We start from the raw sequence: 55,433 nt of genomic DNA on the forward strand, positions 1-55,433 counted from the left end.
GCTATGACAGATCCGCCAAGACCTTCCTATCCGCCGTCGCCCTCGCCGCAACAGTCATGTTCTGGCTGTGAAGATCAATGAGTCTGGAGCCTAGGGCGCTTCTGGTCATGGCGGCGCTTGCGTTCAAGCTGGCGCTGCACCTGACAGGCGCACAGCACACCATGCGGCACAATGGCCCCGCAGGAACACAGGCGCGGCGGCTTAGGCATCGCTGCGTTTGAGATAGAGCGAACCATTGATCATCGTGCCGCCGGTCCAGACCTCGCCATAGGCAATAGGCACGATGCCGCCCTCTCGGGTGGTGATCTGGGGGCCGGTCATGGTGAAAGACCTCGTATCGTCGGGCGCTTCCTGTTCCGGTGCCAGCAGCGAGGCCACGCCGGTCAGCGCCAGCCCCAAACCAACCTGACCAACGGCAGCGCCAACGGTCGTGCTGCCGAACAGTGTGGTGCTCATCAGGGCACCGCCGCCGGTCGCGAGCGAAAGGCCGATCAGCGCAATCCCGGCGATGATCTTGCCGATACCGCCGCGCTTGGAGCCTTTCGTGACCGGCACGATATGCAGCGACTGCTTGCCGAGTTTGAAGCCGGGCAGCATGTCCTCGGCCAGCGCCATGCCTTTGCGGATCGTGTCGCCGATGATGATGCGGTAATGGCCGTGCCGGATCAGCGATAGCAGCATCGACGGCAGCACTTGGTATCTTCAGCAAGGCAAGACGGGCACCGCTGTCCCGATCCCCCTGCACCCGGTCGTTCTGTCGATCCTCGACATCGAGCACACCGCGCGCCGCAAGGCCGGTGTTGTCGATCCGCGTCGCCCGCTGCTGACAAATTCGCGGGGTCAGCCGTGGACGAGCAGCGGATTCGGCGCGTCATGGCGCACCGAACTGATCCGGCTCAATCTTCGACCTGCGCGGAAAGACGGATATGAGGACGGCGCTTTTGCACCAACATTTCACGGCCTGCGCCACACCAACGCGACGCAGATTGCTAATGCTGTCGCGCGCAATCCGGAAGTTTTTGGCGGCATCCAACGTGTTAAATCCATGCTCGGCCACTTGTCGGAAAAAATGGCCAAGCACTATGCCCGCCGCGCCGAGGTCGAGCACATGAACGCCGAAACCCTGCTGCTGATCCCGCAAATCGGCAGCACACCTGCATGGATCAGTGAGTCGGACGGCGCATGAATTTGGTGGGGCGGGAGGGGATCGAACCCCCGACCAACACGGTGTAAACGTGTCGCTCTACCGCTGAGCTACCGCCCCATTTGGGAACACGGCTTGCAGAGTTGGGAACAAGCCAAATTTTTTCTTTTATTTACTAGGCACTTCCAGACAAACACGCTCGGTGTAAACGAGACGCTCTACCAACTGAGCTAACCGCCCCCGCCCCGGCTGATAGCCCGAGCGCGGCCCGCTTGGCAAGCCGCCTCATTTGCGCAGGCGCGCGATCAGCGACGAGGTGTCCCAGCGCCCGCCGCCCATCTGCTGCACATCCTTGTAGAACTGATCGACCAGCGCAGTGACCGGCAGGCTGGCGCCGGTTTCATCGGCGGTGGAAAGGCAGATGCCCAGATCCTTGCGCATCCAGTCCACCGCAAAGCCGAAATCAAAGCGGTTCTCGGCCATGGTCTTGTAGCGATTCTGCATCTGCCAGCTGCCGGCGGCGCCCTGGCTGATCACCTCGACCACCTCGGGGATGGAAAGCCCGGCCTTCTCGGCGAAATGCAGCGATTCCGACAGACCCTGCACAAGACCGGCAATGGCGATCTGGTTGCACATCTTGGTCAGCTGCCCGGCACCCGAAGCCCCCATCAGCCGGCAGATCTTGGCATAAGCCGCAATCACCGGCTCGGCCCGAGCGTAATCTTCGGGCGAGCCCCCGCACATCAGAGACAGCTGGCCATTCTCGGCCCCCGCCTGCCCGCCCGAGACCGGCGCATCGACAAAGCCAAGCCCCACCCCGGCGGCGATTCCGCCAAGTTCCCGCGTCACCGCCGCCGAGACGGTGGTGTGATCGACAAAGACCGCGCCCGGCGCCATGCCGGCAAAGGCACCCTCCTCGCCCAGACAGACCTGCCGCAGATCGTCGTCATTGCCGACGCAGGCCATCACCAACTCGGCGCCCCGGGCCGCCTCGCGGGCGGTGGCGGCGGTGCGGCCCTTGTGCTTTTCTGCCCAGGCCGCGGCCTTGGCGGGGCTGCGGTTCCAGACCGTGACCTCGTGTCCGGCAGCGGCCAGATGGCCCGCCATCGGGAAACCCATCACCCCAAGTCCCAGAAATGCCACGCGCGCCATCACAATCTCTCCCATCCGTTGAAAGGCGCGTTGATCCCGCCCGCGCCCTGTCCTATCACCCGCATGAATTCCACCACCTGCCGCAGGGGTCAACCGCCTCTGCGCCCAAGCATCGGGACCGCGCCTTAATTCATGGTGACATTTTTCCGCTGGCTTGTGCGCCTGACGGTCGGGCTGATCGTGCTGACGGTCGCGCTGGTTGTCCTGGCCTGGTACTTCGCGATCCGCTCATTGCCGGATTACGATGACACCTATCAGGTCACCGGCATCACCGCCCCGGTCGAGATCATCCGCACCACCGAGGACGTGCCGCATATCTTCGGCGCAAGCGACCGCGACGTGTTCTTTGCGCTGGGGCTGGCCCATGCGCAGGACCGGCTGTTCCAGATGACTGTGCTGCGCCGCGCGGCGCAGGGCCGGCTGGCCGAGATCTATGGCCCGGGCGCCCTGCCCGCCGACGATCTGGCACGCCGGCTGGGCCTTTACCGCAATGCCCGCGCCTCGCTTGAGGCGCAGCGCCCCGAGGTGCTTGAGGCGCTTTCCGCCTATGCCGAAGGGGTGAACGCCTGGATCGAACAGGTGAACCTTGGCGCGCGCGGCCGGGGGGCGCCGGAGTTCTTCCTCTATCCCGACGAGATTTCCTATTGGGAGCCGGCGGATTCGCTGGCGATCCTGAAGCTGCTGGCGGCCTCGTCGACCGTGCAGATGCGGCGCGAGATCCTGCGCGCGCGGCTTTCCATGGCCGATCCCCAGCGCGGTCAGGATCTGGTCGCCATGCCGGGCGAGGCTCCAATGCCCGAATATGCCGCGCAGTTTCCGGGCGCGCGTCTGGCCGCGCCCGAGCGGCGGGCGGGCGCGCCGGACTGGACCTCGACGCTGGCGGGTTATCTTGCGCCCTCGGCAGGGGCCTCGGCCAATGGCTTTGCGGCGGCGACGGGGCGGACGGCCGCTGCGGGGGCGTTGCTGGCCAATGACCCGCAATTCGCGCTGACTGCGCCGGGGCTGTGGTATCTCGCGCGGATCGAGCTGGCCTCGGGCGGGGTCATCGGCGGCACCATTCCGGGCATTCCGGCGGTGCTTTCAGGCCGCAATACCAGCCTGGCCTGGGGCATCACCCCGGCCCAGATCGACGATCAGGACCTGTATATCGAAGAGGTCCAGCCCGGAGAGCCGAACCGCTATCGCGGCGCCAATGGCTGGACCGAATTCACCACCCGGCGCGAGACCCTGCATATCCGCGGCACTGACCCCCAGACCATCACCCTGCGCGAAACCGCGAACGGGCCGGTCATTCCGGGCGGACATCTGGGGCTTGGCGCGATCCTGCCTGCGGGTCATGTCGCGGCACTGTCCTGGACCGGCGGGCGCGGCGAGGATCGCAGCATGAGCGCCCTGATCGGGCTGATGCGGGCCCAGAGCCGGCAAGAGGCCGCGCAGGCGATGGCCGACATGGTCGCCCCCGCGCTGATGGTGACGCTGGCCGATGGCAAGGGCGTGGGTCAGGTGCTGGCCGGCGCGCTGCCGCAACGCGCCCCCGGCCATCAAAGCGCCGGGCGCATGCCGGTGCCGGGCTGGGCGGCGCAAAACACCTGGCAGGGCCTTGCGCCCGCGCCTGCCGCCCTTAGCGATCTGGCCCCCGAAAGCGGCATCGTCGCCACCACCGGCGCCGGGTCCGGGCCGGATGCCACGCTGGGTCATGACCGGGGCGACCGCTATCGTCAGGATCGCCTGCGCTATCTGATCGACAGTCGTGAGGTGCATTCGCGCGACAGCTTCATCGCCGCGCAGAACGATATCGTCAGCCCCGTCGCCCGCGCCCTGCTGCCTCTGGTCGGCGCCGATCTGTGGTTCACCGACGAGCCCGCTGCCCTTGGCACGCCCGAGCGGCTGCGTCAGGACGCGCTGGCGCTGATGGCCAATTGGGACGGCGCCATGAACGAGCACCTGCCCGAGCCGCTGATCTATGCCGCCTGGATGCGGGCGCTGCAGGACCGGCTGGTGCGCGACGATCTGGGGCCCCTGGCCGATGAGCTGACCGAGCTCTATCCCGGCTTCATCGAGCGGGTCTTCCGCAATGCCGGGGGCGCCGGAATCTGGTGCGACAGCCGCCAATCCGCCCCGGTCGAGACCTGCACCCAGATCGCCCGGCAGGCGCTGGACGCGGCATTGCTGGATCTTTCAGGTCGCTTTGGCCCGGATCTGGCCAGCTGGCGCTGGGGCGATCTGCACCGCGCCCGCCATGTGCATCCGGCACTGGGGGACATGCGGGTGATCTCTTACATCGTGAACCTGTTGCAGCCGACCTCGGGCGGGGAATCGACCGTGGCGCGGGCGGGTTTTCTGGGCGCGGGGCGCAATCCGTGGCTGAACGTCAAGGGCGCGACCTATCGCGGCGTCTATGACCTTGCCGACCCTGACAGCTCGGTCTTTGTCATCTCGACCGGACAATCGGGCCATCCGCTGTCGCGCCATTACGACAATATGGCCGAGCTGTGGCGGCGCGGTGAATATGTCGGCATGTCGCTGGACCCGGCGCTGGCGCGGGCGGCCGCGACCGGCATCACCCATCTGGAACCGGCCCGAAACTAGGCTTGCATCACAGGCCGGCAACCGCTTCCCTGTCGGCATACCCAGCACAAGAGGCATGACCATGGCGCGCAAGATCATCATCGATACCGATCCCGGTCAGGACGACGCGGTGGCGATCCTGCTGGCGCTGGCCAGCCCCGAACTTGAGGTGCTGGGCCTCAGCATCGTGGCTGGCAATGTGCCGCTGCACCACACGGTCAGGAATGCGCTGACGCTGTGCGAACTGGCCGGGCGGCCCGATCTGCCGGTCTATGCGGGCTGCGATGCGCCGATCTCTCGCAAGCTGGTCACGGCCGAGCATGTCCATGGCAAGACCGGCCTTGACGGCATCACCCTGCCCGATCCCGCCATTCAGGCCACCCCCGGCCATGCCGTCGATTTCCTGATCGAGACCCTGCGTCGCGAAGCGCCGGGCACGGTCACGCTGGTGCCGATCGGGCCCTTGACCAATATCGCCACGGCCTTCCAGCGCGCCCCCGACATCATCGAGCGCGTGCAGGAAATCGTGCTGATGGGCGGCGCCTATTTCGAGGTCGGCAACATCACCCCTGCGGCCGAGTTCAACATCTATGTCGATCCCGAGGCCGCCAAGCTGGTCTTTGCCAGCGGTGTGCCGCTGGTCGTGATGCCGCTCGACGTGACCCACAAGGCGCTGACCAGCCGCGCCTGGGTCGATGGCATGGCCGCGATGGGCCGCATCGGTCAGGCCGTGGCCAGCTGGACCGATTTCTTCGAACGCTACGACCGCGAGAAATATGGCAGCAATGGCGCGCCGCTGCACGATCCCTGCACCATCGCCTGGCTGCTGAAACCCGAGCTGTTTTCCGGCCGCCACATCAATGTCGAGATCGAGACCGAGGGCAAACTCACCCTGGGCATGACCGTCGCCGACTGGTGGCGCGTGACCGGACGCGAGGCGAACGCGACCTTCATCCGCGATGTCGATGCCACGGGGTTTTTCGATCTGCTGACGCAGCGCATCGGCGATCTGGACCGGCGCCTCGGTCAAGGCGCCTGATCGCCGCCTAGTTTCCGCCCTGTGGCGTCGGGACGGTTTCGGGCGCGATTTCCGGTACAGTCTCCGGGACCGGCGGGGCAGCTTCCTGCCCGGCAGGAGGCAGCACCGGACCGCCCCCGATCTCGCTGTCCAGCCGCTGGATCAGCGCCTCGGTCACATCGATGCTTTCGGCCGCGACAAAGACCGAGTTCCGGTCAAGGACCGCCACCGCGCCGCGCTCGCGCATCATCGCCGCAAGGATCGGCAGGGCGGCACGGAAAAAGGCACTGCGCTCTTCATTGGCACGGGTCTGCCATTCGCGGGCGGCATTGGCCCTCTCGCGCCGGACCTCGACCACGCGGGTGTCGAACGCATCGGCGCGCTTGCGGAACTCGTCGGGCGGCAGGGTGGCGCGCAGCTGGGTCAGTTCGCGCTCTTCATCGGCGAACTGCTTTTCCAGCCGGTCATTTTCGGCGGCGATGTCGCGACCCTGCCGCTCGAGATCGGCCTGAACGCGCTGCCCCCATTTCGAGTTCAGATACAGCGCGTCCTGATCCAGCGTGATCACCGGCAGCATGCCATTCGCGGCGGGTGAAGCCGGCGCATCGACGACCATCGGCTGTATCGCCCGCGCATTCCGGTCCGGCTGCCCGGACATGTCGACCGTCATCGGCGTGCCGGCATCCTGCGCCTGAAGCGCCGGCGCGGCGGTCAGGAACACCGCCAGCGCCGCTGTCAGAACTGCCGCCCGAGCTTGCATCAGAACTTGGTCGAGATGGTCAGGTCGAAGTTCTGCTCGTCGTCGTAATCCTCTTTCTTCACGGCATGCGAGAAGTTGAAGCGCAAGGGGCCGATCGGCGTGGTCCAGAACAGCGAGGCGCCGATCGCGGCACGGATCTTCATGCCGTCATCGACCTCTTCGCCAAAGGCGCCGGTGGTATTGTCCAGCCCCCAGACCGAGCCGGCATCCGCGAACAGGCCGCCGGTGATGCCATATTCCTCGGGCAGGCCCAGCGGGAACTGCACCTCGGTGCGCAGGGCCCAGAAATAGTTGCCGCCCAGCATGTCCTCGTTCGGGGCGGCAAGGTCGCGCGGGCCATAGCCGTTCGGCTCGAAGCCGCGGATCTTGCTATTGCCGGTAAAGCGGTCCAGCAGCCGGCTGTTGTCGTCGTTCAGCATATGGACGGCGCCGGCCTCGAACTCGGCCAGCATGGTCACGTTCTCGCGCCAGGCATTGCTTTGCACGCCGCCATAAATGGTGGTGGTGATCGACTTCACGTCGCCGCCCAGACCGGCGAAATCCTGGCCAAAGCGCAGCCGGTAGCTGGTCAGCGGATCCAGCCCGGTGATGCTGCTGTCATAGGTATAGGTATAGCCCAGGGCCGAGGTGAAATAGCCGCCCTGCTCATTGTAGAGAATCGGCGAGGAGCCGATCTCGTCCCCGTCATCGGGATCGATACCGATCGCGTCCACGTCGAACAGCGTGTCCTTGCTGAGCTTGTAGCGCATTTCCAGCCGGCCGTTTTCCGAGACCGGAAATTCTAGCGAGGTCAGGAAGCCGACGGCGCGGGTGTTGTAGTCCGAGTTCAGCCGGTCGGTGGTGTTGTACCAGAGCTGCAGCTTGGCCCGAAGGTCGCGGCCAAGGAAATACGGCTCGACGAAGGTCAGGCCCGAGGATTGCGTGCCCGAGCCGGTGGCGAAGGACACGTCCACCTCCTGGCCGCGGCCCAGGAAGTTCTTTTCCGACAGCGAGACGTTGAAGCCGACGCCGGTTGCCACGCCGTAGCTGGCGCCAAAGGACAGGCTGCCGGTCGGCTGTTCCTCGACGTTGACGTCGACGATGACGCGCTCGGGCGAGGAGCCCTGACGGCTTTCCGCCTGCACATCCGAGAAATATCCCAGCGCGCGCAGCCGCTCGGCCGAGTTGCGGATCTCGCGCGGGTTGAAGGGGTCGCCTTCGACGGTGGTGAACTGGCGGCGGATCACCTCGTCCAGCGTGGTCGTGTTGCCCTCGATGTCGATGCGCTCGACAAAGACGCGCTGGCCGCGGGTCAGGGCAAAGGTCAGGTCCAGCGTCTGGTTGCGCTCGTTGCGGGTGATGCGCGGCTCGATATTGACGAAATTCAGCCCCTTGCGCAGCGCCAGCGCCTCCATCCGGCGGATGGTGGTGTCGATGATGGTGGGGTTGTAGATCTCGCCCTTTTTCACCCGGTTCTGGGCGGCGAATTCGGCGGCATCAACGCCGGGGATCTCGCTGATCGTGTCGACATTGCCAAAGCTGTAGCGCGGCCCTTCCTGGATCTGGAAGGTGATGTAGAAGGCGTCGCGTTCGCGCGCCACTTCCGGCGCCACCGCCTGCACCTTGAAATCGGCGTAACCGCGCGAGCGGTAGAAATCGGTCAGCAGCTTTTCATCGACCGGCAGGCGCTCGGGCGCGAAGGTGTCGCGCTTGATGAAGGTGCGCAGGATGCCGGCCTGCTTGGTTTCCAGGACGTTGCGCAGCTTCTTGTCCGAGAAGGCGCGGTTGCCGACAAAGCCGATGCGCTCGATCTCGGTGACGTCACCCTCGAAGACCTCGAAGACCAGATCGACGCGGTTGTCGCTGCGGCGGATGATCGAGGGATCGACGCGGGCGGCCAGCCGGCCCTGCGCGGCATAGACCTGGCTGATCGCGGCGGCATCGGCCTCGGCCTGGGCGGGCGAATAGACGCGGCGCGACTTCGACTTGACGATCTCGGCCAGGTTCTCGTCCTTGAGGCGCTTGTTGCCTTCAAAGCTGATCGCGTTGATGGTCGGGTATTCGGCGATCTTGACCACCAGCGTGCCGCCCGTGGGCACCAGCTCGACCGTCTCGAAAAGGCCGGAATTCTGTAGCCGCTGCATGGCGTCGTTAAGATCGCCCGCCGAGACATCCTGACCGCGCGGCAGGTCCAGATAGGACAGGATGGTCTGCGGCTCGATCCGCCGATTGCCCTCGATCTTCACATTGCTGAACACATAGGCCGAGGCGGGCGTCGCAATCATGCCGACCGGGGCCGCCACGGCCAGCGCCGAGATCAGCGCCAGCGCGCCCTTGCCAAGTTTCCTGTCCGTCATCGCCGCCCCTCGCGCGTCATTCGTTGAGCCGGGCGGTTTTTTCCTGCCCGATTTGTCCAGATGGATAGCCCGAAGCGGGCAGGACTGTCAAAAGGCAACACCCTGTCAGGGACAGAAAATGTCGTTGGTGAGCCCAAATATCATCAGTGAAAGCACCGCCGCCATGCCCAGTGCCGACAGGATATCCACCACCCGTGGCGAGGGCGGGCGCCGCGTGATCGCCTCATAGAGGTAGAACATCAGATGCCCGCCATCCAGAACCGGAACCGGCAGCAGGTTCAGAAAGCCGATGGCCGCCGACAGGACCGCGATCCACCAGATGAAGTTCTGCCCCCCCGCCGAGGCCGCCTGCGCCGTGGTCTCGGCAATCGAGATCGCCCCGCCCAGATTGCAGCTGCCGATCTGGCCGGTGATCATCGCCCAAAGCCCCGACACCGAGGATGCGATAATATCCCAGGTGCGCTGAACGCCGGTCTGCAAAGCCTCGACCGGGCCGGTGGCGCGGGTCGCGGGCTCGAAATAGGTGCCGCCGCCGGTGACGCCGATCAGCCAGCGTTTCTCATAGCCGGTCTCGGTGGGCAGGTCCTGTTCGCGGGCGGCCAAGGTATAATCCGCCGTGCCCGCGCCCTCGCGCCAGACCGACAGCAGGACCGGGCGCCCTTCGGCGGCAGCAACCACGCCGCGCAGTTCGTCAAAGCGCGAGACGGGCTTGCCATCGATGGCCAGGATCACATCGCCGGGTTGCAGACCGGCCGCCGCCGCCGGGCTGCGCGGCCCGATGCCGGTAATCAGCGGCGGAATCGGGTCGGGACCGGCGACCGTCATCGGGGTCCCGTCGCGGATCACCGTCCAGTCATGGCTTTCGCGCGGTGCAAGCTTGCCGGCGATGCGGCCCAGATCGGCCCAGCTGGCGACGGGCTGGCCGTCCAGCGCGACGATCTGGTCGCCGGTTTCCAGCCCCATCACCACGCCCGGAGGCGTCACGTGCAGGCGTCCCACCTGTACCTGATCGACCGGCATGCCCTGCCAGATCGCCATGCCGGCAAAGACCAGGATCGACAGGATGAAATTGAAGACCGGCCCCGCCGCGACCGTGGCGAAACGCGCCCAAAGCGGCGCACCAGCAAGGCTCGCCCGCGCCTGATCGGCATCGACCGCCTGACCCGAGCCGGCGCTGGCGGCATTGCTGTCGCCCAGAAAGCGCACATAGCCGCCCAGGGGAATCGCCGCGACCTGCCACAGCGTGCCGCGCCGGTCACGGCGCGAAATCAGCCGCGGGCCAAAACCCAGCGAGAACACCTCGGCCCTGATCCCCGACCAGCGGCCGACGATGTAATGGCCATATTCATGCACGGCGACGATGATCGACAGCGCCACCACAAAGGACGCGGCCGCCCACAGAAACCCGCCAAACCCATCGATCAGCGCGCTCATGCCGATGCTCCCTGCCATGCGGCGGCACGACGGGCAAAGCCGTCCCAACGCAGAACCTCGTCCAGATCGGCCGGGCTTTGGGCAAAGCCGGGCTGGGCGCTGGCGCGCTCCAATGCCTGTTCGACCGCAGGTGCCATCTCGGTGAAACGGATGTGGCCGGCGATGAAATCATCCAGCGCCTGTTCCTTGGCCGCGTTCAGCACCGCACCCGCCGCGCCACCCGCCGCGATCACCTCGCGCGCAAGACGCAGGGCAGGCCAGCGTGCCTCGTCGGGTTCCGCGAAAGTCAGGCTGCCAAGCGCGGCCAGATCCAGCGGCGCAACCGGCAGCGCCGCGCGCCGGGGCCAGTTCAGCGCATAGCCGATGGCATGGCGCATGTCCGGCGCGCCCAGATGCGCGATACTGCCGCCGTCGCGATGGCTGACCATGGCGTGGATGATGGATTGCGGATGTACCAGCACCCGCAGACGATCATTCTCAAGGCCAAAGAATTCATGCGCCTCGATGACTTCCAGCGCCTTGTTGAACATGCTGGCGCTGTCGATGGTGATGCGCTGACCCATGGCCCAGTTCGGATGACACGAGGCCTCGGCCACACTGGCCTGGGCCAGCCGTTCCAGCGGCCAGTCGCGGAACGCCCCGCCCGAAGCCGTGATGGTCACATATTCGACGGAATCGAGATTTTCACCCTGCAGCGCTTGAAAAATAGCGGAATGCTCAGAGTCGACCGGCAGGATCGTGGCGCCATGGGCGCGGGCCGTAGCCATGACCAGCGGCCCGGCGGCGACCAGCGTTTCCTTGTTGGCCAGTGCCAGTATGCCACCCCGGCGCAGCACCGCGAGGCCCGGCGGTAGGCCCGCCGCGCCGACAATGGCCGACAGCGTCCAGTCGGCGGGACGGGCAGCGGCCTCGGTAATGGCGGCTGGGCCGGCCGCGGCCTCGATCCCGGTGCCGGCCAGCGCCGCGCGCAGATCTTCCAGCTTGTCAGGCCATGCGGTGACGGCGATTTCGGCGCGCAGCGCGCGGGCCATCTCGGCCAGGCGCGCGACATTTGCGCCGCCGGTCAGCGCGATGGTGCGGTAGCCTGCCGGACCGCCCGCGCGCATCAGCAGATCGAATGCGCTTTCACCGACCGAACCGGTCGCGCCCAGCACGGAAACGCTGCGCATCGGCTAGCCTCCGATTATCGGCAAAAGATTGGCGATCAGCAGGGCCAGCGCCATCAACAGTGCCCCCGCCATCGCGTCGAAACGGTCCATGACCCCGCCATGGCCGGGGATCAGGTCCGAACTGTCCTTGACCCCGACCCGGCGCTTGAGCCAGCTTTCGGCGATATCGCCGAACTGCCCGGCCAGCGCCAGAAGCGGCCCGGCCAGGATCACGCCCCAGCTTGCCCAGCCCGAAATCCACAGGATCAGCGCCAGAGCCAGCGCGCCGGCCCAGCCGCCGATAGTGCCGCTCCAGGTCTTTTTCGGGCTGATCGAGGGCCAGAATCGCGGCCCGCCCAGCTTGCGGCCGACGAAATAGCCCAGCACGTCCGACAAGACGATGGTGCCGACGATCCAGAACAGCGTCGGCATCCCCGCCACTTCGCGGATGACGACCAGCGCATAGCCCGCGCCCAGAATCGCCAGGGTGAACAGCAGATAGGCCGGGCGCTCATGCTCATGCGTGCCGTGCCAGCCCGCGATCACCGGCACCAGCGCCAGCGCCATGGGCCAGTCGCCCGGCAGCACCAGCATGGCCAGCATCACCAGAGCCGACAGAATGCCGATCAGCACGGGATGGCGCGGGCTGTGGAATTCGGGATGGCGCCAGCCGGTCAGCCGCGCCAGTTCCCACATCATCAGCCCGACCACCGCGGAAATCCCGAAACGCAGCCACAGCCCCGAGGAGACCAGCAGCAGCACGCCCAGCACCGCCAGCACGACCCCGGACAGGATCCGGCGGCCAAGATCGTTCCAGTTGCCCTGGCGAATGGCCCCGCGCAGGCGGCCCGGCGGCTGTTCCGGCCCGGTCATGCGCCCCCGAAGCGCCGGTCGCGCAGACCGAAACGGTCGAGAATCTCGGCCAGATGCGCGGGCGTGAAATCGGGCCAGAGCGTGGGGGTGAATTCATATTCGGAATAGGCGGCCTGCCAGGGCAGGAAATTCGAGGTCCGCGTCTCGCCCGAGGTGCGGATCACCAGATCCGGGTCGGGATGGCCGGCGGTGTCCAGGCAATCGCTCAGATCGGCCTCGGTCGGGGTGGTGATCTCGCCACGGGCAATGCGCATGGCCAGGCGTTTCGACGCGCGCAGCAGTTCGTCGCGGCCGCCGTAATTGATGGCGACGGTCAGGTTCAGCCGGCTGTTGCCGACGGTGCGGGCCTCGATCCCGGCCATCAGGCGCTGCAGCTTTTCGCTAAGCCGCTCGCGCCCGCCGATGAAGCGCATCCGCACCCCTTCGGCCGACATGCCATCGGCCTCGCGCTCGATGTAGCGGGCGAAAATGCCCATCAGGCCAAGGACTTCCTCGGTCGAGCGCTTCCAGTTCTCGGTCGAGAAGGCATAGACCGTCAGCCAGTTCACCCCCAGATCGGGGCAGGCGCGGACCAGTTCCTTGACGCGCTCGGCGCCACGGCGATGGCCGACAAGTCGCGGCCAGCCCCGGTTCTTGGCCCAGCGGCCATTGCCATCCATGATGATGGCGACATGGCTGGGGCGCTGGCCCTGCCCTTCGGGCTTTGCGAGGCTGGCGGCGATTTCTGCCATGCGCCTAGACCTGCATGATCTCGGCCTGCTTGGCCTCAAGCGCCTTGTCTACCGAGGCGATCATCTTGTCGGTCAGCTCCTGCACCGCGCTTTCCCAGAACTTCTGGTCATCCTCGGACATGCCCGAGGACTTGGCCTTCTTGATCTGGTCCATGCCGTCGCGGCGCACGTTACGGACGGCAACGCGGGCATGTTCGGCATATTGGGCGGCAACGCGGGTCAGTTCGCGGCGGCGCTCCTCGTTCAGCTCGGGGATCGGCAGCATGATGATGGTGCCGTTGAGCTGCGGGTTGATGCCCAGCCCCGAATCGCGGATCGCCTTTTCGGCCCGGCTGACCAGCCCCTTGTCCCAGATGTTGATCGTCACCATCCGGGGTTCGGGCACGTTCACGGTGCCGATCTGGTTGATCGGCGTGGGCGAGCCATAGGCATCGACCATGATCGGTTCGACCATGCTGGCCGAGGCACGCCCCGTGCGCAGCGAGGCGAATTCATGGCGCAGCGCATCCATGGCGCCCTTCATGCGGCGCTCCAGGTCGTCGGTGTCGATCTCGATCTCGTCGGTCATGCTCGATCATGGCCTCTGTCTGTTTGGTTTCCGCGCTTGTAGCCGAGCCATGCGCACATGGCAAAGCCTATACGGGCTAATTAACCATGCACGCGCGTATATGTTCCGCTGCCCGACAGAATTCCGCGGAAACCGCCCGGCTCGTCCAGCGAGAAGACGATGATCGGCAGGTCGTTGTCGCGTGCCAGCGCAATGGCCGAGGCGTCCATGACCCCCAGATGCTTTTGCAGCACCTCGTCATAGGTGACGTTCTCATAGCGCTTGGCGTCGGCGTGTTTGGCCGGGTCCTTGTCATAGACGCCATCGACCTTGGTGCCCTTGAAGATCGCCTCGCAATTCATCTCGTTGGCGCGCAGGGTGGCGGCGGTGTCGGTGGTGAAATAGGGGTTGCCGGTGCCGGCGGCGAAAATGATGACGCGCTTTTTCTCGAGGTGGCGGACGGCTCGGCGGCGGATATAGGGCTCGGCCACCTCGTCCATGCGGATGGCGCTGATGACGCGGGTGTGGATGTTCAGCGCTTCCAGCGCCGCCTGCATGGCCAGCGCATTCATCACCGTGGCGAGCATGCCCATATAGTCGGCGGTCGCGCGCTCCATCCCCTGCGCGCTGCCCTGAAGGCCGCGAAAGATATTGCCGCCGCCGATGACCATGCAGATCTCGATGCCCATGTCATGGACGGATTTGACCTCTTGCGCGATGCGGGCGACGGTCGGCGGATGCAGGCCATAGCCCTGATCGCCCATCAGCGCCTCGCCCGAGATCTTCAGCATCACGCGGGAATAGGATCCGGGGGTTTTGGTTGCACTTTCGGACATGGGGGACACCTTTTCGCCGCTGTTTCATTGCCGCGCAAAATGTCGCAAACAGCCCCCATGTTCAACCGCCGCCTTCGCCAGACAAAATGACCCAGCGTCACCCGATCCTGAACCAGATCGCCCCGGACCGCCACGTGGTGATCGCCGGCCCCACCGCCAGCGGCAAATCCGCCCTGGCGCTGGAGATCGCCGAGACCCAGGGCGGCACCGTGGTCAATGCCGACGCGCTGCAGGTCTGGTCCTGCTGGCGCGTCCTGACCGCCCGCCCCGCGCCCGAGGACGAGGCACGCGCGCCCCATGCGCTTTACGGTCATGTCACGCCGGGCCGGGCCTATTCGGTCGGCGAATGGCTGACCGAGGTGTCCGCGCTGACGGGGCGGCTGATCGTCGTCGGCGGGACCGGGCTTTACCTGAACGCGCTGACCCAGGGGCTGGCGGTGATTCCCCCCACGCCGCCGGACATCCGCGCCCGGGCCGACAGTCTGCGCGCCTCGGCCGAGGGGCTGGCGCTGATGGTCGCGCAACTGGACGCGCCGACCCGCGCCCGCATCGATCTGCGAAACCCCGTCCGCGTCCAGCGCGCATGGGAGGTGCTGCAGGCGACCGGTCGCGGCATCCTTGCCTGGCAGGCCGAGACCCCGCCCCCTCTGATTGCACCCGAATCTGCGCATCTTCTGGTCCTGCAATCGGAACGGGACTGGCTGGCCGAGCGCATTGCGCGGCGCTTTCACCAGATGATGGATCTGGGCGCGCTGGATGAGGTGCGGGCCATGCTGCCCGGATGGGATCCGGCCGCGCTATGGGCCAAGGCCATCGGCGCGCCGGAACTTGTCGCCTTTCTTCAAGGCGATATGCCCCTTGACGAAGCCGTCGAACAGGCGATTATCGCCAGCCGTCAATATGCCAAGGCGCAGCGCAGCTTCTTTCGCGGACGAATGCGTGGCTGGATTTGGACAGAGGCGAAAAAATAAGGGGTATCCGACAGGGCACGGCGACATATTAACTTTATTTCAACCGGAAGTAGTATAACCCTTTCGTGAACTGCCGTGACACTTAACGATTCGCCTCATGCCCCTGTCGAAAGCCGCCCGCGATGAATGAATCCGTCCGCGCCGTGAATTTTCCGGCCACCTCACCCGCCGATGCGGACCAGCTGCGATTGATCGCAGCGGCGGTGACGGCGGCGACGATCCTGGAGCCTTCGGTCCTTGATCCGCGCCTGGCCGCTGCCGCGCGCCTGGCCGGGCTGCCAGAGGATGAACGCTCCGAGGATGAGGCAGAGGACGGTCCGGGCCTGGCGGACGGGATCGCCCTGCTGGCGCCGCATGTGGCAATGCCGCCGGCGGCTCTGGCGCGGGCTTCGATCGCGGTACCGCCCTTTGCACCGGGGGACGGGCTGCGGCTGATCCCGCTTTCGGGCTTTCACTGGGGCGGTGCGGTCCGGGGCCGGAACATGCCGCCCGCGCCGCGCGTGCGGGGCGATCACGTGCTGATCCTGCTCAGCCGCGGCGTGTTGCAGATCGAATTCCCCCGCCATCAACACCTGCTTACCATGGGACGCGTGGCCTTCATCCCGGCCGGCACCGCCTTTGCACTGCAACCGGGGCTGCAGGTCCAGGGCCGCGCCCTGCTGATCGCACCGACCCATGCCCGCGGTCTGCCGCTGGCGCTGCCTTCGGGCTTTTGCTGGGGCGCACCCGCCGCCGATGACCAGCCGCTGATCGAGCCGGCGATGCTGGCGCTTGGCGCCGCGCAGCCGCGCAGCAGCGCTGGCGAAACCGCCACCGCCTGTCAGCTGGGGCTGATCGCCGTAGCCTTGTCGCGGCTGGACGCGCGCGCCGGCCAAAGGGATGCCGTCCAAAGTGGAATCGCCGAGGCCCGGCCGCTGACCGAACGTTTTCTGGACCTTGCCCGGGCCGAGCTGGCACAAAGCCAGACCATTGCCGAGATGGCGCGCAAACTTGGCCATTCGCAGGCGCATCTGGAACGCGCCTGCCAGCAAAGCCGGGGCCGCAGCGCGCTGGAGTTGCTTTACGACCTGCGCCTGCAACACGCGGCCGAGGCGCTGCGCAACACCGCACGCCCCATCGCCGAGATTGCGCAGGATCTGGGCTATGCGGGGCTTGGCCATTTCATGCGCAGCTTTGCCGCCGCGACCGGCCGCACGCCCGAAACCTATCGCGAAATCATGCGTGGTGAATCAGGCAATGAACTGGGCGGCCAGTTCAGTTGACGCAAGGCCACCTGTGGGCGCGGCAAGATGATGCAAGGCAATTCACTGGGATGAAGACCGGTTGAGGCCGGCGGCCGTCCCGACCCGTTCAGGCGCTTTGAGCTTGCCCCGGCGGTCGCGAAGATCACCCAAGGGCTGTCCGGCAGGCAGTCAAAACCGGTTCAGACGCGACAGGCTGTCCAGAGGGATCGCCGTCAGCCCTCGCCCCCGAAACCGTCATCACCGGCATCATCGCTATCCGCGTCATCTGCCGCATCATCGCCCGCACCGCGAAACCCTTGCGCCACGACGAATTTTTCCGAGGAATCCGACCGGCTGGCTGGCGGCTTCACATTCGCCACCTTGCGGAAATTGCGCTTGAGCATGGCCTGCATCTCGGTCTCGGCGCCGCCGGCCAGAACCTTGGCGACAAAGGTGCCGCCCGGCTCCAGCACGTCAAAGGCGAATTGCGCCGCCGCCTCGACCAGCGCCACGATGCGCAGATGGTCCGTGCCCTTGTGGCCCGATGACGCGGCCGCCATGTCCGACATCACCACATCGGCGCGCCCGCCCAGCCAGGCCTTGACCTGATCGTCGGCGCCATCGGCCAGGAAATCCAGCCGATGGATCTCGGCCCCGGCGATGGGATCGACCTCTTGCAGATCGACGCCCAGCACGCGCCCGACCTTCTTGCCCGACTTTTCGCCCAGAGCGTTCACGCGCGCCACCGCCACCTGACACCAGCCCCCCGGCGCGCAGCCCAGATCGACCACCCGCGCCCCCGGCACGAGGAAACGATACTTGTCGTCCAGTTCCAGGATCTTGAAGGCGGCGCGGCCGCGATAGCCCTCGCGCCTGGCGCGCGCGACATAGGGGTCGTTCAACTGCCGCTCCAGCCAGAGCGTGCTGGACAGCTTGCGCCCCTTGGCCGATTTCACCCGCACCCGCAAATCGCGCTGGCCGCGGCCAGAGCTGCCCCGCCCCGCGCCCGGTTTCTTGCCTTCGCTCATCTCATGCCACCCCGTTCATGCCGTCCGGGGCCAGCACCCCATCCTTGACCATCTGCGCATATAGCAGCCCCTCGCGCAGACCGCGATCCGCGACCGACAGCCGCCGCGTCGGCCAGACCCGCATCAAGGTCTGCAGGATCGCCGCCCCCGACATGATCAGCGCGTGGCGTTCCCGCCCGATGCGCGGATCGGCGCGCCGCCCGTCCGGCCCCAGCGCCAGATAGTCGCGAATGACCCGGTCGATCTGCGCCGAGGTCATGGTCAGCCCATCCACCTTGGTCCGGTCATAGCGGCGCAGGCCCAGATGGCTGGCCGCCACCGTCGTCACCGTCCCCGAGGTGCCGATCACCTGAAAGCTCTCGTCCATGTCCTGCATCAGCGAATAGGGCGTGAAATCCGACAGCATTTCCTCGAAATGCCAGGACATCAGCGCGAAACGGCCCTGATCGTCCTCGACATCCTCGAACTGGTCGCGCAGCGTGGCGACCCCCAGCGGCACCGAGATCCAGTCGACGACCCGCGCGCCGCCGGGCTGCGGATTGGCGAATCCGTCGCCCAGCCGCATGATCGCGCGCGGGCGTTCCTTGGGCTCGACATCCTCAAGATCGATCCAGACAAGCTCGGTCGAGCCGCCGCCGATATCGACGACCAGCAATTGCTCGGTCCGCTGGCTGACCAACGGCGCGCAGGAAATCACCGCCAGCCGCGCCTCTTCCTCGGCATCGATGATTTCGACCGGCAAGCCGGTCTCGCGCCGGATCATGCGCAGGAAATCGCGGCTGTTACGCGCGCGCCGGCAGGCCTCGGTCGCGACCAGCCGCATGCGCGTGACCTTATGCGCCTCAAGCTTGCGGCGGCAGACCTGCAAGGCATGCACGGTCCGGGCCATCGACGGACGCGACAGCCTGCCTGATGCTTCAAGGCCATGCCCCAGCTGGACCGGCTTCGAGAAGCTATCTACCACCTGGAACTGACTGCCCTGGGGACGGGCGATCAGCATCCGGCAGCTATTGGTGCCAAGATCCAAGGCCGCATAAAGCGGCCCGTCCTCGGCCGGGCGGGTGACGAAAGGCTCGACCGTTTTCTTCGAGAACGCGTCCGCACCCGCAGGACGCCTGGGCGTCATGTCACGCCCTCCGAATTACAAGTTGCAACAAACGTAGCGCGCCCCCGGCAGGGGTTCAAGGGTCCCCCTCGACAGCCGCACGCGTCGGGGCTATGCCCGGGGGCATGATCGTGATCGCCTGCCTTTTTCTTGGCGCAGCGATCGGCTGGGTTCGCGCCGCCAGACAGGGCGGCAAGCTGGCCGACAAGCTGCAATATGCCGCCGCCCATGCCATGGCTCTGGCCGTGCTGGGCATTTTCCTGACCATCATCCTGTCCCGGATGGGCTGATGTTCCGGCCCTTTCTCGACAGTCTGCGCAGGCACGGGGTGCCGGCCAGCCTGCGGGAATATCTGGACCTTCTGGCCGGCATTCAGGTCGGGCTGACCGACTGGCGGCCCGAGGGATTCTATCACCTCGCGCGCGCCACGCTGGTCAAGAACGAATCCCATATCGACCGTTTCGACCGCGCCTTTGCCGAGACGTTTTCCGGCCTCGACGAGATCCCCGTCGAGGCGCTGGTCCATGAGACGGCGATTCCCCGCGACTGGCTGGAAAAGCTGGCCGAGAAATTCCTGACGCCCGAGGAACGCGCCGCCATCCACGGCCCCGGCAGCTTTGAGGAACTGATGCGCCGCCTGCGCGAGCGGCTGGCCGAGCAGAAGGGCCGTCATCAGGGCGGCAACAAATGGATCGGCACCGCCGGCACCTCGCCCTTTGGCGCTTACGGCTACAACCCCGAGGGCGTGCGCATCGGCCAGAACGAAAGCCGCCACCGCCGCGCGGTCAAGGTCTGGGACAAGCGCGAGTTCCGCGACTTCGACGATTCGGTCGAACTGGGCACCCGCAACATCAAGGTGGCGCTGAAACGCCTGCGGCAATGGGCCCGCCACGGCGCCGCCGAGGAACTGGACCTGCCCGGCACCATCCGCGCCAGCGCCGAACACGGCTATATCGACGTCCAGACCCGGCCCGAGCGGCACAATGCCGTCAAGGTGCTGCTGTTTCTGGATGCCGGCGGCAGCATGGACGACCATTCGCGGCTGGTTGACGAGCTGTTCTCGGCCGCGCGGGCCGAGTTCAAGCATCTGGAACATTTCTATTTCCACAACTGCATCTATGAGGCGCTCTGGCGCGACAACCGCCGCCGCTGGACCGAGACCCTGCCGACCTGGGATGTGCTTCACCGCTTTGGCCGCGACTACAAGGTGATCTTCGTGGGCGATGCCGCCATGTCGCCCTATGAGATCGCGATCCCGGGCGGCGCCAATGAACACTGGAACCCCGAATCGGGTGAGGTCTGGCTGAAGCGCCTGCGCGAGACATGGCCCGACCATGTCTGGCTGAACCCGGTGCCCCGCGCCGATTGGGGGCAGACCCGCTCGATCGCCATGGTGCGCGAGATATTTGACGACCGCATGCAGCCCCTGACGCTTGAGGGGCTGACACAGGCCATGCGCCTTCTTGGCTAGCGCTCTTTCCGCGCCCATATTGATGCCATGATCAAGCTGACGCCGATCCTGCTGATTCTGCTTTACGCCGCCGCCATGTGGTTCTTTTCGGTCTGGCGGATGCGGGCAGAGCTGAATGCGAAATCCTCGCCGCTGACCCATCCCCGGCTGGTGCCGATGCTGGAGCGGCTGGGCCGCGCCATGGACCTGCCGCCGATCCGCGCCCATGTCTATGAAATCGCCCCGGTGAACGGGCTGGCCGCGCCGGATGGGCGCATCTTTTTGACCCGCGGCTTCCTTGACCGGCTGGACAAGGGCGAGGTGACCGAGGCGGAACTGGCATCCGTCATCGCCCATGAGCTGGGCCATGTCGCCCATGGCCATACCCGCCGCCGCATGGTCGATTTCGCCGGCCAGAACGTCATCCGCGTGGTGCTGGCCGGAACGCTGGGCCGCATCCTGCCCGGGATCGGCGGCTGGATCGCGAACCTTGCCGCCGCCGCTGTCGCCGCCCGCCTCTCGCGTCAGGATGAGTTCGAGGCCGACGCCTTTGCCAGCGCGCTAATGGTCAAGGCGGGACTGGGCACCGGCCCGCAGAAAAGCCTGTTTCGCAAGCTCGAGGGGCTGGCGGGCACCCGCGCCGCCACGCCCGCATGGCTGCTCTCGCATCCCAAGACCGAGGCCCGCATCGCCGCCATCGAGACGCTGGAAAGCCGCTGGGGCCTGCGCTGAGCGCGGGCCCGCGACAGTCCCATCCCTTGGCCCGGTGCCGCATTTGGCCTATGCTGCGCCTGCATTGCCAATGAGTTCCGATGACCCGCCCGTTTCGCCGCCGCGTCCTTTACATCCCCGGTTTCGACCCGATCCCGCCCCGCCGCTACCGCGAGCTTTACAAGCGCGAGGGGGCTGAGCAGGCCCGCATCTCGGGCTACCGGCTGGAATTCGGCTCGCGCCGCGACCGCAAGGGCTTTGGCTGGGGCGTTTCGGGTAATTTCGACGGCACCCCGACGGAATCGGAAATCGAGGTGCTGGTCTGGGCCGATATCGTGCAGGGCTCGATGGGCCAGTCGATCCCGGCGACCTATGGCCAGCTTGCGCGCACGGCATGGGCCTATATCGGCTCGGGCGCGCTGATGCGACTGATGCGGCTGCGGCGCGGCCCGGTCATCGCAGCGCTTTATCCGGTCGCGGTGCTGCTGGCGCAACTCCTGATCGCGGTGGCGGTGGGCTGGGGCGTCGGCGCGGCCCTTGGCTGGCTGACCGGGCTGGGCTGGTGGATCGCCCTGCCCGTTCTGCTGGCGGTGACATGGGCCGGGCTGGTCCTGTGGCGGCGGCTGGATGGCAAGATATTCGCCTATTACCTGATGCATGACTATGCCTTTACCGCTCAGCACCAGGGCGCCTATCCCCCCGCGCTCGAGACGCGGCTTGCCCAATTTTCCGACCGCATCGCCGAAGTTCTTGCCGGCGACTGGGACGAGGTTCTGATCGTCGGCCACAGTTCCGGCGCCTATCTGGGCGTCTCGGTGCTGGCCGACCTGATCCGCGCCGGACGCGTGCCCGAGGGGCGGCAGCTTGGCTTTCTGTCCCTTGGCCATGTTGTCCCCATGGCCTCGTTCCTGCCACAGGCAAACCGGCTGCGCGCCGATCTGCGCGCGCTTTCGACCAGCGCACAGGTCGACTGGATCGACGTGACCGCGCCGGGCGATGCCTGCTCGTTCGGGCTTTGCGATCCGGTCGCGGTCTCGGGCGTCGCGCCTCAGGGGCAGCACCAGCCGCTGATCCTGTCGGCCGCCTTCACCCGCACACTCTCACCCGAAAAGCAGCGCGCCCTGCGCGGACGCTGGTTCCGACTGCATTTCCAGTATCTTTGCGCCTTCGACCGGCCCGGAGATTACGACTATTTCGCCATCACCGCCGGGCCGCTGACGCTGGGCCAGCGTTTCGCCGGGCGTCAGCATTCCCCAGGCCGCATCGCGCGCGCCGTCAACAGATGGACCGCGACATGATCCCGCCGAAACCCGCCGCGCGACAGGGCAAGGGCTCGGTCTGGCGCTTCATCCGCGACTTCCGCCGCGACATCCTCTCGGCGCAATCCGACCGGCTTTACCGCGCCTGGATGGCCGAATTCCGCGGCCTCTTCATCCACAGCTTTACCTGCAACGACCCGCAGCTGATCGACATGATCCTGCGCAAGCGGCCGATGGACTTTCCAAAATCGCCACGCATGGCGGCCGGGCTGCAACCGCTTCTGGGCAATTCCAGCTTCATCTCGAATGGCGAGACATGGCAGCACCAGCGCCGCATCATCGACCCCGCCTTCGAGGGCGGCCGCCTGCGCGAGGCCTTTCCCGCCATGTGGGACGCAACGCAGGCCGGCACCGCCCGGCTGGCACCACTGGCCGACGGGCGCGAGATCGACATCGAGCCGCAGACCAGCCATATCGCCGCCGACGTGATCTTTCGGACGCTGTTCTCCATCCCCATCGAAAACACCATCGCGACGCAGGTTTTCGACGCCTTTCGCGACCATCAGGACGCCCAGCCGATGGTCAATCTGGGCGGGCTGATGGCCCTGCCCCGATGGGCGCGCTTTCATTCCCGCCGCGTCCGCGACAGCGCCCGCCGCATCCGTGGCCTGATCCGCCAGCTGGTCGCGGCCCGCGCCTCTGAGATCGCCAATGGCAGCGCCCCGCCCGATCTGGCCACCAAGATCATGACCACGCCCGATCCACAGACCGGCGCCATCTTCAACGACCGCGAAATGATCGACGAGGTCGCGACCTTCTTTCTGGCCGGGCATGAAACCGGCGCCTCAGCTTTGGCATGGGCGCTGTATCTGCTTGCCGAAAATCCCGACTGGCAAGAAAAACTGGCCCTCGAGGCCGATGCCCACCTTGCCCCCGACTTCGCCAGCGTCAAAAGCCTGACTGCCGCCCGCGCCGTCTTCCGCGAGGCGCTGCGGCTTTATCCGCCGGTCGCGATGACCGTGCGTGAATGCCGCCGGCTAGAGACATTGCGCGACCGCAAGGCGCCGCGCGGCGCTCAGCTGGTGCTGTCGCCCTGGCATCTGCACCGCCATCAAAAGCTTTGGAACAATCCCGACGCCTTCGATCCGGGCAGGTGGGACACGGAAAACGGCAAGACCTGCGCCCGCAGCGCCTATATCCCGTTTTCAGCCGGTGCCCGCGCCTGTCCCGGCGCCGGGTTCGCGATGATCGAAGGCCCGCTGATCCTGTCGGCGCTGACTCAAGCCTATCACTTTTTCCCCGGACGCGCGCGCCCCGAGCCGGTGATGCGACTGACCGTGCGCGGCAAGGCCGGGATCATGTTGCGGCTGACGCCCCGAAAGATGGATATTTGAATGAAGAAGAAACCGCGATCTCTGATCCGCTTCTTCTTCACCTAAATATCCATGCCAAGGTCACAGCCGGTAGATACCGGCGAATTTTTCTTCCAGATAATCCAGCAAGGGCTCTTCGCTGACCGGGGCGCCGGTCGCGCGCTCGATCAGATCGCGCGGCGGGTAAAGCCCGCCATGGCGCTGGACGTTCTCGCGCAGCCATTCGACCGCCGGCCCCGCATCGCCCTGCGCAAGGAAACGATCCAGATCCGGCACGGCCTGACGCATCGCCGCGTTCAGGCAGCCGGCATAGACATTGCCAAGCGCATAGGTCGGGAAATAGCCGAAAAGCCCCACCGCCCAATGCACATCCTGCAGGACACCATGGGCCGGACGGTCCACCGCCACCCCGAAATCCTTGAGGAAGCGCGCATTCCAGGCCTCGACCAGATTTTCGACATCCAGCCGGCCCGCGATCAGGTCGCGCTCCAGATCGAAGCGCAGCATGACATGCAGGTTATACTGGACCTCATCGGCCTCGGTGCGGATATAGCCGGGGGTGACGCGGTTCACCGTGGCATAGAAGGCCTCGGCATCGGGCACGGAAAGCCCGTCAAAGGCGTCCGACATGCGCTGATACAGCCAGCCGGAAAAGGCCCGGCCCCGGCCGATCTGGTTTTCATAGATGCGGCTCTGGCTTTCATGCGCCCCCATCGAGACCCCGCGTCCCAGGGGCGTAAAGGCATAGTCGCTGTCGATCCCCAGCTCATAGCTGGAATGACCGACCTCGTGGATGGTCGAGTAAAGACAATTGAAGGGATCGGTCTCGACCACGCGGGTGGTGATGCGGCTGTCCTGCCAGCGCCCGGAGCTGAAGGGATGCACGGCCAGATCAAGCCGGCCCCGGCTCCAGTCATAGCCAAAGGCGGTGGCGCAGGTGCGGGCCAGACGCAGCTGGGTTTCCTGCGGGAAATCCCCCTTCAGCGGCTGCGGCTGGAATTCGGCCCCCAGCACATCGTCGCGCAGCGCCACCAAGCGCGGACGCATGGCGTCAAACAGCGCCGCGATCTGGGCCTGTGTCGCACCCGGCTCGTAATCGTCCAGAAGCGCGTCATATAGATCGCCGCCATCCGCCAGCGCCGCCGCCTCTTCGCGCTTGAGCATCAGGATGTCGTTCAGCGCCGGCAGGAAGTCCTGCGGCGCGTCATTGGCGCGAGCCTCGGCCCAGATGCTTTGCGCAAGCGAGGTCTGCTTGGCCAGTTCGGTGGCCAGCCGCGCCGGAATGCGGGTCGCGCGCTGATGATCGCGGGCGATCAGCTCGATGATGCGGGCGTCCTCCTCGTCCTCGGGAACAGCCTGATCCAGCCATTCACCGACGCGCGGATCGGTGCGGCGCTCATGCAGGACCGCCTCCATCGCGGCGGTTTCCTCGGCGCGCTGCTCGGTCGCGCCGCGCGGCATCACGGTTTCCTGGTCCCAGCCCAGGCGTTCCGCCACCGAGGACAACGCCTCGGTCTGGCGCTGAAAGGCTAGCAGGTCGTCGAAAGCGCTCATCGGACAGTCCCCCGGACCGAGGTTTCATAAGGATAGCGGGCATGGTGGCGCGCCCGCAGGATCAGCGTGAACAGTGCCACCGCGCCCAGCTGATGCGCCAGCGCCGCATGCAGCGGCGAGGCATGGATCACGTTCACGATCCCCAGCCCGACCTGCACCGCCACGGCGGCCAGCATGACCGTATAGGCGCCCCGTGTCACCGGATGCGGCGAACGGCGCGCGCGCAGCCAGACCACCACGGCAAAGATCGCCAGCAGATAGGCAACCATGCGATGGGTGAACTGCACCAGCGCCGGGTTTTCAAAGAAGTTCCGCCAGCCAAGCGCCGGGTCCCAGATCGCCGCCGGGATCCATTCGCCGCCCATGGCCGGCCAGCCCGTATACATGCGCCCGGCATCAATGCCCGCAACCAAGGCGCCAATCAGGATCTGCACGAAGGTCAGATGCATGAGGCCGGTGGTCATGGAAAAAAGCTTGCCCTCTCCAGCGCGGCGGGCGCGCATCAGCTCGGCCTCGGAGCGTCCCAGCGCCAGCGCATACCAGGCGATCAGGCCAAGAATGGCAAAGGCCAGCCCCAGATGCACCGCCAGCCGGTACGAGGCCACGCGCACCATCTCGCCCGAAAGGCCCGAATGCACCATCCACCAGCCGATCGCGCCCTGCGCCCCGCCAAGGGCGCCAAGCCCCAGCAGGCGCGGCGCCCAGCCGGCCGGGATGCGCTTTGTCGCCCAGAAGAACAGGAAACCCGCCGCCCAGATCACGCCGACCAGCCGCCCCAGCAGGCGATGCGCCCATTCCCACCAATAGATCTGCTTGAAGCCCGCCAGATCCATGTCCGGGTTTTCCAGCCGGAACTGCGGGATCTGCTTGTACTTATCGAATTCGGCCTGCCAGGCGGCGGCATCCATCGGCGGGATCGCCCCGGTCACCGGCTTCCATTCGGTGATCGACAGCCCCGAGCCGGTCAGCCGCGTGGCGCCCCCCAGCGCGATCATCGCCGTGACCAGCACGAACAGCACGATCAGCCAGACCCGAATCGCGCCGCGCGCGCCCTTGGGGCCGGCATCGATCATCCCGCCCGAGGGCGCCGAGGCGCGCGGGGTCGTGTCGGTGACTTCCTGAAAGACGGGGCGTCTTGCCATGTCAGCTTCCTTCTCGATCAGGCGCGACCTTGACCCGGGCGCGCCCGGAAATCAATCAATCGCGGCGCATCAGCTGGCGCAGCATGCCGTGAAAGATGCGGGTATCGGCCCGCGTCAGCGGCAGGCGCGACCAAAGATTGCGCAAGGTCAGTTTCATCGCCGGGGCTTTTTCTGGCGGAAAGAAAAAGCCCGCGTCGATCAGCCGCTCTTCCCAGTGATCGGCCAGCTTCTCGATCTCGATGCGGGTGGCGGGGGCCTCGCCATCGGGGCGGCGGCCCTGCGGTGCGGGCTGGGCGGGCAGCACCTCGCGCCCCCATTCGTAGCCCGTCAGCAGAACCGCCTGCGCCAGGTTCAGCGAGGGGAAATCCGGGTTCACCGGCACGGTGATGATGGCATTCGCCCGTGCCACGTCGTCATTTTCCAGCCCGGCGCGCTCCGGGCCATAGATGACGGCGATGCGCTGGCCCTCGGCCACACGGCTGCGCCCGTCCGCCATGGCGGTCGCGGGTGTCAGCACCGGCTTGGTCAATTCGCGCCCGCGGGCGGTGGTCGCATAGGCGTAATCGATATCCGCCATGGCTTCGGCAAGGCTTGGATAGACCCGCGCACGATCCAGCACCTGCCCCGCCGCGCCCGAGGCCATGGCGATGGCCTTGGGGTTGGGCCAGCCGTCGCGCGGTGCCACCAGACGCAGGTCGGTCAGGCCGAAATTCAGCATGGCGCGGGCGGCGGCGCCGATATTCTCGCCCATCTGCGGGCGGGTCAGGATGATCGCGGGTTCCATGGGCGCGGCCATATCCTTAGCGCGACCCACTGGCAAGGCGCGCGGCACTGCGCTATCTGCTGACAGCAAGACGAAGGATGACAGTGCCATGACCGAACAACCGAATTCGCCGCAACTCTATCTGGTCACCCCGGTCGGGGCGGCGGCCTCGACGGTCGGCCCGCTTCTGGCGGATATCATGGACCGCTTTCCGGTGGCCTGCCTGCGCATCCCCGGCGCCGGAACCGAGGACGAGCTGGGCCGCATCGCCGATCTGGCGCGCGAGATCGCCCATGCCCGCGATGTGGCCGTGGTCATCGACGACCATGTGCAGCTGGCGCTGCGCCACGGGCTGGACGGGGTGCATCTGAAGGACGGCGCTCGCAGCGTGCGCTATGCCCGCAAGGAACTGGGGGCGGATGCCATCGTCGGCGCCTTTTGCGGCACCTCGCGCCATGACGGCATGAACGCGGCCGAGGCTGGCGCCGATTATGTGAGCTTTGGCCCCTGCGGCGCCTCGGCGCTGGGACATGGCGCCATCGCCGAGCTGGAGCTGTTCCAGTGGTGGTCCGAGGTGATCGAGGTTCCGGTCGTCGCCGAAGGCGCGCTGACCCCGGCTTTGATCGGCCATCTGGCGCCGATCACCGATTTCATCGCGCTCGGCCCGGAAATCTGGTCGGAGGCAGATCCGGTCGAGGCGCTTGCGCATCTCTGGCGCTGACCGGACCGGCGGCAAGGGCAGCATGGATATTTGAATGAAGAAGAAAGGCGCTTTCGTTGACGCCGCGCCCGACCTGCCGGCGTGGCGCGATGCTGCGGCTTTCATCTTCATCTAAATATCCAAAATACGGTCCAAGCCGAGATCAGCTAGCCTCTTGCGGATGCGTCGGACGCGGCCTAAAGGCTCATCATGACCCAGCATCAGCGCCTTCTTATCATCGACTTCGGCTCTCAGGTGACGCAGCTGATCGCGCGCCGCCTGCGTGAACTGAACGTTTATTGCGAAATCCATCCTTATCAGAACGTCACCGACGCCTTCCTGAAGGACTTCGCCCCCAAAGCCATCATCTTTTCGGGCGGCCCGGACAGCGTGACGCGCGACGGATCGCCCCGTCCTCCGGCCACGGCCTTTTCCATGGGCGTGCCGATCCTGGGCATCTGCTATGGCCAGCAGGTGATGATGCAGGAACTGGGCGGGCTTGTTGAAAGCGGCCATGGCACCGCCGAATTCGGCCGCGCCTATGTGACCCCCGCCGAAGAGCAACTGCCGCTGCTTGAAGGCTGGTTCTCGGACGGGCGCGAGCAGGTCTGGATGAGCCATGGCGATCATGTCAGTCGCATCGCCCCTGGTTTTCAGGTCTATGGCACCTCGCCCGGCGCGCCCTTTGCGATCACCGCCGATCCCGCGCGCAATTTCTATGCCGTGCAGTTCCACCCCGAGGTGCATCACACCCCGCGCGGCGCAAAGCTCTACGAGAATTTCGTCAAGCTGGCGGGCTTTACCGGCGACTGGACCATGGCCAGCTATCGCGAGGAAGCGATCCGCAAGATCCGCGAACAGGTCGGCGACAAGCGGGTGATCTGCGGACTTTCGGGCGGTGTTGACAGCTCGGTCGCGGCGGTGCTGATCCATGAGGCGATCGGCGACCAGCTCACTTGCGTCTTTGTCGATCACGGTCTTTTGCGGCTCAATGAGGCCGAGGAAGTCGTGACCATGTTCCGCGACAACTACAACATCCCGCTGATCCATGCCGATGAGGCCGACCTGTTCATCGGCGCGCTGGAAGGGGTTTCCGACCCCGAGGTCAAGCGCAAGACCATCGGGCGGCTGTTCATCGACGTCTTCCAGAAATACGCCAACCAGATCGAGGGCGCCGAGTTTCTGGCCCAGGGCACGCTTTATCCCGACGTGATCGAAAGCGTCAGCTTTTCTGGCGGGCCTTCGGTCACCATCAAAAGCCACCACAATGTCGGCGGCCTGCCTGAAAAGATGGGCCTGAAGCTGGTCGAGCCCTTGCGCGAGCTCTTCAAGGACGAGGTCCGCGCCCTTGGCCGCGAGCTTGGCCTGCCCGAAAAGTTCATCGGCCGCCATCCCTTCCCCGGCCCCGGCCTTGCCATCCGCTGCCCCGGCGAGATCACCCGCGAAAAGCTGGATATCCTGCGCCTCGCCGATGCGGTCTATATCGACCAGATCCGCAAGCACGGGCTTTACGACGAGATCTGGCAGGCCTTTGTCGCGATCCTGCCGGTCCGCACCGTGGGCGTGATGGGCGACGGGCGCACCTATGATTTTGCCTGCGCGCTCAGGGCCGTGACCTCGGTCGACGGGATGACGGCGGATTACTATCCCTTTACCCATGAGTTTCTGGGCGAGACCGCGACCCGGATCATCAACGAGGTCAAGGGCATCAACCGCGTCACCTATGACATCACCTCGAAGCCGCCGGGCACGATCGAGTGGGAATGATCCCGGCGCATAGCTGACGCCCGCATGCATGATCGCCTTGGTCCGATCTGCCGCAAGCGGAAGGGTTTGGCCGGAACGGCCCTCTGTCGTGACGAATGACCTGTCCGGTTTTCGGGCAGGTCAGGGTCAGTTGACGGCGCAAGGGGAATATTCGACAGTTGCTGTAGCCCCCCCTTCTGATACCCAGCGGAGCAGTTCTGTGGACCCGAGTGAAAGCCAACCGGTTGCAGCGAAACTGTCTCGGTCCGCGATTTTCCTTGTCGCGACGATCAACGAGGGTGCCGAGCATGCTCAGGCCGTGCGCGCCTTTTGCGCGGATCTGTCGGCCTTCGTGCGCGCCGTCGGGTTTCGCAATATCGAAAGCGGGCTGTCCTGCGTTCTCGGCATCGGATCGGATGCCTGGGACCGGCTGTTTGGCGATCCGCGGCCAAGGGAGCTGCACGTGTTTCGTGAAATTCGCGGCGTGCATGACGCGGTTTCGACGCCGGGCGATCTGCTGTTTCACATTCGAGCCAACCAGATGGACCAGTGTTTCGAGCTGGCCGCGCAGATCATCGCCCGGCTGCGTTCGGCGGTGACGGTCGTCGATGAAACCCATGGTTTCAAGTATTTCGACTATCGCGATCTTCTGGGTTTCGTGGACGGAACCGAGAACCCGACCGGGCAAAACCTGCTGGACTCAGCGCTGATCGGCAATGAGGACGCCGCCTTCGCCGGTGGCAGCTACGTGATCGTGCAGAAATACCTGCACGATCTGCCGAAATGGAATGCGGTGCCGGTCGAACAGCAAGAGGGGATCATCGGGCGCAAGAAGCTTTCGGATATCGAGCTTGAGGACAGCGTGAAGCCCTCATACGCCCATAACGTGCTGACCGTGATCGAGGATGATGACGGAAACGAGCTGGACATCGTGCGCGACAACATGCCCTTCGGCGAGATCGGCAAGGATGAGTATGGCACCTATTTCATCGGCTATGCCCGCTCGCCCGAGCGAACCGAGCGGATGCTGGAAAACATGTTCATCGGCAATCCGCCCGGAAATTACGACCGCTTGCTGGATTTCAGCCGGGCGGTGACCGGAACGCTGTTTTTCGTGCCGACGGCCAGCTTTCTGGACACGGTGACGCCGGAGGCGCCGGCAGGTGCGGCGACCGCGCCGGAAGCGGCGATGCCGCCCGCGGCAGAGCAGACGGGATCTCTTGGCATCGGCTCATTGAGAAGCGAGGATTGACATGGACAATCTCCACCGTGGACTGGCGCCCATATCCAGCGCCGCATGGGCACAGATCGAGGACGAGGCGACGCGCACGCTGAAGCGCTATCTTGCCGCGCGCCGGCTGGTCGATCTGCTGGGGCCCAGGGGCTATCAGCTCAGCGCCGTCGGGACGGGCCATGCCAGCCCCCTTGCCCCGCTGCAAGACGGGCTGAGCGTGCTCAAGCGCGAGGTCAAGCCGGTGCTGGAATTGCGCGTGCCCTTCCGGCTGTCGCGCCGGGCCATCGACGATGTCGAGCGCGGCTCCGGCGATTCCGACTGGCAGCCGGTCAAGGATGCGGCGCGGACGATTGCCGAGGCCGAGGATCGTATCGTGCTTGAAGGCTATGACGCGGCGGGGCTTGAAGGGATCAGCCAGACCAGCAGCAACCCCAGGCTGGCCCTGCCCGACGATATCAGCGCCTATCCCGAGATCGTCGAGAAAGCGGTGAACACGCTGCGGCTGGCAGGCGTCAACGGTCCTTATGCGTTGCTGCTGGGCGCCGTCCCCTATACCCGCCTGACCGGCGGCAGCGACAAGGGCTATCCGGTGCTGAAACATGTCCAGAAACTGGTCGACAAGGACGTGATCTGGAGCCCGGCCATCAAGGGCGGCGCGGTGGTGACGACGCGGGGAGGCGACTTCGAGCTGACCATCGGCCAGGATCTGTCGATCGGCTATCTTGGCCATGACGCCGAAACGGTCGAGCTTTATCTGCAGGAAACGCTGTCCTATCAGACCCAGACCAGCGAGGCCTCGGTGATCCTCGAGCCGTCCGCCTGAGAAGCGGACCGGCGGCCTGTGGCGGGGGGCCGCAGCCGCCCCACACCGGCAGAAAGATGAATGCGATGGAAAAAGGGGGCGCATGTCGCGCCCCCTTTCGTTTCCGGATCAGCCCCGCTGCGAATCCAGCTGCTCGCCATCATGCTCAACCGAGCGCGCTTTCGTATAGCTTTCGATCAGCAGCCGGTATTCGGGGAAGATCTGGGTATAGATCTCGGCCCATTTCTCGGCGTCGTCGCGGTGCCAGGTCCGCTGGATTTCCGAGGCCACGGCGGCGGTGTCCATCGGCACGGCGCCAGCCTGCACCACGCGGGCCAGGGTGATTTCCTCGGCCATCTTGGAATAGGTGCCCGAGGCATCGACCACGACAAACACCTTGTAGCCGGCGGCAATCGCCGAAATCGCCGGGAAGGCCATGCAGACGCTGGTGATGGTGCCGGCGATGATCAGGGTCTGCGACCGGTTTCCTCAACCGCCTTGACGAATTCGGGGTTGTGCCATGCGTTGATCTCGCCGCGGCGGGCGACGTATTTCGCATGCGGCGCGTTGGCATGGATTTCCGGGATCAGCGGCCCGTTCGGACCCTGCGGCACCGAGGCCGTGGTGATGACCGGAATACCCGCCAGCGTCGCGATCGAGGCCAGCGCCCCGGCATGGCGGCGCAGCGCCGTCATCGGCATGTCGTTGACGGTCTGGAAAAGGCCGCTTTGATGGTCGATCAGCAGCATGACCGCATCATTGGGATCGATCACCGGAAGCTGGCCGTTGAAGTTTGCAGGAGCACTCATGGCTTTACCCTTTCGTTAACTAGAAACGGGCAGCGGGGCTTTCGGTTTGGCACATGGCCCCGCTGTCACTGTCGGAAAGATAGTCGGAAATTTAGAACACACAACGCCGCATATGTTCTCTTTGACAGAACACCGGGTTTGCGGCGACTTCGTTGACTTCGGGGTCTTGCATCCCCGTGGCATCGCGAATCCGAATGACTGCGGGGACAGGAAAATCCTAGCATGACGACGGCGCGGCGCCAGACCCGATCTTGGCCGCGCGAGGCAATCCGGCTGCCGTTGCGGAAATCTGCGCGGGACCTAGAGATTTCGCCCGTGCTCTGGCATCACTGGAGCAATCCGGGGGATGGCCCCGGCGATGGATGCCGCCATGAACCTGCTTTTCGCCAATGACCGGCGCGGGACCTATCCGCCCAGCCTTTACGCCGAGACCCGCACGCCGCTGCCCGATTTCCCCGAGCAGCGCGGCGAAGAGCGCGCGGATGTGGTCATTGTCGGCGGCGGCTATACCGGCCTTTCCGCCGCCCTGCATCTGGCCGAGGCGGGGCTCGACGTGATGCTGCTTGAGGCGCATCGCATGGGCTTTGGCGCCTCGGGCAGGAATGGCGGCCAGCTTGGCTCGGGCCAGCGGCTTGAGGTGGACGATCTGGAAAAGATGGCCGGGCGCGAGACCGCCCGCCGGCTTTGGGACATGGCCGAGGAAGCCAAGGCCCTGACCCGCGATCTGGCGGCGCGATCCGGCGTGCCGGTCGCGGACGGAATCGCCCACGCCTTTCGCAAGCCCGGCGAATATGACCATGCCCGGGGCATGATCGAAAAGCTTGCGCGCGACTACGCTTATGACCGGATCGAGGCGCTGGACCGTGACGCATTCCGGGCGCTGGTGCCCTCGGACGCCTATGTCGCGGGCGAACTGGACCATGGCGCCGGGCATCTGCATCCCTTGAACCTTGCGCTCGGGATGGCGCGGCTGGCGGATGCGGCGGGCGCGCGCCTGCGCGAGATGAGCCATGTCCACCATATCCGCCACGGCCAGCGCGCGGGCGAGAAAAGCATCGTCCAGACCCATAAGGGCCGGGTCTTCTGCGATCATGTCATTCTGGCCGCCAATGGCTATCTGGGCCATCTGGACATGAAGGTTGCGGCCCGGGTCATGCCGATCAACAACTTCATCGTCGCCACCGCCCCCCTTGGTGCGCGCGCGGCCGAGGTGCTGACCCGCGACATCGGCGTCCATGACACGAAATTCGTGGTGAATTACTGGCGCCTCGACCCCGAGGGGAGGCTGATCTTTGGCGGCGGCGAGAATGTCAGCTATCGCTTTCCTGCCGATATCGCCGCCAAGGTGCGCGGGCCGCTTCTGGAAATCTATCCCGGCCTGGCGGATGTCGAGCTGACCCATGCCTGGGGCGGCACGCTGGCGATCACCATGAACCGCATGCCCTGCTTCGCGCGGCCGGCGCCGAACTGCCTGTCGGCCAGCGGCTTTTCCGGCCATGGCGTCGCGCTGGCGACGCTTTCGGGCAAGCTGATGGCGCAGGCGGTACAGGGACAGGCGCAGGGGTTCGATACCATGGCCGCCCTGCCCTCGCGCCCGTTTCCGGGCGGCGGCATGTTCCGCTGGCCGATGCTGGTCGCGGGCATGAGCTGGTATTCGCTGCGCGACCGGCTGGGCTTTTAAGCCTCGGGGTTATCCTTGGCCGAGGCGGCGGATTGCGCCTGTGCACGTGCGATGCGCGCCGCCATCTTGCGGGCGCGGCGCTTGTGATAGGCGCGGATCACCGGCACGGTCAGGTAATAGCCGATGGCCGAAACGATCAGCCCCGGCCCGATCCCGCCCACGACATAGGGCAGGAAGTAATTGTCCCAGAAATGGTCGAAATTCTGCCAATGCACCGCCCGGTCGGTAAAGGGCGCCAGCACATTGTTCCACAGATCGCCCGAGGCGCGGGTGAATTCCTCGAAGATCAAATGCGGATGCAGCTTGCCCTCGACCCCCAGCATCCAGCGGCCAAGGCTGACCGACAGCACGGCGATGAACGGGAATGTCAGCGGGTTGCCGACGAATGTGCCCAGCAGCGCCGCGACGATATTGCCGCGGATCGCCCAGGCGACCAGCGCCGCGGTCATGAAGTGAAAGCCGAAAAGCGGCGTGAACGAGACAAAGATCCCGGCTGCAAAACCGCGCGCGATGCGCTGCGGCTGGTCCGGCAGGCGGCGGATACGGTGAAGGACATATTGCGACGCGCGCCGCCATCCGCCGCGCGGATAGATCATCTCGGTCGCGAGCTGGGAATAGCTGCGCGGCTTGCGTCTCTTGAACATGCGGCCCCGTCTCTATGGCGTCAGTCGCGCGCGCACCGCCCGGTCAGGTCACATGCGCCGAAGGATCGCGGATGCGCGACACCTGCGCGACGTCGCTTTCCGCCTCAAGCGCGGTCAGAAGCGCGTGCAGATGCTCGCGGTCGCGCAACTCGACCTCGACCCGCAAGCGGTAGAAATCCGGCTTGCGATCGACGAATTCCAAGTCCGAGATATTGGCCCCCTGCATCCCGATCAAGGTGCAGATGCGCCCCAGAACCCCCGCATCATGGCGGATGGTCAGCAAAAGCTTGGTCGAATAGGCGGCGGGATGCTGGCCCTCGCGCCATTGCAGATCGACCCAGCGTTCGGGGCTGTCCTCGAACTCGGCCAGAACCGGGCAGTCGATGGCATGGATGACCACACCTTTGCCGCGATAGGTGATGCCGATGATACGCTCGCCCGGCAACGGGCTACAACAGGGCGCGCGGGTGAATTCCTGATCCGCCTCAAGCCCGGCGACGGCGCGGCGGGCATCGATCTCGCTGCTGACGGCGGCGAGTTCGGGGTAAAGCGTGGTCAGCACGTCATGCGAGGAAATCTCGGCGCTGCCGATCCGGGCCAGCAATTCGTCGGTATCGGGCAGCGCCATGGTCCGCGCCGCCGTGCGCAGCGCCTTGTCACTGACCTTGCGGCCGACATGCTCAAAGGCCACCCGCACCAGTTCCGAGCCAAGCCGGATAAAGCGCGTCCGGTCCTCTTGCCGCAGGCTGCGCCGGATCGCGGCCTTGGCGCGGCCGGTCACGACAATGTCCAGCCATGTCGCCTGCGGGCGCTGGCCGGATGCGGCGATGATCTCGACCGACTGGCCGTTCTTCAGTCGCGTCCACAGCGGCACGCGGATGCCGTCCACCTTGGCGCCGACGCAGCTATTGCCCAGCCGCGTATGGATCGCATAGGCGAAATCCAGCGGCGTCGCGCCCTTGGGCAGCGGGATCACATCCCCCTTGGGCGAGAAGCAGAAGACCTGATCGGAATACATCTCAAGCTTCACATGCTCGAGGAACTCGTCGTGGTCTTCCTCGCCGAAGCGTTCGGTCAGGCTGGCGATCCATTCGCCCGGATCGACGGCAAAGGGGTTCTCGGTACGCACGCCGTCGCGATAGGCCCAATGGGCCGCGACGCCGGCCTCGGCCACTTCGTGCATCTGGCGGGTGCGGATCTGCACCTCGACCCGTTTGCCGTCGCGGCCCGACACCGTGGTATGGATCGAGCGGTAGCCGTTCGCCTTGGGCTGGCTGATGTAATCCTTGAACCGGCCCGGCACGGCGCGCCAGCGGTGATGGATCACGCCCAGCGTGCGGTAACAGTCCTGCTCATTGCGGGTGATGATGCGGAAACCATAGATATCCGACAGCCGCGAAAAGCTGAGCTGCTTTTCCTGCATTTTGCGCCAGATGCTGAAGGGGCGTTTCGCGCGGCCATAGACATCGGCCTCGATCCCCTCGCGTTCCAGTTCAGCGCGGATATCGCCGGTGATCTTGGGAATGACGTCACCGGATTCGCGTTGCAGGCTGACGAAACGGCGGATGATCGAGTTGCGCGCCTCGGGGTTGATGACCTTGAAGGCCAGGTCCTCAAGCTCTTCGCGCATCCATTGCATACCCATACGCCCGGCCAGCGGCGCAAAGATATCCATGGTCTCGCGCGCCTTTTGCAGCTGCTTGTCGGGGCGCATCGACTTGATCGTGCGCATATTGTGCAGACGGTCGGCCAACTTGACCAGAATGACGCGCAGGTCGCGCGACATGGCCATGAACAGCTTGCGGAAATTCTCGGCCTGCTTGGAATGGGCGCCCGACAGCTGCAGGTTGGTCAGCTTGGTCACGCCATCGACCAGATCGGCCACCTCGCGCCCGAAAAGCTGCGACACCTCGGTCCAGGTCGAGCGCGTGTCCTCGATCGTATCGTGCAAAAGCGCGGTGATGATCGTGGCATCGTCCAGCCGCATCTCGGTCAGGATGGCGGCGACGGCGACGGGATGGGTGAAATAGGGTTCGCCCGAATGGCGAAACTGCCCTTCATGCATGCGACGCCCATATTCATAGGCGTCGCGAATAAGGTCGGCATTTGTGCGCGGATTATAGTTGCGAATCAGCGCGATGAGGTCTTCGACGTCGATCATTTGCAGCCGAAGACCTTATGCTCAGTTCCTGCCTTGGGCGTCCAGCATCATGCGCAGCATGCGCTCTTCCGATTCCTCGTCGACGGGCTTCGGACGGTCGATTTCGGCCCCCAGAAGCAGCGCCATCGCGTCCTCTTCGGGCTCGTCGACCTCAATCTGGGTCTGGGTGGATTCGATCATCCGCTCGCGCAGGTCGTCCACGGGCTGGGTCTCGTCGGCAATTTCGCGCAGCGAGACGACCGGGTTCTTGTCATTGTCGCGGTCGATGGTCAGCGGGCTGCCGGCGGCGATTTCACGCGCGCGATGGGCGGCCAGCATCACCAGGTCAAAACGGTTGGGAACCTTGTCGACGCAATCTTCGACTGTCACGCGGGCCATAGGTCACCTTATCAGCTGGAATCGGAGTAGCGGGGGCGAAGCCGGATATTTGGCGACCCCGGACGGAATTGTCAAGTCGTGGCAGGCTCCATGCCCTCCAGCGCGCCGGGTGGCAAGTGCGAAAGCATCTGCGCCACCGTCAGGCCCAGCCGCGGATGGCGCCAATCCGGCGCCACCTCGGCTAGGGGCGCCAGCACGAAACCGCGATCCTGCATCCGGGGATGGGGCAGGACCAGCCCTTCAGGCGCGGCCTCGGCCTGCCGCTCGGGCGGCAAGGCGCGCCAGGCGTCATGGGTGGCGGCGTCGGGCAGGACCAGATCGCCGTAAGCCAGAAGGTCCAGATCGATGACCCGCGCCTGCCAGCGCGGCCCCTTGCGCTCGCGCCCGAAGGACGCCTCGACGCGGTGCATTTCGGCCAGCAATTGCTGAGGCGAAAGCCCCGTCGACAGTGCAACTGCCGCGTTCACGTAATCCGGCCCCGAACCTTTCGGAAAAGCCGGGGTGCGCCAGAACCGGCTATTCGCAACTATTTTTATATTTGTATTTTTTGTCAGTTCAGATAGGGCTTTACGCAGGGTCTCGGCTGGCATACCAGCGAAACCTGCCGAACTAGGCAGGTTTGCCCCAAGGGCCACCAAGGCTAGATTTGGCTCGCGAATTGGATCACCTAACATCGAGGGTATCGTGTTCTACAAAGACGACCGGCTGGCGTTGTTCATCGACGGGTCGAATCTCTATGCTGCTGCAAAGTCGCTTGGCTTCGATATCGACTACAAGCTGCTGCGGCAAGAATTCGAACGCCGGGGCAAGCTCATCCGCGCCTATTACTACACGGCCCTGCTGGAGAACGAGGACTACTCGCCGATCCGTCCTCTGGTCGATTGGCTGCATTACAACGGCTATTCCATGGTCACCAAGCCCGCCCGCGAATACACTGACGGGCTGGGCCGCCGCAAGGTCAAGGGCAACATGGATGTCGAACTGGTCATCAACGCCATGGAACTGGCCCCGCGGCTGGACCATGCGGTGCTGTTCTCGGGCGATGGCGACTTCAAACCGCTGGTCGAGGCGCTGCAGCGTCAGGGCGTGCGCGTCTCGGTCGTGTCGACCATGCGCAGCCAGCCGCCGATGATCGCGGACGAGTTGCGCCGTCAGGCCGACAACTTCATCGAACTGGACGCGCTGCGCGAAATCATCGGCCGCCCGCCGCGTGAGAACGCGGCCCCCGAGGCCTGAGCCCGTCCAGCAATCGCGGGCGCCGGCCTGTCCGGCGCCATGCGGCACCAACTGGAATATGATCATGCAAGGACTGCCGCGCGCCGGGTGGAAACCCGGCGCGCGGATTCTGCGTTGATGCCTGCGCCACGCCCGGACTAGAACTGGGTCAAGACGACCGCGAAAGGACGCGCCATGACCGGATCCAGCCTGACATGAGCCTGATATGGGCCTGACCCCGACCTTCTCCTCCGGCTTTCAGCCGCAATCGGATCTGGCCGTGATCGTCGCCTGCGACGCGAATTACCTGCCATATGCAGCAACGCCGGCGCTGGCCATGGCAGCACAGCCGGGACGGGAATATGATGTGCTGATCGGCGGCCCCGAACCCGCCGGAATGCCCGCCGCGCTCAGCGCCGCCGGGATCGGCCATGTCGCCGCCCGCGACGAGGCATTGCTGGACGCCCTGCCGCTGGATGCGCGCCGCTCGCTTGCGACCTATATGGAGCTGTTTCTGGGCAATTCGCTGCGCGGCCATTACCGGCGCATTCTGGTGATCGATGCCGATATTCTTTACGAACGCGGCGATCCCGCGCGGCTGATGCGGGCCGACATGCTGGGTCAGGCGGTCGCCGCCGTGCGCGACAACCGGCAATGGCGCACGCCGGGCCGCAAGGTGGCCGAGTTCAGAAAGCTGGGCGAGCCCGCGCATCCCTATTTCAACGCCGGCGTCGTGATGATCGACACCGAGGATTTCGCCACCCAGGACCTGCCCGCGCGGGCCGCGGCCTTCGCCCGCGACCACCTTGCCGGATTGGGGCGTGATCAGGCGCTGATGAACGGCATCCTGAAGGGCAGCTGGGCCGAGATCAGCCCCCTGTGGAACTGGCAGTTCACCTCGGCCTCGATGCATTTAAGCGCCATGGCCGATCCCTGCCTGATCCATTTCATCGGCACGCGAAAACCCTGGCTGGCCTCGTCGCAGGGGATCGTGCCGATGCGGATGCGCGCGGCCTTTGGCGAGGTGCTGGCCGAGCATTTCCCCGGCATGCCGCCGGTGCCGAATGCGCATGGCCGGAGCTGGCCCACGACCAGCGCGCTGCGCGCAACGCTGTTTCGGCAATGGCGGGCGGCGGGGGCGATGACACGCTATCTGAACCGCTTCGCCGATGCCTATACGCTGGTCGATCCGCGCGCCTGAAAGGGTAACGTCGCGCGGCTAGCGTTCGGTCAGCTTCAGCTCGATCCGGCGGTTTCGGGCCATGGCATCAGGGCTGTCACCTGTCGCGACCGGGCGGGTATCGGCAAAGCCTGCGGGCGCAAGGCGGCTGGCGGGAAAGCCCAGCTCATCGACCATATAGCGCACGACCGCCAGCGCCCGGGCCTGGCTCAGTTCCCAGTTGTCGCGATAGCGCCCCTGCCCCGACAAGGGCTGACTGTCGGTATGGCCGTCCACGCGGATGATCCAGTCGATCTCGGGCGGGATCTCGCCCGAGATCTGACTGAGCATTCCGGCCACGCGGGCGATCTGCGCCTCGCCCTCGGGGGAAAGCCGCGCCTCGCCGGCGGGAAACAGCACCTCTGAGGAAAAGACAAAGCGGTCGCCCACGACCTGCACGCCCTCGCGCCCTTCAAGGATCTGCGAGAGCCGTCCAAAGAACTCCGAGCGATAGCGCGCCAGATCGCGGGCCTCGTCCTCGGCCTTGCTGCGATCCTGCTCTGCCTTGGCGCGAGCTTCTTCCTCAAGCGCGCGGCGCTTGCGCTCTTCCTCGGCGGCGCGCAGCAGCGCGAGGTTCAGCTTTTCGCCCAGATCCTCGGCGCGCAGGTCGGCGGCGGCGCGTTCCTCGCCAGCCGCGTCCAGCACCGCCCGCAGGCTGCCCAGCTGGTTGTTGAGCTGCGCGACCTGCTGGTTCAGCGCCTCGACGCGGCGGCGGTCCTCGACCGTCAGGGCCTCTTGCTCGGACAGCTTGCGCTCGGCCAAAGCCAGCAACCCCGCGCGCGCCTCGGCCTCGCTGGCCTGTGTTTGCGCCTGTGCGGTCAGGTCGGCCTTGGCGGCCTCGGCCGCGGCCAGCAGGGTCAGGGTCTCCTCGGCCTTCTTGCGGGCGGCCTCAAGCTCCAGCGCCGTGGCATCCAGTTCCGCCCCCGATTTCGCCAGCCGCTCACGCAAGGCCTCGGCGGCGGCGGCATCGGTCAGGCGCGCGGCCTCGGTCTCGGACAGCTGGGCCTGGGTGTCGGAATTGCGCTGCCGCAGGTCACCGATCAGCGCCTCCAGCGCCTCGCGCCGGGCAGCGGCCAGCCGCGCGGCCTCGGCCTGGGCGTCGATTTCCCCCCGGGCGGCGGTCACGGCCTGTTCCGATTGCCGCAACCGGTCACGCTCGGCAGCCAGATCGCGGTCCAGGGACGTCGCGCGCGCCTGCGAACTTGACAGCGCATCCGACAGCTCGGCGATCTCGGCGCCCAGCTGGTCCAGCTCACTGTCCTGAGTGGTGATCTGGTCGCGCAGCACCGATTGCACCAGCAAAAAGATGGTCAGCACGAACATCATGACCATCAGAAGCGCCGTCATCGCATCGACGAAGCCCGGCCAGATCGTGGCCGAAAAGCGGTTGCCGCCGCCCCGGCTAAGCCCCATCGCCCCGCTCCAGATTGCGGATGGCGCGGGTCAGCGCCGCCATGTCCTCGCGCAGCTCCGCGATCAACCCGTCGCGACCGCTGGCCGATTCCTCGACCAGCCGGCCCAGCAGCTCGTCGATTGAGCGCAGGCGCATCCGCGCCTCGGGATCGTCGGGCGAAGGCACCTTGGCCTCGGCCAGATCGATCAGCCGCGCCTGCCCGTCAGCCAGCCGGTTCAGCGCCTTGTTCAGCGCCATTTCGCGCGCCGCAGTGGCGTTCTGCTCGGCCGAAGGCTCGGTAATCGGGGCGACAGGTGGCGGGGCTTCGGCCAATGCCACCAGCCGCGATTGCCCCTCGGCCAGACGTTCCAGCGCGACGGTCAGCGCGGGCAAATGCGTGGGCGCGGGTTGTTCCGCCAAGGCCACCAGCCGCGACTGCCCGTCTGAAAGCTGTCCCAGCGCCGCGACCACCGCCGGGCCTTCGCGCGGATCGGCGGCAATCCGGGCCTGCGTCTCGGCCAGCCCGGCAAGGCCTTGTTCAAGCCCGGCCAGCGCCTGCGCCACCGCCTCACGCTCAGTGGCCAGCGTTGCAGTCAGCTGGTCGCGGTCGCTGCCCATTAAACCAGCCAGCCTTTCCACCCCCTGCGCCAGCGACAGCGCGCGCTGATCGGCAGCGGCGGCCTCCTGATCGCGCAGCTCATCGCGTTGCAGGTAGAATTCCTGAAGACCGGCCAGCTGCGCCTGCACCCGCTCGACAAAGCCCGCCAGCGCCGCCTCGCCCAGTCCCTGCCCCTCGGCGCCGCCCAGACCGATGCGGGTAAAGCCCGACATCCATTCCTCAAGCTCGCGATAGAAGCGGTTCTGGCCATGGGTCACGAACAGCTCCAACAGGCCCACGACCAGCGATCCCGCCAGCCCCAGAAGCGAGCTGGAAAAGGCCGTGGCCATGCCGCCAAGCTGGGATTCCAGCCCGGTCATCAGCTTGTTGAAAACCTCGATCCCGGTCTCGCCATCCTTGGGCGACAGGGCGCGAATCGTGTCGACCACCGCCGGCACCGTCGTCGCCAAGCCGTAGAATGTCCCCAGAAGCCCCAGAAAGATCAGCAGATTCGCCAGATATCGGGTGATGTCGCGGGCCTCGTCGATCCGCGTCGCCACCGATTCCAGGATCGAGCGCGACGATTCGGTCGAGATCACGCCCCCCGCCGGCCCGTGCTGCCCCAACAGCGCGGCCAAAGGCGCAAGCAGGCGCGGCGCATCGTCGGGCGCTGCGGGATCGGCGGTGCCGACGCCACGCTCGGCGGCATTGCGGCGGCGCGAGGCGAAGCGTTCGATCCAGCTCACGGATTTCACCAGCTCGGCCACCTGCCAGAAACAGCCCAGCACACCCATCACGAAGACCGCGACGATCAGCCCGTTCAGCCAGTAATTCGACGCAAAGATCGACAGGATCCGGCCATAGGCGAACCACGCGCCCGCAATGACCAGCCCCAGCACGATCAGCATCAGAACGATCTGGCGCACCGGCTGCGAGAATTGCGGCTGTGACGGGACCGGCGTTCCCGGCCCTGCGCCCCGCGTTGCCGCCAACCGGGCGGCACGGGTGCGGCGGCCCTCGGGCGCGGCGGGTGCGCCTTCGGGCGGTTCCATGTCAGATCGGGACAAGTGCAATCCCCTTCCCAGCTTTCGGCGCCGACTGTAGGGGCAGGATCACCGTCTGCCAAGTCACCGAAACGACAAGCGAGGCGCGTGGTTACCGCTTTTCGGGTTGCAGCAGGCGGCGCACCTCGGCGGCCAGCGCGTCCATCTCCAGATCCTCGACGCCCATCTGCGCCAGATGCCGCATGGTATTGAAAAGATAGTCCGCATTCGGGCCACGCCCGCCATGGGCGCGGGCGATCATCCGCGCCTGTGCGGACAGTTCCAACCCACCGGCATATTGATCATGATCGCGCCGGATGACATAGCCCACGGCCTCGACCTGCCGCCCGTCCTGCAATTGCAGCGCCAGCATCTGTTCGGAATAGGCGTAGGTGGTCAGCTCGCGCTCGCGCAGACCGGCCAGCGCCTCGGGCCAGTCCGGCTCGGCCACGCGCAGGGCAAGACCGACACAATGCGCGCCGGGATGGGCGTCCAGCCCCAGCACCAGCCCCGGCGTCTCGACGGTACCGCGATAGACGACCGACAGCAGGCAAAAGCTGCGCGCATAATCCTCAAGCCGGGCGGCGGCCATTTCAGCCACCGGAAAGCCCGGATCCCACATCAGCGAACCATAGGCAAAGACCCAATGCTCTGGCCGCTCAACCATTCCCAAACCCGTGCCTCAAACCCGCGCCTCTGACCACTTGCGACTGGCCGTGTCTTAGGACAGCATGGCCGGCGTTCCAAGCCGCCAAACTCCATGAGGGGAAATCTTGCGCCGAGTTTCAATCTTCGCGATTTTTCTGGTCGTCGTGCTGGCGGGGCTGTGGCTGGGTGGTGAAACCCTGCTTGCGCGCAAGCTGAGCCAGCTGGCCGAACAGGACCCCAAGCTTGAGATCGGCGCGGTCACCGAACTGCGCGACATGCGCCAGATCGGCGTGCATCTGGCCGACCTGCAGGTCACGACGCCCAAAGGCGCGCTGACCCTGCCCACGGCGGATCTGTGGCTTTCGCCCGTGCATCTGACCACGGCGCGGCTGACCCTTCCCGATCAGGCCACGCTTGACATGGGCGCGGGCCCCTTGACGCTTGAGCTGAGCGATCCCGGCGCAAGCCTGCGGCTGCGGCCCTTGGGCGGGATGACACTGGGCAGCGCCGATGTGACCGCCGGGCCGATGAAGGTCGACGGCGCGTCTCTGGCAGATGGGCTGCATGTCAGCGCCGAACTGGGCCGGCTTGGCCATGATTCCCCGCTGGGCGCCATGGCCGCCTATGACCTGAAGATCGGCATCGAAGGCTTTGATCCGAAACGAATCGCCCCCGAGATCACCCTGCCCGGCGCGCTTCAGTTCGAGGGCAGCGGCCGCGTCTGGCTGGACAGTGCCCCCGGCCCCCGAACGCTGGCGCCCGAGACCCGCCCGGCGCTGGTCGGGCTGCGCATCGATCAGGCCGAGCTGACATTGGGCGATCTCGGCGTCAGCATCAATGGCCGCCTTGAGGCCGATGCCGAGGGCCGTGCCAAGGGCGAATTGACGCTGGCGACCGAGGATATCGGGCCATTCCTGCAAGCGGCGGCCAGCGCCGGGCTGATCCCCGAACAGGCGGTGGTTCTGGCCGGTGCGGTCTGGCAAAAGCTTGCCACCCGCGACGATGTGACGGAAGGCGGCGACGCCACCCCGACCAAGGCCAAGGGACCCCGGCTGCGCCTGCCTGTGACATTCGCCGATGGCAAGATGCATCTTGGCCCGTTGCCGCTGGGGCCTGCGCCGCTGTTTCCGCGTTAGGGCTTTTTCGCGACGTCCGCACCGGCGGCAGGCAGGCTGCGGCCGAAATCCGGCGCCGCCGTGTCCTGCCCGGCCTCGATGATGCCGCGCCGGATCGCGCGGGTGCGGGTGAAGTAATCATGCAGATGCGGGCCGTCGCCCATGCGGATGGCGCGCTGCAGGACGAAGAGTTCCTCGGTAAAGCGGCCAAGGATATCCAGCACCGCCTCCTTGTTCTGCAGGAACACGTCGCGCCACATCGTCGGGTCCGAGGCCGCGATGCGGGTAAAATCCCGAAACCCGGCGGCGGAATATTTGATGACCTCGCTTTCGGTCACGCGCTTGAGGTGATCGGCCACCCCCACCATCGTATAGGCGATCAGGTGCGGCGTATGGCTGGTCACCGCCAGCACCAGATCGTGGTGCGGCGCGTCCATCTCCTCGACATTGGCGCCCATGGCGCGGATCAGCGCCGCCAGCCGCGCCACGGCCTCGGGGTCGGTGCCCTCGGGCGGAGTCAGAAGCCACCAGCGATTGCGAAACAGCGCCGCAAAGCCCGCGCGCGGGCCGGAATGCTCGGTCCCGGCCAGCGGGTGGCCGGGGACGAAATGCACGCCCTCGGGCAGATGCGGGCCGACCGCCTCGATCACCGCCTGCTTGACCGAGCCGACATCGGTCACGGTCGCGCCGGGCGCCAGATGCGGCGCGATCTCGGCCGCGACCTCGCCCATGGCACCGACCGGCACCGCAAGGACGACCAGATCGGCGCCTTTGACGGCATCGGCGGCGCTGTCGGTAACGCGATCGACCAGCCCGATCTCGCGCGCGGTGTCGCGGGTGGCGCCGCTGCGAGCATAGCCCACGACCTCGCGCGCCAGCCCCGCCTCGCGCATGGCCAAGGACATCGAGCCCGCGATCAGCCCCAGACCGATCAGTGCCACGCGATCATAAAGCGCCGCCATCAGCCGCGCTCCGCCCGTTCGGCCATGAACTGGCCGATAACATGAGCGACCCGCCGGCACGAGGCCTCATCGCCCACGGTGATGCGCAAGCAATGCGGCAAGCCGTAGCCGGCAACGCGGCGCACGATCAGCCCCTGCGCCTTCAGCGCCTCGTCGCAGGCTTCAGCAGTGGCGGTATCGGCAAAGCGCGCCAGGATGAAATTGGCGCAGGACGTGTCCGAGGGCACGCCCTTTTCCGCCAGCGCCTCGGCCAGCCAGTTGCGCATGCGGGCATTCTCGGACTGGCAGCGGGCGATATGGTCGCGGTCGCGCATGGCGGCCTCGGCCCCCTCCAGCGCGGCATTCGACAGATTGAAAGGGCCGCGAATGCGGTTCAGCACATCGATGATCTCGCGCGGGCCGTAGCCCCAGCCGATGCGCAACCCGCCCAGCCCATAGATCTTGGAAAAGGTCCGGGTCATGACGACATTCGGCAGCCGAGTGGCCAGCTCGGCGCCGCCATCGTAATCGCCGACATATTCGGCATAGGCGGCATCGATCACCAGAATCGCCTGCGGCACGGCGCGGGCCAGCCGCTCAAGCTCGGGCAGGCCGATCATGGTGCCGGTCGGATTGTTCGGATTGGCGACAAAGATCAGCCGCGTACGCTCGGTCGCGCCGGCGATCAGCGCGTCGATATCGGTCACGCGGTCACGCTCGCGCACCTGAACCGGGGTCGCGCCGGCGGCATGGGCGCTGATGCGATACATCAGGAAACCATGCTCGGTGAACAGCACCTCCGTTCCCGGCCCGGCATAGGCCTGACACAGGAAATGGATGATCTCGTCCGAGCCGACGCCGCAGATGATGCGCTCGGGGTCCAGGCCATGCACCTCGCCAATCGCGGCGCGCAGGCCGGCATGGTCGGTATTGGGATAGCGATGCAGCGAATGCGCGGCGCGGATCACCGCCTCGCGCGCCTTGTCCGAAGGCCCGAAAGGGTTCTCGTTCGAGGACAGCTTGACGACATTCTCGATCCCCGCGACCTTGGCGGCGCCGCCCTCATACAGGGCGATCTCCATGATGCCGGGTTGCGGGACGATGGTCGTAAGGGTTTGCGACATGACGGACCTCTTGCAAGCCTCGCCCTCATATCCGCCACTGCAGGGCTTGGAAAGGCTTGTCAGACAGACGCGCCCGAACATGGGCGCCCAAACGCCTGATCTTCTTTCATGTTCAAATATCCACCGCGACCCGGCGCGGCCGGGCGCAACACCTGTATCACTCGGCCGTCACTCGGCAGCAGCGCGAGCCTTTTCCAGCTCGGGCAGGAAACGGGTGGTGTAATCCTCGCGCACCAGCGGCCCGGCATGGCGGTAAAGGATGCGCCCCTGACCGTCGATGATGAAGGTCTCGGGCGGCGCGGTCACGCCCCAGTCGATGGCAATGCGCCCGCGCGGATCGGTGGCCAGCGCGTGAAACGGGTCGCCATGCTCGGACAGGAACCCCAGCGCGGCGCCCTCGGGGTCCTTCAGATCGACGCCGTAGACCGGCATGGTCTTGGCAAGCTCGGTCAGGGTCGGATGCTCGGCCCGGCAGGGCGGGCACCAGCTGGCCCAGAAATTCACCAGCTTGACGCCGGGCTGGCGCAGCATCTCGTCAGTGAGCTGGGTCTTGCCGGGCAGCGTGGTCACCCCCACCGCCGGCGCCTCGCGCGCGATCAGCGCCGAGGGGACAGAGTTCGGATCGTCGCGCATCAGCGCCCAACCGGCCAGACCGGCGAAACCGGCGAATACCGCCACCGGCAACAACATCATCGGCGAAAGCTTAGCCACGGTTCTCATGCTCCTCAAGCTCGCGCCGCGCGCGGGCATTGGCGCGGATGGTCTGCAGGATGACCCCGGCCAGCAGCAGGACACTGGCGCCATAGGCGGCGGCCACGGTCCCGGCATATTTCCCCAGCTCGATCATTTGCGCATCTCCCTTGCCAGCAGCGCGGCCAGACGGCGGCGGCGGATCTCGGTCCGGGTGCGGATCAGCAAAAGCGCCACGAACAGCAGGAAAAATCCCGCCATCGTCAGGTAAAGCGGATAGCGATAGACCGCCGCCATCCGCTCGCCCGGTGCGAGCGACAGCGAGGCGCCCTGATGCAGGCCCTGGTTCCAGAAATTCACCGCATAGCGCGACAGCAGCGCAAAGACCGACCCGACAAGGCACAGCACGCTGGTCAGGTCGGCGGCGCTGTCGGGGTTCTCGACCGCCTCCCACAGCGCCATATAGCCCAGATAGAACAGGAACAGGATCAGAAAGCTGGTCAGGCGCGGATCCCATTCCCACCATGTCCCCCACATCGGCTGGCCCCAGATCGCGCCGGTGATCAGCGCGATCAGCGTCATCACCGCACCGACCGGGGCAGCGGCCTTGGCGGCCAAGGCACTGACATGATGGCGCCGGATCAGCCAGATCAGCGAGGTGACCAGCATCATCAGCCAGATATTGATCGCCATCAGCGCGGCGGGCACATGCAGGAAGATGATCTTGACCGTCGCGCCCTGCTTGTAATCCAAGGGCGTCAGAAAGCCCCAGACCAGCCCGGCGACAGTGCAGATCGCAGCCCCCGCCACCGCCCATGGCAGGACGGCGCCCGAGGTGCGCATGAATTTGACGGGGTTCGCGTATTCCCAGATCGACATGGATGCTTCCCTATCCCTTGGCCCCGCGCCGCTCAAGTGCGCGATGGTCGCAGGTCCCGGTTTCCTTTCACCGCAGGTTGACACGCAGCGCGGCAGCCGAGGCAAAGGGCACCAGCGCCAGCACCCCCAGCGTGATCGCGGCCAGAAACACCAGCGAGGTCACCGGGTCCGCCCCCGATGCCCCGCGCCGCACTGCCTCGGCCCCGAAGATCAGCGTCGGCACGTAAAGCGGCAACACCAAGAGCGACATCAAAAGACCACCGCGCCGCAGCCCCACCGTCACCGCCGCGCCGAATGCGCCCAGCATCGACAAGGCGGGCGTCCCCAGCGCCAGCGAGGCCAGAAGCCACGGATAGGCCGGCGACGGCAGATGCAAGAGCACCCCCAGAACCGGCGCAAAGATCACCAGAGGCAGGCCGGTGGTCAACCAATGCGCCAGCGCCTTGATCGCGACCGCCCCTTCCAGCGGCAGGGGCGCGGTGGCCAGCAGGTCCAGCGAGCCATCCTCGAAATCCAGCGCAAAAATGCGATCCAGCGACAAAAGGCAGGCCAGCAGTGCCCCCACCCACAGGATGCCCGGCGCGATGCGCGAAAGCTGGCCGCCCTCGGGGCCGACGCCAAAGGGGACCAGCGTGCAGACGATCAGGAAAAACGCCAGCGCCAGACCAAAGCCGCCACCGGCGCGGGTGGCAAGACGCAGATCGCGCATCAGCAGGGCCTTCATGCGAAAGCCTCGTTGAAACCGGCGGGGCGCATGCCGCTGTCGCGCCGCGCGGGCCCGGCGCGATAGGGCGTCAGGTCAAGGATTTCGGCCTCGGGCAGGCCAAGGTCGATATGGGTGGCGATCAGCGCCGCACCGCCCTGCCCCAGATGATCGCGCAACACACTCGCGAACAGCGCGACCGAGGCGGTGTCCAGCGAGACGGTCGGCTCATCCAAGAGCCAGACCGGGCGGCCGGTGACCATCAGCCGCGCCAGACCCAGCCGGCGCTTTTGCCCGGCCGAGAGCGCATGGGCGGGGCGCAGGGCCAGCTCGCGCAGGTTCATCCGCTCAAGCGCCGCATCAATCCCCGGACCGCCAAAGACATCCGACCAGAAGCGCAGATTCTCGGTCACCGACAGCGCCGATTTCAGCCCGTCGGCATGGCCGGCATAGGCCAGACTTTCCGCCGGGGCCTCGACCTCGCCGGAGACGGCGGGTTGCAGCCCGGCGAGCGTGCGCAGGACCGTGGTCTTGCCGATGCCGTTCGGGCCGCGCAGCACCAGCGCCTGCCCGGCGCTCAGCGAAAAGGACAGCCCCTCGACGGCGCGCAGACCGCCGCGCGCGACGGCCAGATCGCGCACCGCGAGCCGGGTGGTCATAGCGGGATCAAAGCGCAGGCCACGCGCCGCCCCTCGGAGAGGGTGACGTTATAGCTGCGCGCAGCCGAAGGCGTGCTCATCGGCTCGACCATGATGCCGGCCTGTTCCAGTTCGGCGATCAGCGCGCGCGGCGGCGGGGCGATTTCCGCCCCCATGCCCAGGAACAGCACATCAATCATGCCCGCCAGAGCCAGCAGTGCAGCGCCGTCGGCCAAGCCGCCCCAGTCCCGCGCCCCGCTTTGGGTCACGATCAGCGGACCGTTATGGACGATGCCCGCAACGCGAAAGAAGCCGGGGCCGTAGCCGTCCACCGGCACGGCCCCGGAAAATTCGCTGGGCACCATCTGGGGCATCAGGGACCTTCCCGGAAGGCGGCGGGGATCTCGTCGATCTTGTCCTTGGGATCGGGCTTGGACCAGTCGCGTTTCACGCCCAGCCACAGCACGATGTTCTTGGCCACATAGACCGTGGAATAAGCGCCCACGAAGACGCCCCACAGCATGGCAAAGACAAAGCCCCGGATCACGTCGCCGCCAAAGATCATCATCGCGCCCAGAGCCAACGCCGTGGTCACCGCCGTCATTACCGTGCGCGACAGGGTTTCATTGACGGTGCGGTTCATAACATCGATCAGCGGCTCGGTCTTGGACTTGATCAGGTTCTCGCGCAGCCGGTCAAAGACCACGACCGTGTCGTTCACCGAATAGCCCAGCGTCGTCAGCAAGGCCGCGATGGTGCTGAGATCGAATTTCAGTTGCAGGACCGCGAAGATGCCGATGGTCAGCAGCACGTCATGCGCGATCGAGACCACCGCCCCCAGCGCGAACTGCCATTCGAAGCGCAGCCAGATATAGAACATGATGGCGATGGTCGCGGCGCCGACCGCATAGACCGCGGTCATGATCAGCTCGCCCGAGACCTTGGGGCCGACCGATTCCACCGCCGTGAAGGCGACCTGCGGATCGACGACCTTCAGCGCCGCCTCGATGCCGTTCAGTTCCTCGGGGGTGACCGAGCCGGTCTCGTCCTGGGTGCCGATGCGGATCATCGCCACATGCTTGTCGGTGCCGAAGCTGGGGTCGAAGACCTCGGTGATCGAGACATCGGCCAGCCCCAGATCATCCAGCGCCTGCCGATAGTCGCCAACCTGGAAATCCGTGGTGCTTTCGGTGCGGATGGTGGTTCCGCCCTTGAAGTCGATGCCGAAGTTCAGCCCCATCACCAGCACGGCGACCAGCGACAGCACCATGGCCGCGGCCGAGATGCCAAAGGTCAGCCACTGGTAGCGGAAGAAGTTGAACTGGGTGTTGTCAGGAACAAGTTTCAGACGGAATGCCATTTTCCTGCCCCCTTACAGAATCAGTTGCTTGGGTTTGCGCCATTCCAGCCAAAGCACGATCATCATCCGCGTCAGGAAGATGGCCGTGAAGACCGAAGTCGCAATGCCGATGGTCAGCGTGACGGCAAACCCCTTGACCGGGCCGGAGCCCAGAAAGAACATCACCATGGCCGAGATGAACGAGGTCACGTTGGCGTCGATGATCGCCGACATCGCCTCGCTGAAGCCGTCGTCGATGGCCTTGACCACCCGCTTTCCGGCCCGCAGCTCCTCGCGGATGCGCTCGTAGATGATGACGTTGGCATCCACCGCCGTCCCCACGGTCAGCACGATCCCGGCGATGCCCGGCAGGGTCAGCGTGGCCCCGATCATCGACATGACCGACAGGATCAGGATGACGTTGGCGATCACCGCGACCGAGGCGAACACCCCGAAAAGCCCGTAGCTCGCGATCATATAGGCGACCACGGCGGCGGTCGCGATGATCGAGGACAACCGCCCCGCATCAATCGAATCCTGCCCCAGTTCCGGGCCGATGGTGCGTTCTTCAAGGAAGGTCATCTCGGCCGGGAGCGCGCCCGCGCGCAAGAGAACCGCCAGGCGGGTCGATTCCTCGATATTCATCGAACCGGAAATCTGCCCCGAGCCGGTGGTGATCGCCTGCCGGATCACCGGCGCCGAGATCACCTGATCGTCCAGCACGATGGCAAAGGGCTGGCTGATATTGGCCGAGGTATAGGCCCCGAAACGCTTGGCGCCCGAGGGGCCGAAACGGAAGTCCACCGAAGGTTCGCCATTCTGGTCGAAGCTCGGGCGGGCATCGGTCAGGTCCTCGCCGGTGACGACCGGGCTTGCCTCGATGACGTAATAGACGTCCTTCTCATCCATCGAGGGCAACAGCACATTGCCGGTGCCGGGACGGGCATGGGCATCGGTGGTGCGGCCGACGACCGGGTTGAAGGTCAGCTTCGCGGTGGTGCCGATCAGCTCCTTGAGTTCCTCGGCCGAGCCGATGCCGGGCACCTGGATCAGGATGCGATCCTCGCCCTGGCGCATGATCGTCGGCTCGCGGGTGCCGACCTCGTCGATGCGGCGGCGGATGATCTCAAGGCTTTGCTGGACGGTGCGTTCGTCGGCGGCGGCTTTCTCGGCATCCGACAAGGCGACCTGCAACCGGTTGCCGCTGGCCGAAATCGCAAGATCGCTTTGCCCGGCCCCGGTCAGCGAGGCGACCGGCGTGGACAGCCCCCGCGCGATTTCAACCGCGCGGGCCATCTGGTCGGGATTGCCGATCTCGACCGCCAGCTCGCCCTCGGGGGCGGTGACGCGGCGGATGGCGCCGACCGTGTCGCGCTGTGCCGCCAGCGCGTCGCGCAGCTCGGGCCAAAGCCCGTCCATGCGCGCCTTGTAGACATCCTCGACATGGACCTCGCCCAAGAGATGCGCCCCGCCGCGCAGGTCCAGCCCCAGATTGACCAGCCCCGAGGGCAGCCAGTCGGGCCAGCCGGCCCGGGCCTCGGCCTGTTCGGTGCTTTCGAAACCGTTGCGTTCAGCGGCGGTGATGGCGTCGTTATGCAGCTCGACCCGTTTGTAGAACAGGTTGGGCATGGCGAACAGCAATCCCAGGACGACAAGTCCCAGAATCAGCAGACGCTTCCAGAAGGGGATGTCCAGCATGGCGGAGTGCGCGGCCTTTTAGCTGTTGGCGGCGACGGGCTGGGTGCGGTTGACCAGTCCGGTGATGGTCGAGCGGATGACGCGGACCTTGACGCCCGGCGCGATCTCGACCTCAAGTTCATTGTCACGCACGGCAGTGACCTTGCCGACCAGACCGCCCTGAGTCACGACCTCATCGCCTTTTTTCAGCGCTTCGACCAGCGCGCGATGCTCCTTCATCCGCTTTTGCTGCGGACGGATCATCAGGAAATACATGATCACGAAGATCAGAACCAGCGGCAGGAACGAGGCAAGGCCAGCGGCGCCCCCGGCGGGGGCAGCGGCTTGGGCATAGGCGGGGGTCACGAACATGGATTGATCCCTTGGGCTAGCGTTATCCGGGCGATCCCCCGGTGGATTTGGCGCGCACCCTATCCGCGAGGCGGGGGGATGGCAAGAAACGCTGCCTCACCTTCACGGCAAAGGGCCAGTGGATCTTAAGGATGGCGGATCGTGGACATGGCGGGGCGCTTGTGGCAGGTCAGCAGCAGATGGAGCGGATCGGAGGCAGGCATGGCTCAGGACAAGGCGGCAATGGCGCATCCGGCGCTTGAGGCCACAGCGGGGGCGGATCAGACCGGCATCCCGCGCCTACTGGCGATCATGGCGGCGCTGCGCGACCCGAAAACCGGCTGTCCCTGGGATATCGAACAGGATTTCGCCACCATCGCCCCCTATACCATCGAAGAGGCCCATGAGGTCGCCGATGCCATCGCCCGCTCTGCCTGGGACGAGCTGCCGGGCGAATTGGGCGACCTGCTTTTGCAGGTGGTTTTCCATGCCCAGATGGCCGACGAGGCGGGGATGTTCGATTTCGCCGATGTGGTCGAAAACATCTCGACCAAGATGATCGACCGCCATCCGCATATCTTTGGCGACGAATCCCGCGACAAATCCGCCGAGCAGCAGATCAAGGACTGGGAGGCGATCAAGGCCAGGGAACGCGCCGCCAAGTCCGAGCAGGGCGTGCTGGACGGGGTGGCGCTTGGCCTGCCGGCGCTGACCCGGGCGCTCAAGCTGCAAAACCGTGCCGCGCGCGTCGGCTTCGACTGGCCGGGCCCCGCCGATGTGCTGAAAAAGATCGTCGAGGAAAGCCACGAGCTGGTCGAGGCGCGCGACAGTTCCGATCACGCGCATTTGACCGAGGAATTCGGCGATCTTCTGTTCGTCATGGCCAATCTGGCCCGGCATCTGGACATCGATCCCGAAGAGGCGCTGCGCATGGCCAATGCCAAGTTTACCGGCCGTTTCCGTTCGATCGAGGCGGCGCTGGCCGCCACCGGCCGCCGCCCCGAGGACAGCGACCTGGCCGAAATGGACGCCCTGTGGGACGAGGCCAAAGCTGCCGAACGCGCCTGATCCCCTTGAGGCGCTGACGGCGCTGCCCGAGCTTGCCGGGGTCGAGTTCCTGCATCTGCACCGCGACATCGCCAAGCGGCTGGTCTGCGAGATCCGCCTGAATGGCCGGCGGGCCTTTCTCAAGCAGTTCCACGGTGGCGATCGGGCGGCGATGGCGCTGGCCGCCGCCGCAAGGCTGCATGAGGCGGCGGGCATCCTCGGGCCGGGGCCGGACGGCGTCGCCCTGCCCCTGCTGGTCCTGCCCGAACATGGCGTCATCGTCACCGAGGCCGCGCCGGGTCGGGCGCTGTCGGCCCTGCTTTTGCGGGCCAGATCGTCGCGGCGCGCGGCGCTTGTCGGCCGCGCCGGCCAGTGGCTGGAACATCTGTGCCGCGACAGCCGCGAGCTTGGCACATTTGGCGCGCTTTACTGGCTGGGGACGCTCGATCAGCGCCTTGCCGGCGGTCTGCCGGAATGGGCCGATCAGGCGCTGGTGGCGGCGCATATGGCGCGGATGCGCACCGAGGCCGAGCCGCTGCGCGGCATCAGCGTCGCGCGCGCCACAGCCCATGGCGACCTGACCCCGGACAATCTGTTTCTGGACGAATCCGTCACCCCCTCGCGGTTGACCGGCATCGACATGCAGCACCGCGCAAGCGCCCCGATCACCCGCGACATGGCCCGGCTGCTGGTCTGGCTGGAAAGCCGGCGCAGGCGGCCCGCCCGCGAAACCCTGAACGGCATCGCCGCCACGGAACATGCAGCATTGGCGGCAACGCCGGGCCTGATTGGCGCCGATCAACTGCCGATCCTGCGCTTCATGATCGGCGTCATGGCGCTGGAGGTCTATCTGGACACCGCCCGCCAGCCCCTTCGCCGGCAGGCGCTGGCGCGCTGTCTGCGGGACTGGGCGCTCAGGCCGGGGCCATGACCTCGGCCAGCGCGGCGTCATAGACAGCCAGCGCGCTCGCGCTGTCGGTGGCGCGCGAGGCGCCCTCGGACAATCGCCGCCGCCAGCCGCGCGCGCCGGGGCGGCCGTGAAACAGGCCCAGCATATGGCGGGTGATCTGGTGCAGCCGCCCGCCTTGCGCCAGATGCGCCGCGATCCGGGGACGCATGGCCCCGGCCGCCTCGACCGGATCGGCAAAGGGTGGGGTCTCACCCCAAAGCCGGTCGGCCTCGCCCAGAATGTCCCAGGGCTGGTGATAGGCGGCGCGCCCGACCATGACGCCATCCATAGCGCCCAGATGCTCACGCACCTGCGCGAGCGAGGCGATGCCGCCATTCACCGACAGATGCAGGTCGGGAAATTCGGCCTTCATGCGATGGACCAGCGGATAATCCAGCGGCGGGATCTCGCGGTTCTCGCGGGGCGACAGGCCCTGCAGCCAGGCCTTGCGGGCATGGATGGCAATGCGGCGGATGCCGGCATCGCGCATGCGGCGCAGGAAATCGGGCAGGACGGCTTCGGGATCCTGCTCATCGACGCCGATGCGGCATTTCACCGTGATCTCGACCGGGCTTGCCGCGAT

55 protein-coding genes, 1 tRNA gene and 1 pseudogene (1 of these 57 running past the window's edge) are annotated in these 55,433 nt (G+C 66.2%); 20 read left to right on the plus strand and 37 right to left on the minus strand.

What is annotated here, in order from left to right; all coding sequences use genetic code 11:
* Positions 1 to 201 precede the first annotated feature (201 nt).
* The gene (locus DFP89_RS13445; protein ID WP_114349914.1) at positions 202 to 681 is read right to left on the minus strand and encodes a tail assembly protein; all 480 of its coding nucleotides are present in this window, start codon (positions 679 to 681) and stop codon (positions 202 to 204) included.
* Between DFP89_RS13445 and DFP89_RS21180 the strand changes: the two are divergent.
* A pseudogene (locus DFP89_RS21180) lies at positions 680 to 1,036 on the plus strand (hypothetical protein); the annotation flags it as partial. The gene DFP89_RS13445 and the pseudogene DFP89_RS21180 sit on opposite strands and share 2 nt — an antisense overlap.
* A gap of 153 nt (positions 1,037 to 1,189) precedes the next feature.
* On the opposite strand, the gene DFP89_RS13455 reads toward DFP89_RS21180, so the two are convergent.
* Positions 1,190 to 1,264: transfer RNA gene (locus tag DFP89_RS13455), tRNA-Val, on the minus strand.
* 165 nt (positions 1,265 to 1,429) lie between these two features.
* A complete protein-coding gene (locus DFP89_RS13460; protein WP_114349916.1) occupies positions 1,430 to 2,311 on the minus strand; it encodes an NAD(P)-dependent oxidoreductase in 882 nt (293 codons plus the stop codon).
* A 117-nt stretch (positions 2,312 to 2,428) separates the two neighbouring features.
* On the opposite strand from DFP89_RS13460, the gene DFP89_RS13465 reads away from it, so the two are divergent.
* Positions 2,429 to 4,885: a penicillin acylase family protein gene (locus tag DFP89_RS13465; protein WP_114349917.1), complete on the plus strand. Its 2,457-nt coding sequence runs from the start codon at positions 2,429 to 2,431 to the stop codon at positions 4,883 to 4,885.
* Between the two features lie 55 nt (positions 4,886 to 4,940).
* Positions 4,941 to 5,903 (plus strand): nucleoside hydrolase, encoded by a 963-nt coding sequence (locus tag DFP89_RS13470; RefSeq protein WP_181870340.1) that lies wholly within the window; start codon positions 4,941 to 4,943, stop codon positions 5,901 to 5,903.
* Positions 5,904 to 5,910: 7 nt separating this feature from the next.
* Here the strand turns inward: DFP89_RS13470 and DFP89_RS13475 are convergent, their stop codons facing one another.
* From DFP89_RS13475 to pyrH, 8 genes are all read right to left on the minus strand, one after another.
* Positions 5,911 to 6,642 carry an OmpH/Skp family outer membrane protein gene (locus DFP89_RS13475; RefSeq protein ID WP_245948743.1) on the minus strand — a complete coding sequence of 244 codons (732 nt, stop codon included), beginning with the start codon at positions 6,640 to 6,642 and terminating at the stop codon, positions 5,911 to 5,913.
* Complete coding sequence (bamA, locus tag DFP89_RS13480; protein ID WP_114349918.1) at positions 6,642 to 8,978, minus strand: outer membrane protein assembly factor BamA; 2,337 nt, start codon at positions 8,976 to 8,978, stop codon at positions 6,642 to 6,644. Before bamA ends, DFP89_RS13475 begins: the two co-directional genes overlap by 1 nt.
* 105 nt (positions 8,979 to 9,083) lie before the next feature.
* The gene (gene rseP / locus DFP89_RS13485) at positions 9,084 to 10,412 is read right to left on the minus strand and encodes an RIP metalloprotease RseP (RefSeq protein WP_114349919.1); all 1,329 of its coding nucleotides are present in this window, start codon (positions 10,410 to 10,412) and stop codon (positions 9,084 to 9,086) included.
* Positions 10,409 to 11,581: a 1-deoxy-D-xylulose-5-phosphate reductoisomerase gene (gene dxr, locus DFP89_RS13490; protein ID WP_114349920.1), complete on the minus strand. Its 1,173-nt coding sequence runs from the start codon at positions 11,579 to 11,581 to the stop codon at positions 10,409 to 10,411. The genes rseP and dxr overlap by 4 nt, the downstream gene beginning before the upstream one ends.
* 3 nt (positions 11,582 to 11,584) lie before the next feature.
* Entirely contained in the window at positions 11,585 to 12,433 is an 849-nt protein-coding gene (locus DFP89_RS13495) for a phosphatidate cytidylyltransferase (protein WP_114349921.1), read from the minus strand.
* Positions 12,430 to 13,164, minus strand: coding sequence for a polyprenyl diphosphate synthase (uppS, locus tag DFP89_RS13500; protein ID WP_114349922.1), 735 nt, complete (start codon positions 13,162 to 13,164; stop codon positions 12,430 to 12,432). Before uppS ends, DFP89_RS13495 begins: the two co-directional genes overlap by 4 nt.
* 4 nt (positions 13,165 to 13,168) lie before the next feature.
* A complete protein-coding gene (gene frr / locus DFP89_RS13505) occupies positions 13,169 to 13,732 on the minus strand; it encodes a ribosome recycling factor (RefSeq protein WP_114349923.1) in 564 nt (187 codons plus the stop codon).
* 80 nt (positions 13,733 to 13,812) lie between these two features.
* A complete protein-coding gene (gene pyrH, locus DFP89_RS13510; protein WP_114349924.1) occupies positions 13,813 to 14,547 on the minus strand; it encodes a UMP kinase in 735 nt (244 codons plus the stop codon).
* Positions 14,548 to 14,633: 86 nt separating this feature from the next.
* Between pyrH and miaA the strand changes: the two genes are divergently transcribed.
* Positions 14,634 to 15,518 carry a tRNA (adenosine(37)-N6)-dimethylallyltransferase MiaA gene (gene miaA / locus DFP89_RS13515; protein WP_114349925.1) on the plus strand — a complete coding sequence of 295 codons (885 nt, stop codon included), beginning with the start codon at positions 14,634 to 14,636 and terminating at the stop codon, positions 15,516 to 15,518.
* A gap of 122 nt (positions 15,519 to 15,640) precedes the next feature.
* On the plus strand, positions 15,641 to 16,780 hold the full coding sequence (locus DFP89_RS13520) for a helix-turn-helix transcriptional regulator (RefSeq protein WP_114349926.1): 1,140 nt from the start codon (positions 15,641 to 15,643) through the stop codon (positions 16,778 to 16,780).
* 194 nt (positions 16,781 to 16,974) lie between these two features.
* Here DFP89_RS13520 and DFP89_RS13525 read toward each other — a convergent pair whose 3' ends face one another.
* Positions 16,975 to 17,769, minus strand: a complete 795-nt coding sequence (locus tag DFP89_RS13525) for an RlmE family RNA methyltransferase (RefSeq protein WP_114349927.1) — start codon at positions 17,767 to 17,769, stop codon at positions 16,975 to 16,977.
* A 1-nt stretch (position 17,770) separates the two neighbouring features.
* Positions 17,771 to 18,895 carry a Ppx/GppA phosphatase family protein gene (locus tag DFP89_RS13530; protein ID WP_114349928.1) on the minus strand — a complete coding sequence of 375 codons (1,125 nt, stop codon included), beginning with the start codon at positions 18,893 to 18,895 and terminating at the stop codon, positions 17,771 to 17,773.
* 110 nt (positions 18,896 to 19,005) lie between these two features.
* On the opposite strand from DFP89_RS13530, the gene DFP89_RS20335 reads away from it, so the two are divergent.
* From DFP89_RS20335 to DFP89_RS13550, 5 genes are all read left to right on the plus strand, one after another.
* Positions 19,006 to 19,164 carry a hypothetical protein gene (locus DFP89_RS20335; protein WP_181870342.1) on the plus strand — a complete coding sequence of 53 codons (159 nt, stop codon included), beginning with the start codon at positions 19,006 to 19,008 and terminating at the stop codon, positions 19,162 to 19,164.
* Positions 19,164 to 20,345 carry a vWA domain-containing protein gene (locus DFP89_RS13535; RefSeq protein WP_114349929.1) on the plus strand — a complete coding sequence of 394 codons (1,182 nt, stop codon included), beginning with the start codon at positions 19,164 to 19,166 and terminating at the stop codon, positions 20,343 to 20,345. Before DFP89_RS20335 ends, DFP89_RS13535 begins: the two co-directional genes overlap by 1 nt.
* 27 nt (positions 20,346 to 20,372) lie before the next feature.
* Complete coding sequence (locus DFP89_RS13540; RefSeq protein WP_114349930.1) at positions 20,373 to 21,056, plus strand: M48 family metallopeptidase; 684 nt, start codon at positions 20,373 to 20,375, stop codon at positions 21,054 to 21,056.
* Positions 21,057 to 21,136: 80 nt separating this feature from the next.
* On the plus strand, positions 21,137 to 22,333 hold the full coding sequence (locus DFP89_RS13545) for a hypothetical protein (RefSeq protein WP_114349931.1): 1,197 nt from the start codon (positions 21,137 to 21,139) through the stop codon (positions 22,331 to 22,333).
* Positions 22,330 to 23,688, plus strand: coding sequence for a cytochrome P450 (locus DFP89_RS13550; protein WP_114349987.1), 1,359 nt, complete (start codon positions 22,330 to 22,332; stop codon positions 23,686 to 23,688). Before DFP89_RS13545 ends, DFP89_RS13550 begins: the two co-directional genes overlap by 4 nt.
* 60 nt (positions 23,689 to 23,748) lie before the next feature.
* On the opposite strand, the gene DFP89_RS13555 is transcribed toward DFP89_RS13550, so the two are convergent.
* Genes DFP89_RS13555 through DFP89_RS13565 form a run of 3 tightly spaced genes read right to left on the minus strand, consistent with a single transcriptional unit; the run spans position 23,749 to position 27,159 of the window.
* A complete protein-coding gene (locus tag DFP89_RS13555) occupies positions 23,749 to 25,221 on the minus strand; it encodes a carboxypeptidase M32 (protein ID WP_114349932.1) in 1,473 nt (490 codons plus the stop codon).
* Positions 25,218 to 26,363, minus strand: coding sequence for a heme A synthase (ctaA, locus tag DFP89_RS13560; protein WP_114349933.1), 1,146 nt, complete (start codon positions 26,361 to 26,363; stop codon positions 25,218 to 25,220). The genes DFP89_RS13555 and ctaA overlap by 4 nt, the downstream gene beginning before the upstream one ends.
* 55 nt (positions 26,364 to 26,418) lie before the next feature.
* Positions 26,419 to 27,159: an RNA methyltransferase gene (locus DFP89_RS13565; protein WP_114349934.1), complete on the minus strand. Its 741-nt coding sequence runs from the start codon at positions 27,157 to 27,159 to the stop codon at positions 26,419 to 26,421.
* 76 nt (positions 27,160 to 27,235) lie between these two features.
* Here DFP89_RS13565 and DFP89_RS13570 point away from each other — a divergent pair, with 76 nt between their 5' ends.
* The 4 genes from DFP89_RS13570 to DFP89_RS13585 all read left to right on the plus strand — a co-directional run bounded on the left by DFP89_RS13570 (position 27,236) and on the right by DFP89_RS13585 (position 31,629).
* Positions 27,236 to 27,847 (plus strand): thiamine phosphate synthase, encoded by a 612-nt coding sequence (locus tag DFP89_RS13570; protein ID WP_114349935.1) that lies wholly within the window; start codon positions 27,236 to 27,238, stop codon positions 27,845 to 27,847.
* A 189-nt stretch (positions 27,848 to 28,036) separates the two neighbouring features.
* Positions 28,037 to 29,593 carry a glutamine-hydrolyzing GMP synthase gene (gene guaA, locus DFP89_RS13575; RefSeq protein WP_114349936.1) on the plus strand — a complete coding sequence of 519 codons (1,557 nt, stop codon included), beginning with the start codon at positions 28,037 to 28,039 and terminating at the stop codon, positions 29,591 to 29,593.
* Positions 29,594 to 29,792: 199 nt separating this feature from the next.
* Positions 29,793 to 30,824 carry a Dyp-type peroxidase gene (locus DFP89_RS13580; RefSeq protein ID WP_245948746.1) on the plus strand — a complete coding sequence of 344 codons (1,032 nt, stop codon included), beginning with the start codon at positions 29,793 to 29,795 and terminating at the stop codon, positions 30,822 to 30,824.
* 1 nt (position 30,825) lies between these two features.
* Positions 30,826 to 31,629 carry a family 1 encapsulin nanocompartment shell protein gene (locus DFP89_RS13585; protein WP_114349938.1) on the plus strand — a complete coding sequence of 268 codons (804 nt, stop codon included), beginning with the start codon at positions 30,826 to 30,828 and terminating at the stop codon, positions 31,627 to 31,629.
* 108 nt (positions 31,630 to 31,737) lie between these two features.
* On the opposite strand, the gene DFP89_RS20540 is transcribed toward DFP89_RS13585, so the two are convergent.
* A complete protein-coding gene (locus DFP89_RS20540) occupies positions 31,738 to 32,046 on the minus strand; it encodes a cysteine hydrolase family protein (protein WP_220269840.1) in 309 nt (102 codons plus the stop codon).
* A gap of 29 nt (positions 32,047 to 32,075) precedes the next feature.
* Positions 32,076 to 32,417, minus strand: a complete 342-nt coding sequence (locus tag DFP89_RS20545; RefSeq protein ID WP_220269841.1) for a cysteine hydrolase family protein — start codon at positions 32,415 to 32,417, stop codon at positions 32,076 to 32,078.
* Between the two features lie 370 nt (positions 32,418 to 32,787).
* Here DFP89_RS20545 and DFP89_RS13595 point away from each other — a divergent pair, with 370 nt between their 5' ends.
* Positions 32,788 to 34,098 carry an NAD(P)/FAD-dependent oxidoreductase gene (locus DFP89_RS13595; protein WP_114349988.1) on the plus strand — a complete coding sequence of 437 codons (1,311 nt, stop codon included), beginning with the start codon at positions 32,788 to 32,790 and terminating at the stop codon, positions 34,096 to 34,098.
* Here DFP89_RS13595 and DFP89_RS13600 read toward each other — a convergent pair.
* The 4 genes from DFP89_RS13600 to folK all read right to left on the minus strand — a co-directional run bounded on the left by DFP89_RS13600 (position 34,095) and on the right by folK (position 37,955).
* Positions 34,095 to 34,742, minus strand: a complete 648-nt coding sequence (locus DFP89_RS13600; RefSeq protein ID WP_114349939.1) for a DUF2062 domain-containing protein — start codon at positions 34,740 to 34,742, stop codon at positions 34,095 to 34,097. The genes DFP89_RS13595 and DFP89_RS13600 overlap by 4 nt on opposite strands.
* Positions 34,743 to 34,785: 43 nt before the next feature.
* Positions 34,786 to 36,903: a RelA/SpoT family protein gene (locus DFP89_RS13605; protein WP_114349940.1), complete on the minus strand. Its 2,118-nt coding sequence runs from the start codon at positions 36,901 to 36,903 to the stop codon at positions 34,786 to 34,788.
* Between the two features lie 21 nt (positions 36,904 to 36,924).
* Positions 36,925 to 37,281: a DNA-directed RNA polymerase subunit omega gene (rpoZ, locus tag DFP89_RS13610; protein ID WP_114349941.1), complete on the minus strand. Its 357-nt coding sequence runs from the start codon at positions 37,279 to 37,281 to the stop codon at positions 36,925 to 36,927.
* 71 nt (positions 37,282 to 37,352) lie between these two features.
* Positions 37,353 to 37,955 carry a 2-amino-4-hydroxy-6-hydroxymethyldihydropteridine diphosphokinase gene (gene folK, locus DFP89_RS13615; RefSeq protein ID WP_114349942.1) on the minus strand — a complete coding sequence of 201 codons (603 nt, stop codon included), beginning with the start codon at positions 37,953 to 37,955 and terminating at the stop codon, positions 37,353 to 37,355.
* A 10-nt stretch (positions 37,956 to 37,965) separates the two neighbouring features.
* Between folK and DFP89_RS13620 the strand changes: the two genes are divergently transcribed.
* Entirely contained in the window at positions 37,966 to 38,517 is a 552-nt protein-coding gene (locus tag DFP89_RS13620; RefSeq protein WP_114349943.1) for a LabA-like NYN domain-containing protein, read from the plus strand.
* Between the two features lie 205 nt (positions 38,518 to 38,722).
* Positions 38,723 to 39,697: a glycosyltransferase family 8 protein gene (locus DFP89_RS13625; protein ID WP_114349944.1), complete on the plus strand. Its 975-nt coding sequence runs from the start codon at positions 38,723 to 38,725 to the stop codon at positions 39,695 to 39,697.
* Between the two features lie 18 nt (positions 39,698 to 39,715).
* Here DFP89_RS13625 and DFP89_RS13630 read toward each other — a convergent pair whose 3' ends face one another.
* From DFP89_RS13630 to DFP89_RS13640, 3 genes are all read right to left on the minus strand, one after another.
* A complete protein-coding gene (locus DFP89_RS13630; protein WP_114349945.1) occupies positions 39,716 to 41,128 on the minus strand; it encodes a peptidoglycan -binding protein in 1,413 nt (470 codons plus the stop codon).
* Positions 41,118 to 42,773, minus strand: coding sequence for a hypothetical protein (locus DFP89_RS13635; RefSeq protein WP_245948749.1), 1,656 nt, complete (start codon positions 42,771 to 42,773; stop codon positions 41,118 to 41,120). The genes DFP89_RS13630 and DFP89_RS13635 overlap by 11 nt, the downstream gene beginning before the upstream one ends.
* An 88-nt stretch (positions 42,774 to 42,861) precedes the next feature.
* On the minus strand, positions 42,862 to 43,416 hold the full coding sequence (locus DFP89_RS13640) for a gamma-glutamylcyclotransferase (RefSeq protein WP_114349947.1): 555 nt from the start codon (positions 43,414 to 43,416) through the stop codon (positions 42,862 to 42,864).
* Between the two features lie 106 nt (positions 43,417 to 43,522).
* Between DFP89_RS13640 and DFP89_RS13645 the strand changes: the two genes are divergently transcribed.
* Positions 43,523 to 44,533, plus strand: coding sequence for a DUF2125 domain-containing protein (locus tag DFP89_RS13645; protein WP_114349948.1), 1,011 nt, complete (start codon positions 43,523 to 43,525; stop codon positions 44,531 to 44,533).
* On the opposite strand, the gene DFP89_RS13650 is transcribed toward DFP89_RS13645, so the two are convergent.
* From DFP89_RS13650 to yajC, 11 genes are all read right to left on the minus strand, one after another.
* Positions 44,530 to 45,474, minus strand: coding sequence for a prephenate/arogenate dehydrogenase family protein (locus DFP89_RS13650; RefSeq protein ID WP_114349949.1), 945 nt, complete (start codon positions 45,472 to 45,474; stop codon positions 44,530 to 44,532). The genes DFP89_RS13645 and DFP89_RS13650 overlap by 4 nt on opposite strands.
* Positions 45,474 to 46,577 carry a histidinol-phosphate transaminase gene (gene hisC / locus DFP89_RS13655; protein WP_114349950.1) on the minus strand — a complete coding sequence of 368 codons (1,104 nt, stop codon included), beginning with the start codon at positions 46,575 to 46,577 and terminating at the stop codon, positions 45,474 to 45,476. The genes DFP89_RS13650 and hisC overlap by 1 nt, the downstream gene beginning before the upstream one ends.
* Positions 46,578 to 46,745: 168 nt before the next feature.
* Positions 46,746 to 47,267 (minus strand): DsbE family thiol:disulfide interchange protein, encoded by a 522-nt coding sequence (locus DFP89_RS13660; RefSeq protein WP_114349989.1) that lies wholly within the window; start codon positions 47,265 to 47,267, stop codon positions 46,746 to 46,748.
* A 13-nt stretch (positions 47,268 to 47,280) separates the two neighbouring features.
* On the minus strand, positions 47,281 to 47,424 hold the full coding sequence (gene ccmD, locus DFP89_RS13665; protein WP_114349951.1) for a heme exporter protein CcmD: 144 nt from the start codon (positions 47,422 to 47,424) through the stop codon (positions 47,281 to 47,283).
* Positions 47,421 to 48,146, minus strand: a complete 726-nt coding sequence (locus tag DFP89_RS13670; protein ID WP_114349952.1) for a heme ABC transporter permease — start codon at positions 48,144 to 48,146, stop codon at positions 47,421 to 47,423. The genes ccmD and DFP89_RS13670 overlap by 4 nt, the downstream gene beginning before the upstream one ends.
* Positions 48,147 to 48,213: 67 nt before the next feature.
* Positions 48,214 to 48,870 (minus strand): heme exporter protein CcmB, encoded by a 657-nt coding sequence (gene ccmB, locus DFP89_RS13675; protein WP_114349953.1) that lies wholly within the window; start codon positions 48,868 to 48,870, stop codon positions 48,214 to 48,216.
* Complete coding sequence (gene ccmA, locus DFP89_RS13680; protein ID WP_114349954.1) at positions 48,867 to 49,508, minus strand: heme ABC exporter ATP-binding protein CcmA; 642 nt, start codon at positions 49,506 to 49,508, stop codon at positions 48,867 to 48,869. The genes ccmB and ccmA overlap by 4 nt, the downstream gene beginning before the upstream one ends.
* Positions 49,505 to 49,861, minus strand: coding sequence for an Mth938-like domain-containing protein (locus DFP89_RS13685; RefSeq protein ID WP_114349955.1), 357 nt, complete (start codon positions 49,859 to 49,861; stop codon positions 49,505 to 49,507). Before DFP89_RS13685 ends, ccmA begins: the two co-directional genes overlap by 4 nt.
* Positions 49,861 to 50,847 carry a protein translocase subunit SecF gene (gene secF, locus DFP89_RS13690; protein ID WP_114349956.1) on the minus strand — a complete coding sequence of 329 codons (987 nt, stop codon included), beginning with the start codon at positions 50,845 to 50,847 and terminating at the stop codon, positions 49,861 to 49,863. Before secF ends, DFP89_RS13685 begins: the two co-directional genes overlap by 1 nt.
* A gap of 12 nt (positions 50,848 to 50,859) precedes the next feature.
* Complete coding sequence (secD, locus tag DFP89_RS13695; RefSeq protein WP_114349957.1) at positions 50,860 to 52,524, minus strand: protein translocase subunit SecD; 1,665 nt, start codon at positions 52,522 to 52,524, stop codon at positions 50,860 to 50,862.
* Positions 52,525 to 52,542: 18 nt separating this feature from the next.
* A complete protein-coding gene (yajC, locus tag DFP89_RS13700; RefSeq protein WP_114349958.1) occupies positions 52,543 to 52,875 on the minus strand; it encodes a preprotein translocase subunit YajC in 333 nt (110 codons plus the stop codon).
* A 222-nt stretch (positions 52,876 to 53,097) separates the two neighbouring features.
* Here yajC and mazG point away from each other — a divergent pair, with 222 nt between their 5' ends.
* A complete protein-coding gene (mazG, locus tag DFP89_RS13705; protein ID WP_245948751.1) occupies positions 53,098 to 53,922 on the plus strand; it encodes a nucleoside triphosphate pyrophosphohydrolase in 825 nt (274 codons plus the stop codon).
* 79 nt (positions 53,923 to 54,001) lie between these two features.
* Positions 54,002 to 54,832 (plus strand): phosphotransferase, encoded by an 831-nt coding sequence (locus tag DFP89_RS13710; RefSeq protein WP_425452668.1) that lies wholly within the window; start codon positions 54,002 to 54,004, stop codon positions 54,830 to 54,832.
* Here DFP89_RS13710 and dusA read toward each other — a convergent pair.
* Positions 54,816 to 55,433, minus strand: the 3' portion of a protein-coding gene (dusA, locus tag DFP89_RS13715) for a tRNA dihydrouridine(20/20a) synthase DusA (protein WP_114349959.1). 387 nt of this gene lie beyond the right edge of the window; only the last 618 of its 1,005 coding nucleotides appear in the window; its start codon lies off the right edge, out of view — the gene reads right to left on this strand; it ends in the stop codon at positions 54,816 to 54,818. The two genes, DFP89_RS13710 and dusA, sit on opposite strands and share 17 nt — an antisense overlap.

The organism is Paracoccus lutimaris (assembly GCF_003337565.1).
In the GTDB taxonomy this organism is placed as follows: Bacteria; Pseudomonadota; Alphaproteobacteria; order Rhodobacterales; family Rhodobacteraceae; genus Paracoccus; species Paracoccus lutimaris.

Excerpts from the sequence above, each read along its gene's own strand:
- DFP89_RS13550 (WP_114349987.1), top strand. The coding sequence starts at position 22,330 with ATGATCCCGCCGAAACCCGCCGCGCGACAGGGCAAGGGCTCGGTCTGG.
- DFP89_RS13555 (WP_114349932.1), bottom strand. The coding sequence starts at position 25,221 with ATGAGCGCTTTCGACGACCTGCTAGCCTTTCAGCGCCAGACCGAGGCG.
- mazG (WP_245948751.1), top strand. The coding sequence starts at position 53,098 with ATGGCGCATCCGGCGCTTGAGGCCACAGCGGGGGCGGATCAGACCGGC.
- DFP89_RS13570 (WP_114349935.1), top strand. The coding sequence starts at position 27,236 with ATGACCGAACAACCGAATTCGCCGCAACTCTATCTGGTCACCCCGGTC.
- DFP89_RS13650 (WP_114349949.1), bottom strand. The coding sequence starts at position 45,474 with ATGGCGGCGCTTTATGATCGCGTGGCACTGATCGGTCTGGGGCTGATC.
- ccmA (WP_114349954.1), bottom strand. The coding sequence starts at position 49,508 with ATGACCACCCGGCTCGCGGTGCGCGATCTGGCCGTCGCGCGCGGCGGT.
- DFP89_RS13475 (WP_245948743.1), bottom strand. The coding sequence starts at position 6,642 with ATGCAAGCTCGGGCGGCAGTTCTGACAGCGGCGCTGGCGGTGTTCCTG.
- secD (WP_114349957.1), bottom strand. The coding sequence starts at position 52,524 with ATGCTGGACATCCCCTTCTGGAAGCGTCTGCTGATTCTGGGACTTGTC.
- DFP89_RS13630 (WP_114349945.1), bottom strand. The coding sequence starts at position 41,128 with ATGGGGCTTAGCCGGGGCGGCGGCAACCGCTTTTCGGCCACGATCTGG.
- DFP89_RS13600 (WP_114349939.1), bottom strand. The coding sequence starts at position 34,742 with ATGTTCAAGAGACGCAAGCCGCGCAGCTATTCCCAGCTCGCGACCGAG.
- miaA (WP_114349925.1), top strand. The coding sequence starts at position 14,634 with ATGACCCAGCGTCACCCGATCCTGAACCAGATCGCCCCGGACCGCCAC.
- pyrH (WP_114349924.1), bottom strand. The coding sequence starts at position 14,547 with ATGTCCGAAAGTGCAACCAAAACCCCCGGATCCTATTCCCGCGTGATG.
- folK (WP_114349942.1), bottom strand. The coding sequence starts at position 37,955 with ATGTTAGGTGATCCAATTCGCGAGCCAAATCTAGCCTTGGTGGCCCTT.
- DFP89_RS13660 (WP_114349989.1), bottom strand. The coding sequence starts at position 47,267 with ATGTTGTTGCCGGTGGCGGTATTCGCCGGTTTCGCCGGTCTGGCCGGT.
- secF (WP_114349956.1), bottom strand. The coding sequence starts at position 50,847 with ATGGCATTCCGTCTGAAACTTGTTCCTGACAACACCCAGTTCAACTTC.
- DFP89_RS13465 (WP_114349917.1), top strand. The coding sequence starts at position 2,429 with ATGGTGACATTTTTCCGCTGGCTTGTGCGCCTGACGGTCGGGCTGATC.
- DFP89_RS13525 (WP_114349927.1), bottom strand. The coding sequence starts at position 17,769 with ATGAGCGAAGGCAAGAAACCGGGCGCGGGGCGGGGCAGCTCTGGCCGC.
- DFP89_RS13460 (WP_114349916.1), bottom strand. The coding sequence starts at position 2,311 with ATGGGAGAGATTGTGATGGCGCGCGTGGCATTTCTGGGACTTGGGGTG.
- DFP89_RS13565 (WP_114349934.1), bottom strand. The coding sequence starts at position 27,159 with ATGGCCGCGCCCATGGAACCCGCGATCATCCTGACCCGCCCGCAGATG.
- DFP89_RS13445 (WP_114349914.1), bottom strand. The coding sequence starts at position 681 with ATGCTGCTATCGCTGATCCGGCACGGCCATTACCGCATCATCATCGGC.
- DFP89_RS13495 (WP_114349921.1), bottom strand. The coding sequence starts at position 12,433 with ATGACCGGGCCGGAACAGCCGCCGGGCCGCCTGCGCGGGGCCATTCGC.
- DFP89_RS13605 (WP_114349940.1), bottom strand. The coding sequence starts at position 36,903 with ATGATCGACGTCGAAGACCTCATCGCGCTGATTCGCAACTATAATCCG.
- rseP (WP_114349919.1), bottom strand. The coding sequence starts at position 10,412 with ATGAGCGCGCTGATCGATGGGTTTGGCGGGTTTCTGTGGGCGGCCGCG.
- DFP89_RS13685 (WP_114349955.1), bottom strand. The coding sequence starts at position 49,861 with ATGCCCCAGATGGTGCCCAGCGAATTTTCCGGGGCCGTGCCGGTGGAC.
- DFP89_RS13540 (WP_114349930.1), top strand. The coding sequence starts at position 20,373 with ATGATCAAGCTGACGCCGATCCTGCTGATTCTGCTTTACGCCGCCGCC.
- dxr (WP_114349920.1), bottom strand. The coding sequence starts at position 11,581 with ATGCGCAGCGTTTCCGTGCTGGGCGCGACCGGTTCGGTCGGTGAAAGC.
- DFP89_RS13545 (WP_114349931.1), top strand. The coding sequence starts at position 21,137 with ATGACCCGCCCGTTTCGCCGCCGCGTCCTTTACATCCCCGGTTTCGAC.
- DFP89_RS13670 (WP_114349952.1), bottom strand. The coding sequence starts at position 48,146 with ATGTCGATCTGGGAATACGCGAACCCCGTCAAATTCATGCGCACCTCG.
- DFP89_RS13530 (WP_114349928.1), bottom strand. The coding sequence starts at position 18,895 with ATGACGCCCAGGCGTCCTGCGGGTGCGGACGCGTTCTCGAAGAAAACG.
- bamA (WP_114349918.1), bottom strand. The coding sequence starts at position 8,978 with ATGACGGACAGGAAACTTGGCAAGGGCGCGCTGGCGCTGATCTCGGCG.
- DFP89_RS13585 (WP_114349938.1), top strand. The coding sequence starts at position 30,826 with ATGGACAATCTCCACCGTGGACTGGCGCCCATATCCAGCGCCGCATGG.
- ccmD (WP_114349951.1), bottom strand. The coding sequence starts at position 47,424 with ATGATCGAGCTGGGGAAATATGCCGGGACCGTGGCCGCCGCCTATGGC.
- DFP89_RS13535 (WP_114349929.1), top strand. The coding sequence starts at position 19,164 with ATGTTCCGGCCCTTTCTCGACAGTCTGCGCAGGCACGGGGTGCCGGCC.
- yajC (WP_114349958.1), bottom strand. The coding sequence starts at position 52,875 with ATGTTCGTGACCCCCGCCTATGCCCAAGCCGCTGCCCCCGCCGGGGGC.
- uppS (WP_114349922.1), bottom strand. The coding sequence starts at position 13,164 with ATGGCAGAAATCGCCGCCAGCCTCGCAAAGCCCGAAGGGCAGGGCCAG.
- DFP89_RS20540 (WP_220269840.1), bottom strand. The coding sequence starts at position 32,046 with ATGGCCTTCCCGGCGATTTCGGCGATTGCCGCCGGCTACAAGGTGTTT.
- DFP89_RS13595 (WP_114349988.1), top strand. The coding sequence starts at position 32,788 with ATGAACCTGCTTTTCGCCAATGACCGGCGCGGGACCTATCCGCCCAGC.
- rpoZ (WP_114349941.1), bottom strand. The coding sequence starts at position 37,281 with ATGGCCCGCGTGACAGTCGAAGATTGCGTCGACAAGGTTCCCAACCGT.
- guaA (WP_114349936.1), top strand. The coding sequence starts at position 28,037 with ATGACCCAGCATCAGCGCCTTCTTATCATCGACTTCGGCTCTCAGGTG.
- DFP89_RS13520 (WP_114349926.1), top strand. The coding sequence starts at position 15,641 with ATGAATGAATCCGTCCGCGCCGTGAATTTTCCGGCCACCTCACCCGCC.
- DFP89_RS13625 (WP_114349944.1), top strand. The coding sequence starts at position 38,723 with ATGGGCCTGACCCCGACCTTCTCCTCCGGCTTTCAGCCGCAATCGGAT.
- DFP89_RS13470 (WP_181870340.1), top strand. The coding sequence starts at position 4,941 with ATGACCATGGCGCGCAAGATCATCATCGATACCGATCCCGGTCAGGAC.
- hisC (WP_114349950.1), bottom strand. The coding sequence starts at position 46,577 with ATGTCGCAAACCCTTACGACCATCGTCCCGCAACCCGGCATCATGGAG.
- frr (WP_114349923.1), bottom strand. The coding sequence starts at position 13,732 with ATGACCGACGAGATCGAGATCGACACCGACGACCTGGAGCGCCGCATG.
- ccmB (WP_114349953.1), bottom strand. The coding sequence starts at position 48,870 with ATGAAGGCCCTGCTGATGCGCGATCTGCGTCTTGCCACCCGCGCCGGT.
- ctaA (WP_114349933.1), bottom strand. The coding sequence starts at position 26,363 with ATGGCAAGACGCCCCGTCTTTCAGGAAGTCACCGACACGACCCCGCGC.
- DFP89_RS20545 (WP_220269841.1), bottom strand. The coding sequence starts at position 32,417 with ATGAGTGCTCCTGCAAACTTCAACGGCCAGCTTCCGGTGATCGATCCC.
- DFP89_RS13640 (WP_114349947.1), bottom strand. The coding sequence starts at position 43,416 with ATGGTTGAGCGGCCAGAGCATTGGGTCTTTGCCTATGGTTCGCTGATG.